The organism is Butyrivibrio sp. NC2002 (genome assembly GCF_000702265.1).
Lineage (GTDB): Bacteria > Bacillota > Clostridia > Lachnospirales > Lachnospiraceae > Butyrivibrio.
The window spans coordinates 57,672-115,342 of sequence record NZ_KL370880.1 but is presented as its reverse complement, the minus strand read 5'-3'; the positions used below and the strand labels follow the sequence as shown (position 1 = coordinate 115,342).

51 protein-coding genes and 1 tRNA gene (2 of these 52 cut by a window edge) are annotated in these 57,671 nt (G+C 40.9%); 5 read left to right on the top strand and 47 right to left on the bottom strand.

Annotated elements, in window-relative coordinates; genetic code table 11:
- Window positions 1-111: the 5' portion of a hypothetical protein gene (locus tag T543_RS07720; protein ID WP_035767393.1), read on the bottom strand. The gene continues 963 nt to the left of window position 1, outside the view; 111 of the gene's 1,074 nt are visible here — the first part of the coding sequence; it begins with the start codon at window positions 109-111; the stop codon falls past the left edge of the window.
- 247 nt (window positions 112-358) lie between these two features.
- On the opposite strand from T543_RS07720, the gene T543_RS07715 reads away from it, so the two are divergent.
- Window positions 359-877: a hypothetical protein gene (locus T543_RS07715; protein WP_035767391.1), complete on the top strand. Its 519-nt coding sequence runs from the start codon at window positions 359-361 to the stop codon at window positions 875-877.
- Window positions 878-1,181: 304 nt separating this feature from the next.
- On the opposite strand, the gene T543_RS07710 is transcribed toward T543_RS07715, so the two are convergent.
- From T543_RS07710 to T543_RS07520, 39 genes are all read right to left on the bottom strand, one after another.
- Window positions 1,182-2,333, bottom strand: a complete 1,152-nt coding sequence (locus tag T543_RS07710; protein ID WP_035767389.1) for a hypothetical protein — start codon at window positions 2,331-2,333, stop codon at window positions 1,182-1,184.
- 509 nt (window positions 2,334-2,842) lie between these two features.
- On the bottom strand, window positions 2,843-3,982 hold the full coding sequence (locus T543_RS07705; RefSeq protein WP_035767388.1) for a hypothetical protein: 1,140 nt from the start codon (window positions 3,980-3,982) through the stop codon (window positions 2,843-2,845).
- Window positions 3,983-4,146: 164 nt separating this feature from the next.
- The gene (locus T543_RS07700) at window positions 4,147-5,793 is read right to left on the bottom strand and encodes a SulP family inorganic anion transporter (RefSeq protein ID WP_035767386.1); all 1,647 of its coding nucleotides are present in this window, start codon (window positions 5,791-5,793) and stop codon (window positions 4,147-4,149) included.
- 32 nt (window positions 5,794-5,825) lie between these two features.
- Window positions 5,826-7,532, bottom strand: a complete 1,707-nt coding sequence (locus T543_RS07695) for a hypothetical protein (RefSeq protein ID WP_035767383.1) — start codon at window positions 7,530-7,532, stop codon at window positions 5,826-5,828.
- A gap of 3 nt (window positions 7,533-7,535) precedes the next feature.
- Window positions 7,536-8,555 (bottom strand): glycosyltransferase family 2 protein, encoded by a 1,020-nt coding sequence (locus T543_RS07690; protein WP_035767382.1) that lies wholly within the window; start codon window positions 8,553-8,555, stop codon window positions 7,536-7,538.
- Window positions 8,548-9,765: a glycosyltransferase family 4 protein gene (locus T543_RS07685; RefSeq protein WP_035767380.1), complete on the bottom strand. Its 1,218-nt coding sequence runs from the start codon at window positions 9,763-9,765 to the stop codon at window positions 8,548-8,550. Before T543_RS07685 ends, T543_RS07690 begins: the two co-directional genes overlap by 8 nt.
- Complete coding sequence (locus tag T543_RS07680; protein WP_035767378.1) at window positions 9,762-11,084, bottom strand: glycosyltransferase family 4 protein; 1,323 nt, start codon at window positions 11,082-11,084, stop codon at window positions 9,762-9,764. Before T543_RS07680 ends, T543_RS07685 begins: the two co-directional genes overlap by 4 nt.
- Window positions 11,085-11,113: 29 nt before the next feature.
- The gene (locus tag T543_RS07675) at window positions 11,114-12,037 is read right to left on the bottom strand and encodes a glycosyltransferase (RefSeq protein WP_035767377.1); all 924 of its coding nucleotides are present in this window, start codon (window positions 12,035-12,037) and stop codon (window positions 11,114-11,116) included.
- Between the two features lie 12 nt (window positions 12,038-12,049).
- A complete protein-coding gene (locus T543_RS07670) occupies window positions 12,050-13,210 on the bottom strand; it encodes an EpsG family protein (RefSeq protein WP_035767376.1) in 1,161 nt (386 codons plus the stop codon).
- 6 nt (window positions 13,211-13,216) lie between these two features.
- Window positions 13,217-14,014, bottom strand: a complete 798-nt coding sequence (locus T543_RS07665) for a glycosyltransferase family A protein (protein WP_035767375.1) — start codon at window positions 14,012-14,014, stop codon at window positions 13,217-13,219.
- Between the two features lies 1 nt (window position 14,015).
- Window positions 14,016-15,107 (bottom strand): YveK family protein, encoded by a 1,092-nt coding sequence (locus T543_RS07660; protein WP_035767374.1) that lies wholly within the window; start codon window positions 15,105-15,107, stop codon window positions 14,016-14,018.
- Between the two features lie 17 nt (window positions 15,108-15,124).
- A complete protein-coding gene (locus T543_RS07655; RefSeq protein WP_035767373.1) occupies window positions 15,125-16,540 on the bottom strand; it encodes an exopolysaccharide biosynthesis polyprenyl glycosylphosphotransferase in 1,416 nt (471 codons plus the stop codon).
- A 15-nt stretch (window positions 16,541-16,555) separates the two neighbouring features.
- On the bottom strand, window positions 16,556-17,329 hold the full coding sequence (locus T543_RS07650; protein WP_035767372.1) for a glycosyltransferase family 2 protein: 774 nt from the start codon (window positions 17,327-17,329) through the stop codon (window positions 16,556-16,558).
- Window positions 17,329-18,261: a glycosyltransferase family 2 protein gene (locus T543_RS07645; protein WP_035767370.1), complete on the bottom strand. Its 933-nt coding sequence runs from the start codon at window positions 18,259-18,261 to the stop codon at window positions 17,329-17,331. The genes T543_RS07650 and T543_RS07645 overlap by 1 nt, the downstream gene beginning before the upstream one ends.
- 3 nt (window positions 18,262-18,264) lie before the next feature.
- Complete coding sequence (locus tag T543_RS07640) at window positions 18,265-19,206, bottom strand: GDP-L-fucose synthase family protein (protein ID WP_035767368.1); 942 nt, start codon at window positions 19,204-19,206, stop codon at window positions 18,265-18,267.
- A gap of 61 nt (window positions 19,207-19,267) precedes the next feature.
- A complete protein-coding gene (locus T543_RS07635; protein ID WP_035767366.1) occupies window positions 19,268-21,094 on the bottom strand; it encodes a DUF8201 family protein in 1,827 nt (608 codons plus the stop codon).
- 13 nt (window positions 21,095-21,107) lie between these two features.
- Window positions 21,108-21,983: a dTDP-4-dehydrorhamnose reductase gene (rfbD, locus tag T543_RS07630; RefSeq protein ID WP_035767364.1), complete on the bottom strand. Its 876-nt coding sequence runs from the start codon at window positions 21,981-21,983 to the stop codon at window positions 21,108-21,110.
- A gap of 78 nt (window positions 21,984-22,061) precedes the next feature.
- On the bottom strand, window positions 22,062-22,325 hold the full coding sequence (locus T543_RS07625) for an HPr family phosphocarrier protein (protein WP_035767362.1): 264 nt from the start codon (window positions 22,323-22,325) through the stop codon (window positions 22,062-22,064).
- Between the two features lie 29 nt (window positions 22,326-22,354).
- Window positions 22,355-23,704, bottom strand: a complete 1,350-nt coding sequence (gene glmM, locus T543_RS07620; protein WP_035767360.1) for a phosphoglucosamine mutase — start codon at window positions 23,702-23,704, stop codon at window positions 22,355-22,357.
- 15 nt (window positions 23,705-23,719) lie between these two features.
- Entirely contained in the window at window positions 23,720-25,015 is a 1,296-nt protein-coding gene (locus T543_RS07615) for a CdaR family protein (RefSeq protein ID WP_035767357.1), read from the bottom strand.
- Window positions 25,012-25,884: a diadenylate cyclase CdaA gene (gene cdaA, locus T543_RS07610; RefSeq protein ID WP_035767355.1), complete on the bottom strand. Its 873-nt coding sequence runs from the start codon at window positions 25,882-25,884 to the stop codon at window positions 25,012-25,014. The genes T543_RS07615 and cdaA overlap by 4 nt, the downstream gene beginning before the upstream one ends.
- Before the next feature lie 5 nt (window positions 25,885-25,889).
- Window positions 25,890-26,855 carry a hypothetical protein gene (locus tag T543_RS07605; RefSeq protein ID WP_035767354.1) on the bottom strand — a complete coding sequence of 322 codons (966 nt, stop codon included), beginning with the start codon at window positions 26,853-26,855 and terminating at the stop codon, window positions 25,890-25,892.
- Between the two features lie 5 nt (window positions 26,856-26,860).
- A complete protein-coding gene (locus T543_RS07600; RefSeq protein ID WP_035767353.1) occupies window positions 26,861-27,250 on the bottom strand; it encodes a hypothetical protein in 390 nt (129 codons plus the stop codon).
- A 7-nt stretch (window positions 27,251-27,257) separates the two neighbouring features.
- Window positions 27,258-27,683 carry a flagellar protein gene (locus T543_RS07595; protein ID WP_035767351.1) on the bottom strand — a complete coding sequence of 142 codons (426 nt, stop codon included), beginning with the start codon at window positions 27,681-27,683 and terminating at the stop codon, window positions 27,258-27,260.
- Window positions 27,684-27,706: 23 nt separating this feature from the next.
- Window positions 27,707-28,423, bottom strand: a complete 717-nt coding sequence (locus T543_RS16235; protein ID WP_035767349.1) for a ComF family protein — start codon at window positions 28,421-28,423, stop codon at window positions 27,707-27,709.
- Window positions 28,413-30,647: an SF1B family DNA helicase RecD2 gene (gene recD2 / locus T543_RS07585; RefSeq protein WP_035767348.1), complete on the bottom strand. Its 2,235-nt coding sequence runs from the start codon at window positions 30,645-30,647 to the stop codon at window positions 28,413-28,415. The genes T543_RS16235 and recD2 overlap by 11 nt, the downstream gene beginning before the upstream one ends.
- A gap of 85 nt (window positions 30,648-30,732) precedes the next feature.
- Window positions 30,733-31,119 carry a rod-binding protein gene (locus T543_RS07580; RefSeq protein ID WP_035767347.1) on the bottom strand — a complete coding sequence of 129 codons (387 nt, stop codon included), beginning with the start codon at window positions 31,117-31,119 and terminating at the stop codon, window positions 30,733-30,735.
- A gap of 11 nt (window positions 31,120-31,130) precedes the next feature.
- Entirely contained in the window at window positions 31,131-31,958 is an 828-nt protein-coding gene (locus tag T543_RS07575) for a flagellar hook-basal body protein (RefSeq protein WP_035767345.1), read from the bottom strand.
- An 81-nt stretch (window positions 31,959-32,039) separates the two neighbouring features.
- On the bottom strand, window positions 32,040-32,897 hold the full coding sequence (locus tag T543_RS07570; protein WP_035767344.1) for a flagellar hook-basal body protein: 858 nt from the start codon (window positions 32,895-32,897) through the stop codon (window positions 32,040-32,042).
- 28 nt (window positions 32,898-32,925) lie between these two features.
- Entirely contained in the window at window positions 32,926-33,918 is a 993-nt protein-coding gene (locus T543_RS07565) for a rod shape-determining protein (protein WP_035767343.1), read from the bottom strand.
- A gap of 194 nt (window positions 33,919-34,112) precedes the next feature.
- Complete coding sequence (uvrA, locus tag T543_RS07560; protein WP_051638709.1) at window positions 34,113-36,992, bottom strand: excinuclease ABC subunit UvrA; 2,880 nt, start codon at window positions 36,990-36,992, stop codon at window positions 34,113-34,115.
- A gap of 75 nt (window positions 36,993-37,067) precedes the next feature.
- Entirely contained in the window at window positions 37,068-39,062 is a 1,995-nt protein-coding gene (uvrB, locus tag T543_RS07555) for an excinuclease ABC subunit UvrB (protein ID WP_035767342.1), read from the bottom strand.
- A gap of 85 nt (window positions 39,063-39,147) precedes the next feature.
- On the bottom strand, window positions 39,148-40,518 hold the full coding sequence (locus T543_RS07550) for a protein kinase domain-containing protein (protein WP_035767340.1): 1,371 nt from the start codon (window positions 40,516-40,518) through the stop codon (window positions 39,148-39,150).
- Window positions 40,515-41,324 carry a hypothetical protein gene (locus T543_RS07545; RefSeq protein WP_035767338.1) on the bottom strand — a complete coding sequence of 270 codons (810 nt, stop codon included), beginning with the start codon at window positions 41,322-41,324 and terminating at the stop codon, window positions 40,515-40,517. The genes T543_RS07550 and T543_RS07545 overlap by 4 nt, the downstream gene beginning before the upstream one ends.
- Window positions 41,325-41,534: 210 nt before the next feature.
- Window positions 41,535-42,803: a S41 family peptidase gene (locus tag T543_RS07540; protein WP_051638619.1), complete on the bottom strand. Its 1,269-nt coding sequence runs from the start codon at window positions 42,801-42,803 to the stop codon at window positions 41,535-41,537.
- 46 nt (window positions 42,804-42,849) lie between these two features.
- A complete protein-coding gene (locus T543_RS07535) occupies window positions 42,850-44,076 on the bottom strand; it encodes a murein hydrolase activator EnvC family protein (protein WP_035767336.1) in 1,227 nt (408 codons plus the stop codon).
- A gap of 45 nt (window positions 44,077-44,121) precedes the next feature.
- A complete protein-coding gene (gene ftsX, locus T543_RS07530) occupies window positions 44,122-45,018 on the bottom strand; it encodes a permease-like cell division protein FtsX (protein ID WP_035767335.1) in 897 nt (298 codons plus the stop codon).
- A complete protein-coding gene (gene ftsE, locus T543_RS07525) occupies window positions 45,005-45,748 on the bottom strand; it encodes a cell division ATP-binding protein FtsE (protein WP_197023945.1) in 744 nt (247 codons plus the stop codon). Before ftsE ends, ftsX begins: the two co-directional genes overlap by 14 nt.
- 84 nt (window positions 45,749-45,832) lie before the next feature.
- The gene (locus T543_RS07520; RefSeq protein ID WP_035767334.1) at window positions 45,833-46,915 is read right to left on the bottom strand and encodes a PucR family transcriptional regulator; all 1,083 of its coding nucleotides are present in this window, start codon (window positions 46,913-46,915) and stop codon (window positions 45,833-45,835) included.
- A gap of 210 nt (window positions 46,916-47,125) precedes the next feature.
- Here T543_RS07520 and T543_RS07515 point away from each other — a divergent pair, with 210 nt between their 5' ends.
- Entirely contained in the window at window positions 47,126-47,317 is a 192-nt protein-coding gene (locus T543_RS07515; protein ID WP_035767332.1) for a YjfB family protein, read from the top strand.
- Window positions 47,318-47,417: 100 nt separating this feature from the next.
- On the opposite strand, the gene T543_RS07510 is transcribed toward T543_RS07515, so the two are convergent.
- The 3 genes from T543_RS07510 to T543_RS07500 are packed head-to-tail and all read right to left on the bottom strand — an operon-like array spanning window position 47,418 to window position 50,549.
- A complete protein-coding gene (locus T543_RS07510) occupies window positions 47,418-48,251 on the bottom strand; it encodes a CvfB family protein (protein ID WP_035767331.1) in 834 nt (277 codons plus the stop codon).
- Between the two features lie 10 nt (window positions 48,252-48,261).
- Window positions 48,262-49,035, bottom strand: a complete 774-nt coding sequence (locus T543_RS07505) for an acyl-[acyl-carrier-protein] thioesterase (RefSeq protein WP_035767330.1) — start codon at window positions 49,033-49,035, stop codon at window positions 48,262-48,264.
- Between the two features lie 32 nt (window positions 49,036-49,067).
- Window positions 49,068-50,549 (bottom strand): DUF6020 family protein, encoded by a 1,482-nt coding sequence (locus T543_RS07500; RefSeq protein ID WP_155843207.1) that lies wholly within the window; start codon window positions 50,547-50,549, stop codon window positions 49,068-49,070.
- A 410-nt stretch (window positions 50,550-50,959) separates the two neighbouring features.
- Between T543_RS07500 and T543_RS07495 the strand changes: the two genes are divergently transcribed.
- Complete coding sequence (locus T543_RS07495; protein WP_035767328.1) at window positions 50,960-52,639, top strand: hypothetical protein; 1,680 nt, start codon at window positions 50,960-50,962, stop codon at window positions 52,637-52,639.
- On the opposite strand, the gene T543_RS07490 is transcribed toward T543_RS07495, so the two are convergent.
- A complete protein-coding gene (locus tag T543_RS07490) occupies window positions 52,640-53,065 on the bottom strand; it encodes a sugar 3,4-ketoisomerase (RefSeq protein ID WP_242839491.1) in 426 nt (141 codons plus the stop codon).
- 138 nt (window positions 53,066-53,203) lie between these two features.
- Between T543_RS07490 and T543_RS07485 the strand changes: the two genes are divergently transcribed.
- Window positions 53,204-54,337, top strand: coding sequence for an AI-2E family transporter (locus tag T543_RS07485; RefSeq protein WP_035767327.1), 1,134 nt, complete (start codon window positions 53,204-53,206; stop codon window positions 54,335-54,337).
- Window positions 54,338-54,350: 13 nt separating this feature from the next.
- Window positions 54,351-56,039 (top strand): GGDEF domain-containing phosphodiesterase, encoded by a 1,689-nt coding sequence (locus T543_RS07480; RefSeq protein ID WP_035767325.1) that lies wholly within the window; start codon window positions 54,351-54,353, stop codon window positions 56,037-56,039.
- 13 nt (window positions 56,040-56,052) lie between these two features.
- Here T543_RS07480 and T543_RS07475 read toward each other — a convergent pair whose 3' ends face one another.
- The 3 genes from T543_RS07475 to T543_RS07465 all read right to left on the bottom strand — a co-directional run.
- Complete coding sequence (locus tag T543_RS07475) at window positions 56,053-56,694, bottom strand: CPBP family intramembrane glutamic endopeptidase (protein ID WP_035767323.1); 642 nt, start codon at window positions 56,692-56,694, stop codon at window positions 56,053-56,055.
- Window positions 56,695-56,778: 84 nt separating this feature from the next.
- Window positions 56,779-56,851, bottom strand: a tRNA-Gln gene (locus T543_RS07470).
- Window positions 56,852-57,029: 178 nt separating this feature from the next.
- Window positions 57,030-57,671, bottom strand: the final stretch of a protein-coding gene (locus tag T543_RS07465) for a glutamine synthetase III family protein (RefSeq protein ID WP_035767321.1). The gene runs 1,470 nt beyond the window's last position; the window shows 642 of its 2,112 coding nt (coding positions 1,471-2,112); its start codon lies beyond the right edge, outside the window; the stop codon is at window positions 57,030-57,032.

Genomic DNA, 57,671 nt, shown 5'->3' with positions numbered 1-57,671 from the left:
TTTTACTTCCAATACTTCTCTTTCTTTTTGCCACAAGTGTTCCGAATCAGCATCCAGCTGCTTGGCATTATTTAGTACCTGCTTTGTATCAATGTAAAATTGTTTTCCCATTCCTCTATTCCTTTCGGATATGATTTTTAATTGCCTAAAATCTCTTTACTCCGCTTTGTATTGTAACTGATTTATGCTCCGATTTAACTTTTCTGCGACGAAATGCTCGAATTACAGGATGAAATGCATTTTGTTGGACATATGTTGGACAGTGCCTGCTAATATATCCCTTAGTAAAAGAAAAAGCGTTAAAAATTTATGCAAAACCCCAATTAATGAAAAAAGTAAAATTTGTGAGGAGAAACTAATGAAAAACAGAATATTGAAAATGTCCCTATCGATCACTACCATAGCAGCTCTGTCAGTAGCTATGCTTTCAGGCTGCGCAAGTAGCAAAGTGGCAGAAACAGTGCCGGAAACAGAAAATGCAGAAGCAGCAACTGATACCACGGATCAAGAGGTGCTTCCGGAGGCACCTTACTTCGTGAAAGGTGTATACAGCTGCTACAATGCCGCAGATGAAAATCCCGAGAAGACCTTCTTTTATGTTTTTTATGACGAAACATCAGGTCGTTACGAAAATGCCGTAGACGGCATGGGACTGCCATTTACCTGCGAGCAGAAGGATGGAAAAGTTATCCTTACTCTTGGCGGTGAAGGCGAAGAACCCAAAGACGTTCTGGAAGTATCATCGGTTGAAAACGGCATCGTAAAGGCAAGCTATGAAGAAAGCGACAGCGTTCTTGTATTTGAGCCTATACCGGATGCCGATCCCGACAACTTTGATTCGGCTGACTACATGGTACTTCCCAGCGAGTCGGAATGAAGTAAATCAAGGCTATTGGAAAAATTTCTCTTTTTTGCTTTGTTGGTATGACTATTTTGTTGTTTTTCTCATACCAAATTAGTTCTTAAACCTGATATTTTCCAAAACAAGGTTCGAAAGAGCATGAAAACAGCCTGAAAATCATACCAATCGTAAGATATGTCTTTGCTATTTCCAAAAAGAGGATATTGTATCCTTTAAGAATATAATTCTGAAATCATGCGTTGATGCTGCTACTTTTATAAATGTACGTAAAAAAAATCAGGGAGCCGATTGGCTCCCTGACCTACAAAATCATATCAAATTATTTCTTGCTGAGTGTTCTATAAATGTCTACATAATCTGTATCGTATACTTTTGTAAGCTTATCCTGATAGATAATCAAAATTCTTGTAGATGAAACATTGCCTACAGATGAATTTTCATAAATACCCTTATAGTCCTTACCATCCACTGTTCTATCATAGAATGTTTTAGAATAATTGCTTAAATAAGGCTCGCTTCCAAGCTTAATCTTCTTGCCATTTTTCACCTTAGTATAGACTTCGGTCTTTTTTTCGCTTTCACTAATACCATCAATAGTATCAAGGCAGTCACCATCACCATTCAAATCAAGCCTAACAGTCTTTGTACTTCTTTCGATATCACCATCTTCGTTAACTACCTTGTCTTCATATCCCGGATCTGTAATCACATAAATATTCTTAAGTGCATATCCCTTATTCATTGTAACCTTGAGCTTACCAGACTTCTTATTGAAATATGTGTCTGACTTAGCATTTTCTAAAACATTGGCATAAATTTCTTTTCCTGCAAACTTTACAGATTTAACACCTGTATCTCCTACAGTTACCTTAATCTTCTTTGTTGCAACTTTATTTCCATTGGCATCATTAATCTGATACTGAATAACCGCATTACCAGCTTTTTTACCATAAATTCTAAACTGTACTGCGCCATAATCCTTAAGTTCATCTGCAGCAGTAGCATCAGCTGTCTTCTTTATTCTCTCTCCTGTCGCAGGATCTATAATATAGTATGTGCCTGCATCATTTGCATCTTCATACCATACATTTGTATTCTTGGTATATCCAGCCACCTTCACTGTAGCAACATCTTTACCACTCTTAATCTTTACTTTACTAACAGATACCTGTCCATAGCTAAAAGGAACATCTATATAGTTATATCTACCAGTCTGAACTTTAACCTTTTTATAGTTGTAATATGTATTAGCAAAATCACTTGATCCACTAGTTAACTTATAACTATATTCTTCTTCTGTAACTCTGGTATATGAAGCAGATTTACCTGTTTCCTTAGATGTCGCAGTGTATGATCCATCTGCATTACGGTTGTAATCAGTCATCTTAGCATTTGCTGTTACAGGTGAAACGAGCGCAAATGAAAGTGCAAGAGCGAGTGCAGATGCGCCGAACTTAGAAAATTTACTCATAAAGTCTTTCCTCCATAATAAATGATTTTTTGTGAACACTTTGTGTCCCGTGACAAGTTTCATTTTAACTCCGCCATATTAAAAGTCAATACGTTTTTTATCATTTTTCTGACATTTCCAACTTGTTTAATTAAGTTTATAAATAGTTTATAATTTCGTACAAAGAGCAAAACGCAGATGCCATCGCGCCTTATGGCATCTGTGTTTACGGTAATTGTGTCCATTATGCAAACCGTAGTTTATCAATTATTAATGATTATATTTTTTGTATAAACCCTATTAGATTATGATTGCATTGTCTGATAGTTTCGGTAATTGTCAATTATATTCTGTAATGTGTTTATATTTTATTAATAAATAGCGCTCCAATAGGTTCTATCCCCATTTCATGCAATGATCCTATAATACTAATACATCGTTTCTTAAATAACCGGACCAAATTCCTGCCTGCTTACTCTAATTTAAAAATCAGGGAGCCAACCGGCTCCCTGACATAAATCCATTGCAGTTTATTTCTTTCCAAGTACTCTAAAAATATCTACAGTTTTATAATCATATTTCTTTGTTAGCTTATCCTGATAGATAATTAATATTTGTGTATTTGAGAGACCATTAACTAATAAAGACTCTGCAGATGACTGATATTCTTTACCATCTAATTCATTAGTAGATGTTTCTTTAAGATAAGCACTTTCCGAAGGCTGGCTTCCAAGCTTAATCTTCTTGCCATTTTTTACCTTGGTATAGATTTTATTATTATCTTCCTTTTCCTCAATACCATCAATAGTATCAAGGCAGTCACCATCGCCGTTAAGATCAAGCCTTACAGTTTTCGGCCTTCTGTGTTTGTAATTACCCTCAGTTACATCTTCATATCCAGGGTCAGTAATTACATATATTCTCTTAAGGGCATACCCCTTATTCATTGTAACCTTAAGCTTACCCGACTTCTTGCTGAAGTATGTATTGGCCTTGTGGTAAACTAAAGCGTCAGCATATATTTCTTTCCCGGCAAATTTAACAGACTTAACCCCTGTATCTCCTACAGAGATTTTCATCTTCCTTATTGCAACTTTATTTCCGTTTACATCATTTACCTGATACTGAATGACAGCATCTCCTATTTTTTTACCATATATCCTGAATTTTACTATGCCATAATTCTTAAGCTTTTCATCAACCGTTGCATCAGCTACTTTCTTGATCCTCTTACCGGTTGCAGGATCAACGATATACCTTGTGCCTGCTTCATTTACTTCATCACAACGAACATTTATATATTTCTCATAACCGGCTACCTTAACCGCTACGATATCTTTTCCGCTCTTTATCTTTACCTTACTTACAGATACCTGTCCATAAGAAAGCGGTACTTTTAAAAAATTATACTCACCGACCTGTACTCGTTCTTTCTTATGGTTGTAATAGGTTTCTTCAAAATCACTGGCTCCGCTGATAAGCTCATCATCATACTCATCATCACCCTTGGACCATGTAGTTGTCTTACCTGTTTCCTTGGATGTCTTCGTATATGTATCACCACTATTTTTATTAACATCGGTCATAGCGCTGACAGTAACAGGTGAAACGAGTGCAATTGAAAGTACAAGAGCGAGCGCAGATGCACCTAGCCTAGAAAATTTACTCATAAACCATCCCTCCATCTTTAGATAAAATGAACACTTTGTGCTCCGTGACAATTTAATTTTTTATCGTTACAACAATGGAAGTCAACGCAGTTTATAGTAATTTTCTGACATTTTCTATATGTTTAATCAAGTTTTATGAAATTTTTTTAAACCCTGCTGCCGTCTCAGATCTTTGATGCTCGCTCAAGGGCATCGTCTATATGAGCGCAGAAGTTCTCTTTTCCTACCTTATCAACAAAGCCGCCCTTTTCCATAGTACGCATAGGCTGCTCGTTTACGTGAGAGAAGATAACCTTAATGCCCTTCTTGGTGCAGTCATCGTAGAGCATCTCGAGAGATCTCATAGCTGTTGCATCAAGTGCGGGTACGCTACGCATTCTGATAACAAGGCACTTGGTGAATTCCTTGGTTGTAATTCCGCTTAAAGCATCCGCATCGCCGAAGAACATGGGACCTGTGATCTCGTATACTCTTACATGCTTGGGAACAACGCGGTATTCGATGCTGTCAGGGTCGTTCTCCTCAGGATCGATATAAGTCCAGCTCTTTACTGATGATTCTTCGCTCATTCTCTTCATAAAGAGAACGCATGCGATAACCATGCCAACTTCAATCGCAATTACGAGATCAAATATAACTGTGAGAACGAAGGTTGTAACAAGTACGATGATGTCGCTCTTAGGTGCAGTCTTGCAGAGGCGGGCGAATACCTTGTACTGGCACATATTGTAGGCAACCTGGAAAAGAATCGCCGCAATAGTAGGCATGGGGATGAGTGCTGCATAAGGCATGAGCACAACCATAATAAGCATAAGTGTTATTGAGTGTACAATTCCCGCAATGGGAGTTCTTCCGCCGTTTTTAATATTGGCTGCTGTTCTTGCGATAGCGCCTGTTGCAGGGATACCGCCGAACAAAACAGAACCGATGTTACCAAGGCCCTGAGCTATGAGCTCCATGTTTGATCTGTGTCTTGATCCTATCATTCCGTCAGCAACAACTGCTGATAAGAGTGATTCGATCGCAGCAAGGATTGCAATCGTGAATCCGTTTGAAAATGATGCTCTTACAAGTGACCATGAAAAAGCGGGTGTATGGAACTTAGGAAGGCCTCCGTTTATTGTATAGAGGTCGCCTATTGTATTTACCTTAAGTCCAAGTCCCTTAACAAGGGCAATTCCTACAAGAACCGCAATAAGAGAAGCGGGGATCTTGTCCACGAACTTAGGCCAGATGATAAGTACTGCAAGGCAGACAAGACCAACTATAACTGCCTGTATGTTTATAGTACCTATGTTTTTGATGATTGCACTTACCTTCTCCATTGTCTCAATTGTGACTGTTCCCTTGGGATAGGTAAGTCCGAGGAAATCCTTGATCTGACCGATAAGGATCGTAACAGCGATACCTGCGGTAAATCCTGTAGTTATTGTATATGGGATAAATTTGATAAGGCTTCCGAGTCTGAAAACACCCATCAGTATGAGAAGTATGCCTGCTATGATGGTTGCCATCATAAGTCCTTCCATACCGTTTGTAGCTACAATGCCTGCAACAATTGTGGCAAATGCGGCTGTGGGGCCTGCTATCTGAACTCTGCTGCCTCCAAGAAACGAAATGATAAAGCCCGCAACGATCGCAGTATAGAGACCTTCTTCCGGTCCTACGCCAGACGCAAGGGCAAGCGCGATTGACAACGGCAATGCTATGATAGCGACAATAATACCTGCAATCACATCAGTAGTGAACTGTTTTACCGAATATTTCTTAATAACGGAAAACAGCATTGGTTTGATTTTTTCCTTTTCCATAATCTCCTCCGAAAAAATAAATAAAAAATATATCAATGGAATCTGTAGAGTGTCCACATATCCTTCTGATAAACCTCCTCATATTCTGTGACATTGAGATTGCTGTATAAGAGATTCTCTATCACAGCATCCTTGTTGTCATTGTCAGCTATATAAGCACAAAAAGATTCACAGGAAGCAAATTCGCCTCCTACGATTTCTTCCGTATTTGCCTCATTTACATAAAAGGCTTCTGGAAATACAAGTATTTCATCCGTAAGTCTCCAGATATTGTCGGGAGTCTGGTCATTATAGGCAATAACAAGCTTATCATCATTGGAGAGGCAGCTTTCTACGTATGCCATATGCTCCTTCTCCTCCGGATACAAAAAGAGAACATGCTTATATGTGATAAGTCCTCTTGCACACACAACAGAAAATATTATAGCAGTTATTGCAAGCGGCAGGCTTATTCCTTTTACAAATCTGTTTCCGACAATGACTCTTGCGCCTATTCTTGTAAAGTAGACGAGAATAAGAATGATTATAGGATAAACCGGCATCTCATATCTGTTAGAAGTATTTCCAAGAAGGAGCGCGGTCTTGGCAACTATAAAAAAGTAGCAAAAAGTCGTAAAGACCAAAAGCCTTATCTGGAATACAACTTTTCTGTCTCTTTCCTTTTTTACCTTGGGGAAGATCCTTATTCCCAAAACAGCCAGGGCAAAGAGTATAAGGAATAATAATCCAAGATCTGAGAGCAGATATTCATTAACAAGTCCTATAAAGAACCCGAATCTGTCCAGAATATTGGCCGCATCTGAAAAAGCTGCCTGAGCCTCTTTTCCTCTGTAGCCTCTGAAAATATGTGAAAGAGAAGCAGGATAAACAAAAACAGCAAGCATGAGGGAAATGCCGCATGCAAGAACATACATCGCTGCAGACTTTATCGCTATTTTAAATCCTATTTTCTCAAAATATTCTTCGCTGTTTCCATCGCCATCAGTTACCTTCTTGCGCGGAACTATCGTAAGCATCCACATGCAGAAGGAGAAGCCTATCATAGTCATGAAGATCAGGTAGTAATACTGCGTCATAAAGCCGAAGAAATTGACAAGGGCTATTGAGATCAGGTATTTTCTGTAGATCTTATGATTATATTTTCCATCATCCTTTAATTTCCTGTCGCAGAGCCTTAGCTTAATGATTGCAATAAGCCTCACATGAAGAAGGCTTGATGCTATGACAAAAACCGTCATCCACATGTACATTCTGATGAACATCACGCCGGATATCGTCATAGGATTAAAGCCAAATGCTATCAGCACGATAGCGCGCAGCGGCTTATCCATTCCTATTGCTTTGGCAAGCTCATAGAGAAGCACATAGCACAGGATAAAAGCTAGCATATTTACGCCGATCCCGATCCATTTTGAAAAGACTCCTGGAAACAGCGAGCAAGCCGTGTGCAGGATGTCATAAAAGAGCGGCGGGTGAACGTCCCAGGACTGAACAAGGGATATCAGCCTGTAATTAAATCTCTCTCCGGGCAAAACCACAAATTCGTTTTTTATGGTCTCACTGCTCTGCCATTCCCTGTCCGGGTAGTAGAGGCCAAGACTTCTGTTTGATGAAAAATACGAGTAGTACTCATCCTCATGGAAGCCTGCCTTCTGATATCCGAAGAAGATAATGACAATAAGCTCCAGAACAAGGATAAGTGCAAGTATTAAATTGTAAGCATTAATCTTTTTATTCATATATCAAAGACCTCGCAGCCTTGCATGCACCGTTCTTACGAATTTGGGCGCGGTGGCAAGGAGCTGTAAATATATCCTGTTCTTTTTGGTAAGATAGGGATTTTTCCTTATATCCTTTTTGTGATGTCTAAGGAACTCTACGACATCCTTTTTATAATATCTGTTGTCGCTCTTCATCTGACTTATCGGTATGTGGAGTAAATAATCAAGTCTCTGGATAAGGCAGAACCTGACAGCTATATCGTGAAGGTCGGGATATTTCTCGTCAACAAGGTTTAGCGCGACATCAGAGTTTCGCACTATATCATTAAAAACAGGAGGGAAATACTCCTTGTCCTCCTTTTTCTTCCTGCTGTTACTTCCAAGTCTGTAGAATACGTGATAGTACTGACCGGGCAAAATAACTAGTTTATCCACATCTGAGATCATTTTGATCATCAGATAAAAATCTTCATTAAGTTCATTTTCCGGAAATCTGCCATAGTCCTTCTTAAAGAGTTCTGCCTTTGTTATCCTGGTGCAAAAAGAGGCATCCCCTGTATGAAGAAGGAGCGTTTTTAAATGTTCTTTACCTGATATGACAGTTATTTTTTCGGGAGGGATGCACACATCAGGAAGCTTTTGTCCGTTTTCATCTATCTCGTCGCGGGAAGCCTGTACCATGGGAGCATCAAACATCATAGCGGCTTTCATAAGTTCCTCATACATATGGGGATCCACGTAATCGTCGCTGTCGACAAATCCTATATAATCACCAGTCGCTTTTGATAAACCGTAGTTTCTGGCTGAGCTGCTTCCGCCGTTTTCCTTGTGAAGGACGGTGACATTCCTTTTGTCCCTGGCATATTCTTTTGCCTTATCAAAAGTGTTATCTGTACTTCCGTCATCAACGACTATTATTTCAAGAAGTTCCTTGGGATAGGTCTGCGAGCAGACAGATTCAAGGCATCTGACTATCAGATCCTCTATGTTGTAAGCGGGTATAATGATGCTTATTTTCAAGTTATACTTGTTACTACTCAAGATGATTGTCCTCCGAGAGGCTTCGCAAAAAGCCCGCAGGTCTTAAAACTTCTGCCCTGCTAAGTGGTCCGTCCAATGGAAAGTCATATCCCTTTTCAGAGCCGTTATTAAGTACATATTCGCAAAAAGAGATCAGTCTTTTTGCTGCTATATTTGCATTCCATTTATCGCGGATTGTTTCATAGGCATTTAACTGAAGGTGTCTTATTTTCTCAGGATCCGTGCACAGACTGTATAAGGCATCCGTAAGATCACTTAAAGAGCAGTTATCAAAGGTCATGCCGTTTTCATTTTCTCTTATCAAAAAAGGAACTGCTCCCGCTTCGCTAGATGCAACAACTGCGCAGAGGCTGTTCATGGCTTCGTTTACAACAGCGCCCCAGCCTTCAAGGTAGTTACTTGAAAAGACCATGATATGGCTCATCTCCATGACCTTCCTTACTTCAGAAGGCGGAAGTGCTCCATGCATTATGACATTCTCGTATAGGCCGCTGTCTGCAATCAGCTTCTCAAGTTCAGATCTTCTGTTTCCATCCCCAACTATGTGAAGGCAGAAATCTATACCTTTTTCTTTAAGTGTTTTTGCTGCTTTTACCACAAACTCCGGGTGCTTTAATCTGATAAGTCTTCCTGCAAAGCAGATATTTATTTTTTCGCCGTCTCTGTAGAGCATGCTATCTATCTGCTGCTCTGAATATTCTGTAAATGGCGGGAAGTATCCCCACTTATACATTTTATGAGGATATGCGCCTATTGCCTTAAAGTCGCCTGACACATAGGCTCCGGCACATAGAAGATGTACGTTTTCTTTTCTAAATCTTATGTGCTCATCATATTTTGCCATGAGGCCTCTTGGAGAAAACATCTTCCATCTGCCCTCGCGATATATTCTCTCGCTTATTCTGATGGATGGCTTTTTCTGCATGAGGCGTTTTCTTGTTTCGATATAGGCGGGGGAATTTTTATCATCCCCTATCCAGCCAAGGAGCATTATATCGGACTTTCTTATAAGGCGCTTTGAAAGCTCCTCTTCCTCATAGATTCTGTGGACATAGGGGAGCTTTTCACTATTCCATCCCATCTTAATGCGCTCTTCGTCCATGGGACTTACTTCCACAAAGGAAAAATCCCCGCCAAGAATCCTTGCCATTTCGTTGCAAAATGGCATCTGGTGGTGGTTTATGTAGTTAGAAACAAATACTACTTTCATTTATCTATCTCTTTATATATTTCAAGAAGTCTCTCAAAGTTGGTATTGCCATCGTGGACAAGGAGTGCTCTCTTTTTGGCATTATCTCCGTAGACCGCCGCAATAACGGGCTCTCTGAATATCTGTATTATTGCTTTTGCAAGTTCCTCGGGATTGCCTGCTTCAAACATAAGTCCGTCGACATTTTTTTCAAACATACTGGGGATGCCGCCTGCATCAGAAGCAACAACGGGAACACCAAGAAGCATTGCTTCTGCAAGTGAATTTGGTGAGTTTTCAAGTATTGAAGGGCACACAAATACATTGCTTTTTAGAAGCTGTTCCTTCATCTGCTCTGCAGATAATTTACCAAGCATGATGACCTTTGAGCCGAGACGATATTTCCTTATCAGCTTTTTAAGGTATTTGCCGTAGGCTGATATTCTTATGGCAAGGGGGTATCTGCTTTTACCCGATGCCTTTTTTTGTTCGTCAGGAATTGTTACTGTTTTTCTTTTTATCCTGCCTATTATGCTGTTTCCTGCAACATAGAGCTTGGTGTCAGGGAATTCCTTTAATATCTCAGGCATAGCCATGAGCATAAAATGCATTCCCTTTAATGGATAGTCTCCCTGTGATAAAAAGATGCTGTGAGGAACGGTATTTACCGATCTCCATGCGTCCTTATAAAAAGTGCTGCGCATGGTCTCATTCATCTTGTGATAGGTGGCATCAGGGTTTATCCTCTCTGTCACCTCTTTGTCAAAATCTGTTCGCCCTGTGATATGGCCTGATAGTTTGATCACTTTTATTTCATTCTCTCCGCGAAGGACGTATTTTTCCTGCTGCTGAATAAGAGAGTCATTTTTGTACTTATCCCTGAATGTCCTTGCTTCCTGAACTTGTTTCGGAATGCCCGCCATATATACCTTGGCTATTTCAGAGCATACACCCTGGATTCCAACAAGTGTCCTTTCAGGGTTATTAAATGCTTTGACTGCAGCAAGGCAGTGAGGGAACTCTGTTCCAAACACATGCAAAATATCAGGTTTAAAGTCGCCTATTATCGCTCTAAACCTGTCCTCTAATTTTTCATCATATATCTCAGGGGTATTGGTGTTTTCCGAGAAGAGGTAGAATTTTACTCCATCAAGGCATACGGGTTCATCTCCCATATCGTTACCCGGAAAGCATATTCCGAGTTCTATATTATTATTTTTTCTGCCGAGGGCAATTCTCTCATAGGCGCCCGAAAGCCAGCCTTCTCTGTCAGACCAGGGAAGGCCCTTTTCTTTGGCAAATGCCGGCAGCATTATATTACAAACCCACAAAACTTTCATACTATTCACACATTCTACTTCTTAGTGCTTTACTTTTTATTTCTGTATAAAGCGCTCTTGATCTTATTATATACTCCCGCAGTTTTTGGATTCTGCGCTATCTTCGTGCGAAGAGGCGCAAGTGTAAGCATCCTTACAAGGTCAAACTTCTGTATCTGAGATCTGGACAGATAGAGGTGGATGATCTGCTGCCTCTCGGTCTCTGATACTTTCCTGTTTTCCACAGTCTCTGAAAATCCGCCGCCCTCATAATCAGCTATGAGAAGCCCTGTGTATACAGTCCTTGCGCGTTCAACATAGAAGCACCTGAGGAAATGCTCATAATCTGCACGAACTTTCCATACAGTGTCAAAAGGATATCTGTACATCAGTCTCTCGTCATAGAAGCACGCCTGATGCGAAGGTACATTTCTGTAGCAGGCAAAGTCGTTTATCTTAGGTATAGAGGAAACCCTCTGCCCTGTCACCATCTCGAATATATCTCCATAATAGATTGCAGGAAGCATTATTCCCTTGTCAGCAGTCTCCTGTTCTATCGCGTCGTGAACTCTAAGAAGTACGTTATTATCTGAAAAGATATCGCCGCAGTTAAGGAAATATACGTATCCCGGCCTCTGAGAGGTTGACACAAGTTTTCTGCTTAAGTCAGCTTCCTCATCAGCTATTCCAAGCTCTGACAAGGTTTTTTCTTTCAGTATCCTGACAGCGCTGTTCATTGCATCATAGATTCCAAGGTCTTTTTCCCTGACTATGGTGCACTTATCTGCAGACTTATCACCTATTTTGGTGCCAAACATTGCCTCCGCCTTTTCAAGGGAACCGTCAGTTGATCCACCGTCCTTGATTATTACGCGGTAGTTAGGAAATGTTTGCGATTTTATGCTGTTTAATGTTTTTATCAAATCGTCCCCTGCGTTATAGGAAACGACGATTATGTTGAAAAATGGTCTCATATTATTCACCTGTCAGCCAAATCCTCTTTCAGAGAGGGTTGCGGGCATTTCGTGGAACAAAAATGTTTCGTATGGAAGTATCCTTATTCCGTCGTTGCCTGCACTTCTCATGTACATTATAAAGTATCCTACGCATGCAATCATAAGAAAGATTTTTACCGCACCATACAGCCTTGCCTTTTTAGTGTTTTTGGAAGCATCAAGGTCAAGTATCATCTCCGGTATATAGATTATCTGCGTCACAGTAAGGTAGTAGCAGATTCTTGATACCGTCGGGATAAATGATCCAAATGTATAAAACGCAAGCGCCATGAGGTTTGCATAAAAATAAAAACTCTTTTTATCAGTATCAACCACAGTTTTGCCATATACGAAAAATGCAAAAAGCAAAACGGCTATGCACCTTATTATGCTGACCTTGCTGGTTCCGCCCGTAAGATATTCCGTTCCTGCATAAGACGGATAGAGCATAATAAGTATCTTAAGATACATATCTCTAAAAAAAAGGCACGAAAGGCATACTCCAAGTGCTATGCCAAGCATCCATCTCTTCCACTTAAGCTTTGCAAGGGGATAGAGGATAAGTACCACCAAAAGCGACTTATGAAAAAGCGCTCCTACAAGGACAAGCAGCACAAATCTTGGATAATCTCTTTTAAAAAAGAATGTCATAGCATAAAGAGCAATTCCAAGCGCGAGGTAATATCTGACTGTTGATAGCGACTGGAAGTAATATCCAAGCAGCATAAACATCATAAAGGATGTCACAAAGTCGGGCGATAGCTCATATATGCCTATCATAAAAAACAAGATGGTAAAAAATGAAAATATGGCAAATACCAGCACGTAGTTTTCAAATCCCGATATCCTGTAAATAACCTTTGTAAGGATGTTGAACCCGGGCTCTGTGGGCACGACTGCATTGGAATAGGTTCTATGCATGAACTCCACATATTTGCTGTAGTCATTTCCCACATTAAGGCGAAGGGCTGATACTCCCACAAGCAGTACGAAAATAAACAAAAGGACTATCTTTTCTCTGTACTGTCCTCTTCTTGTGCCTCTGTATATTAAATTGTATCTGTCGATGTCGGTCGCAGGCAGCGATGTTTTTCCCTGCACAAATAAAGAAAGGATGAACGTCGCCACCGTCAGTGTAAGATACACTACCATAGGTTTTTACCTTTCTTTTATTCCTTTTCGTAATAAGGAAAAGGCTCTGTCAAAAGGAATATCTTTACACATGGTTTTTCTGTTTTTAAATAAAAATCTAAAGCCCATCACTGCAGCAAGTCTTCCGTAGAGATACTTGTAGAGGACTCCTCTGTCGTAAAAGAACTTATCTGTATATCCTTCAAACCATGTTGATGGTCTTAATGATACTTCATGGCCTATAGAAATAGGGCTCTTATAAATCCTTAGCTTTTTTTCAAGGCAGTCATGTAAAAAGAGCGAATCCTCTCCGTTACTGTATTTTGCACCGCCTCCAAATAATAGAGAAAATGTTACTCCGCTCTTGTGAAGGCTCTCTCTTCTTGCAACTATCGCGTAGGCAGGATATCTTCCGTAGTTTAGCCTGGTTACTCTGCCAAACTCATTATTGTGATAGGTCTCTCTCCCCGGAGCTGCCTGTACATTAAACATTATGATGTCGGCTTCCGGATTGTATGCCATCTCTTGCTCAACAAGTCTTGAATAGCCATCATCAAGAACTATATCTTCGTCGCAAAACTGCACATACTCATGGTCTGCTCTAAGAAGAGCCAGATTCCTTGAAAGTCCGACGCCTTTTTCATCACAGTCAAATGCCCTTACCATGTACTTATCTGCGGAATTCTCTTTACTGTATTCAAATTCCTTATAGTCATAGTGACCCGACTGGTTGATTATTATGGCATCGGTTTCTATATTCATTTTTTGGGGCAAAAGCTCTGTATTTTGATTTACAGAAGCCACAAGCAGTTGAATTTGAGTCATATTAAAGTCCCAGATATCTCTTTATATATTTTGCGTCTGCATTCGTTATTACTATTCCGATGATGGGGCACTCCAGTTTATGGAGCATGGAGATAAGGTGCTCACACATAGCGCCGTTCTTTTTGCCCATATCCATAAGGATAATTGCTCCCTGAGCAATTTGCAGTTCTGTGCTTATCTTGTCATCATTGCCGGGCAGCGCCATGGGAAGGAGCTTTGTTTTTTCAAAGTCAAAAGCACTTCCGATCACAGCCTTTATCCTGTCTGCACCCTTTACAGCCTTTTCTTTTCCTTCCTTATCGTCAACGGATATAACCGCAACGTTCTCTATACTTCTAAGAAGGCTGTCCATTGAGCCTATCATCTCATTTCTAAGAAACGGCGGCTGCTCTTTGTTGTCAGGAGTCACCATGCCAAGAACAGGGATGTGATATCTTATCTCTACATCCTCGGAGATATATACTTCATCGTCCATTGAAGCATAAATAAGCAGCACAAACACAGCCATTACAAATCCGAAGATAATACCGAATATTATTGCTGTGACTATTCTGTCTTGTTTTATGGACAGGATCGGATCACCTGCTGATAATACCTCAATCTGTTCAAATGCATTATTTGATTTGCCAAATGCCTCAAGGGATTTATTAAGTGCATCGGAAAGTGCCTTTGCACTGTCTTTATCCTTGCCTGTTGTGCTGACAATCATGACTCTTACATCAGACGGGATATCAGCATTTATCGAGGCTTCTATCTCCTGCCTTGTAAAGTCATATCCCTTGCCTGCCATTTCATCAAGAACAGGATTCATGACGTCATCGGTTTTGATTATCGTATTCCAGGTATATGCATTGTAATGATCTACCAGAGTTCCTGCATTCTCATCATAGGCAAAATAAATGTAGAGCGTTGAGTCAACCCGGTAGAGTGCATTTTTCTTGGCAAGCTGATAGGTCGCGCCATAGACTGCTCCAAACAACAATCCCATAAGCCCGGCGCAAAGCAGAACGACCGGCAACTTCATGATCACCCTGAGATAGAATGCCCGCAGATTAAGTATTTCATTATCATAATTTTTTGGTTTCCTTAGCATAGGTCCTCCAAAAAAATTTATTTATCTTCTGTGTTTCTAAGAGCTGTAATCTGACTGCTCTCTACGCCCTCTGTTGCATCAGGTGTAAAGAGGATCTTCAAAGTAAGAAGCATCAACTTAAAGTCAAGCCATACCGAGTAGTTCTCGATGTAAGCAAGGTCAAGCTTAAGCTTATCGTAGGGAGTTGTATTATACTTGCCGTAAACCTGCGCATATCCTGCAAGTCCTGCCTTCACCTTCATTCTGAAAGCAAATTCGGGCATGGTCTCCATGTACTGCTTTATTATCTCCGGTCTCTCGGGACGGGGACCAATAAATGACATATCTCCTGCAAGTATGTTGAAAAGCTGTGGAAGTTCGTCTATTCTGCAGGCTCTTATGAATTTGCCGATAGGCGTTATTCTTGAATCGTTCTTACTTGCAAGTCTGGCAACACCGTCTTTTTCAGCATCAACCTTCATGCTCCTGAACTTCATTATCTTGAATTCCTTCTGATTGATAGTACATCTGACCTGCTTATACAGAACAGGGCCTCCGTCATATAGCTTGATGATTATCGCTGTTATCAACATGACGGGAGATGACAGTATGATAAGAAGAAGAGCACAGATTATGTCTACGAGTCTCTTAATCGCTCTCTGCTCTATCTTTAAGTAATACTCTCTAAGTAGAAGCACAGGTGTATCAAAGAGATGCATCTGTGTTGATCCTTTTACAAGCACATCTGTGATCTTGGGCATAAGATAAACCCTTATAGAATGTGCGTACAAAAACTTAAGGAGCTTATTTCTGTCCTGAGTGGGAATGTCCCAGATAATAACTGCGTCGTATCTAAGAAGGCTCTCTTTTTCTATCTCTTCAAGGCCATCCTTGATATTCATGCATTTGACGATATTGTATTTATCCTGTCTTGAGTTGAATTTTCTTAAGATATCATCAACCGGATATTCTCCGCTTACCAGAAGCATCTGCCTTGCCGGGAATAAGGCATGAAATAGCCGGTTAGTACAAACAGCCCATAAGAAAGATACCACAAGCTGCACTATGAAGATTTCCAGCATCGGGATAACAGGAACAAGCCAGTTCCTCAAAAGTGATATCTGGAAATACGAAAGAATATTGACCATAACAAGAGCGAATATCTGAGAAAGGAACAGATCCATGGACTTCAGATATCCGATCTTGAGGCCTCCGTAAGTGTTTGAGAAAAACACAAGTAGTACAAAGTAAATAGCAAGTACAAGCAGATGACCTCTAAAGTACAGCTTAAGTCCACTACCAAATACGTATCCGTCAGCACTTATTCTTGTGCTTGAAACTATAGGATAATAAACCTTAAACCAAAAATACGCATAAACAGAAGATTGGAGCAAAAGCCCCAAAAATCCTAAGAACAATACAAAAATACGTTTTACTGATTCAACCTGTTTCATACAATAATTCCTTTATTAAATACGGCGAAGCGTAGCCCTTGCGGCCCATCCCACAAAGTAATATGCACTCTCTATTACCGAAAGGCCTGCTATATTTCTGTACAATCCCCAAATACGTTTTAATGCCTTTAATTTGTTAGAAGATAAAGAACTTGTTGGTCTTCTGTAAATTACAAGAACTTCATCAAGTCCGTAAGCCATCCTGCCGCTTTTTAAAATATTCCACCATGTTGCCGTATCTTCGCTCTCGATCCCGGGCATATGTATCTCTTCCTTGGAAATCTTTTGAAGGTCAAACATAACGGTGGATGTAAAAATAACTGTTCTTGAAAGAGCCTCTCTGAAACTAAGCTTTGAAGGGACATGGACTATCTTGCCCGTGGGATTTGCATTTTCGTCGCCAAACTCATAGGCTGTGAAAACAAATTCCGCATCATTTTTCTTAAGAAAATCAAGTTCCTTTGACAGCTTATCCGCATGCCAGATATCATCTGCATCAAGGAAAGCAAGGTACCTTCCCTTTGCGGCATCTATGCCTGTATTTCTGGCTGCATAGGCGCCTTCATTTTTATCTCTTTTTATAAGTCTTATCCTGTCATCTCCGCCAGCCATAACGCTCTCTATTACTCCGAGGCTGTTATCCTTTGATGCGTCGAGAACGAGGATAAGCTCAAAATTTTCATAGGTCTGCTTTAAAACCATCTCGATAGTCTGTGCGATATAATTCTCTGCGTTATATACCGGAACGACTATGCTTACAAGACCTTCATAATCTTTATTTTCTCCCATCAGATTTCTTCCTTAATGATGTAGATAGGTCTCTTCTTGACTTCGAGATATGTCTTACTCAGATACTGTCCGACTATTCCGAGGCAGAAGAGCTGCACACCGCTGATAAGCGATATGATGCAGACAAGTGACGGCCATCCACTGGTGGGATCTCCAAACACTGCCTTCCTTATGATAGTTACAATAATAAGTACTACTGCAAGGAAGCAGAACAGCACGCCAAGTATGGAAGCTACTGCAAGCGGAACTGTTGAAAACGCGGTTATTCCATCAAGTGCATAGATAAAGAGCTTCCAGAAGGACCACTTTGTCTCTCCCTTTTTTCTCTCAATGTTCTCATACTCAAGCCACTTCGTCTTAAATCCTACCCAGCCGAATATTCCCTTTGAAAAACGGTTATATTCCTCCATGGAAAGGATTGCATCCACAAACTGCCTTGTCATAAGGCGAAAATCTCTTGCTCCGTCAACAATCTCTGTCTTGGACATCTTGTTTATCAGTGAATAAAATCTTCTTGCAAAGAAGGATCTGATCGGCGGCTCGCCTTTTCTGTCCACTCTTCTTGTGGCAACGGAATCATAGCCTTCATTCTTGATATATCCGTACATTTTGGGAAGAAGCGCCGGCGGATCCTGAAGGTCACAGTCAAGCATTACGACAAAGTCGCCCTTTGCCTTTGAAAGTCCGGCATAAATTGCGGCTTCCTTTCCAAAATTTCTTGAAAAATCTATAAGGTGAATTCTGTTATCTTCCTCTATAAGCTTTTTAACTTCACTTACTGTGCCGTCCTTTGAGCCGTCATTTACATATATGATCTCAAACTCAACATCATTTTGCTTAAAGAAGTCTTCTGTCTTTAATAGTTCATTATAAAAGTCAGCGATATTTTCTTCTTCATTGTAGCAAGGCACAATTACACTAAGTAGTTTCATATTTTATCTCTCTGCTCTCATAGGGTTGTTTAAGAAATCTTCGTATGCAAGTTTAATACCATCTTCAAGCTCTGTCTTATATGTCCAGCCAAGACCTGCTGCCTTGGATACATCAAGAAGCTTTCTGGGTGTTCCGTTGGGCTTTGTAGTATCCCACTCGATCTCGCCCTTAAATCCGACAACTCTTGCGATTGTCTCAGCAAGCTCTTTGATTGTAAGCTCTTTTCCTGTACCTGCGTTTACAGTCTCATCTCCGCTGTAGTTATTCATAAGGAATACGCAGAGGTCTGCAAGATCATCAACATATAAGAATTCTCTAAGCGGTGATCCGTCTCCCCAGCATGTAACCTTGGAAAGTCCTGCCTCTTTTGCCTCGTGGAATCTTCTGAGCATTGCAGGAAGAACGTGTGAATGTGTGGGATGATAGTTATCATTAGGTCCATACAGGTTTGTAGGCATTACAGAAATATAATCTGTACCGTACTGTTTATTTAAAAATTCGCAGTACTTAAGTCCTGATATCTTAGCAAGAGCATAAGCTTCATTAGTCTTTTCAAGCTCGCTTGTAAGAAGGCAGCTCTCCTTCATGGGCTGAGGTGCCATGCGGGGATAAATGCATGATGATCCCAAAAATTCAAGCTTCTTGCATCCGTTTTTCCATGCAGAATGAATTACATTCATCTCCAGGATCATGTTCTCATACATAAAGTCAGCAAGTGCGCTCTGGTTTGCCTCGATGCCGCCAACCTTGGCTGCTGCAAGGAATACATATTCAGGCTTTTCCTGTTCAAAGAACTTCTCAACTTCGTCCTGTCTTGTAAGATCAAGTTCCTTGTGAGTTCTTGTAATAATATTGTTATATCCCTGTCTCTCAAGCTCTCTTACGATTGCTGAGCCAACCATTCCTCTATGTCCTGCTACGTAAATTTTTGAATTCTTTTCCATTACTTATTTCTCCATGATATTTCATGCCGGGCAAATGCCTGACTAAATTTACTTCAATGTTCTATTTTACCTCATTTTCTGCGTCATTACCATCCTGACCCTTCCTGGGAAGGAAGCCGTTGCGAATTCGGTATCCCTTGAGGGTCACGCCGTCAAGATCGGGTGATGAAGGAAAGGCATCGTAACCAGTCCTGTCACCCTCCACAGGTTGATAGAACGTAACACTGTTTATATCCTTCTGAATTGTCTCATATGTTCCATAATCCTGCTGCTTTACAAGATAGTCTGCTCTGAACCTGGGTACATCTTCCTTGATGAGAACTCCGCATTTGCAAACTATATAAACAGCCAAAGCTCCTATTATCGCTCTGTAAACCCATTCAGTTTTGGCAAGTCCTGCTCTGTTGTAAAGAAGGATTGCAAATCTTCCTATCATTATTATTGAAGGAAGCCAGATATATACAAAACCATACCTTCCAAGAGGTGATGTAAAGAGCCAGTAAAACAAGCACAAATAGGTTATTATCTCAATAAAGATAAAATCAGAAAGTGATACTGCTTTTCTATGTGAGAGATGAAAGATCGTGCTTTGCGGCTTTTCGGAATCAGCCCTCTTTTCACCTCTTTTTACAAATGTGACTACTACATAATAGATACAGCAACCAACAAGTACCGGGAGTGCAACCACGTCCAGGATAAGCATGAGCTTATTAAAGGTAGTCAGATTAGCAAACCATGCGGGCAGCCACTCGCCTATCTTTGCATTGTACATAAGGGAATCTGTAAAACCTTTTCCGTATGCTATGATCTCATGAGCATCATAAAGTGCAGTTCCCTTCGGCACCTTCCAAGCCACATTAAAGATATCTATTCCTGTAAAGGGATAAATAAGCCATCCTGTTAAAACATAGTTTCGCACAAAATAAGGGAATGCGATTATAAATGCCAGAACTATGCACAAAATAAGCGGCTTTATTGCTTCCTTTTTTCTTCTGGTAATAATTCTGTAAATAGGATAAATGCTAAGAAGCATTAGAGGCGCTGCCGACAATTTGACTGTTGTCAGAAAAACTGACGTGATCGCAAGGAGCGCATGAGGAAGAAATGCCCTCTCATGCTCTGCGTAGAGATCAAGCCACCTGATAATTATGTTTAGAACGATAGTTGTCATAAACAGATCAGTAGCAGGAGAAACCATCTCATCAAATATCGTAAAGAGGTAATATACTGAAATGATCCTCACAAAATCTGATAATACGGGATATCTTCTCCTTACTATGTTCTTAAGCTCAACGCACTGCCAGCCAAGGAGCAAAGCGCAATATCCTGCCACCGCATGCATGGATTGACCAAGGAATCCAAAGCTGTAGAGTGCAGAAACCGCAAAAGAAGCGCTGTTGTATCCAAGTCTTAAGTGAAGATTACCAAGTCCGTATATAACGCCGTATTCCTCAATCCATCTGATAGCTTGTGCGTGATACAAATCTGAGTCATAATGCATAAGACCGTGAGATGTACCATAGGCCATAAGCAAAAATACGAATAGGTAAAGAAGGAATTCCAACCTATCCATCGCTCCAAAGACGGTCTTTAGGTGCTCAGCAAGGTCTTCTCTGAACTGATATGCAAAGGCTACGCAGATCAGTATCAAAAACAAATTGGCGATAAGTCCCACTTTGTAAATGATACTAAAAACCTCTGCATAAACCGTTGCCGCAACTATTCCTGCCAGAAAATTGCTACCTTTTAGCTTAAATCTATAGACTGCTTTCTTTGTCCCTTTTTTGCTATACAGGTAGGCAACCTCCGCCATATTTCTCAGGATCACAAATCCTAATATGTAAGTTGTAACTAAAATATAGATCCAGTTTGCTATTACTGATACCATAAATTACTACTCCTTATTTCAGAATATAGTCCTTCATATATTTTTCTATGGCGTCATGCCAGTCAGCAAACATGAAATCAGATGTAAGCTTGAACATGTAGTTTTCAAGAATTGAATAAGCCGGTCTTGGTGCAGCCTGAGGATTCTTTGCTGAATACTCGGCACTTGTTACGTGATTAACCCTTGTGTTTTTGCCTGCAATCCTGAATATCTCTTCGGTAAAGTCTGCCCAGTTTGTATCGCCCTCACAGGTTCCGTGGAAGAGTCCGTAGTTCTCTGTTTCGAGAAGGAAATGAATTGCTCTTGCAAGTTCATAAGTACTTGTAGGTGTTCCGAGCTGATCCATGACAACGCTTACTTCATCATATTTCTCAGAGAGGTTCATCATTGTCTTTACGAAGTTTTTGCCATCACCGTAGAGCCATGCTGTTCTGATAGTGAAGAATTCTTTTGAAAACTGCTCAACGAATTTCTCTCCGGCAAGCTTTGTTATACCGTATTTACTTACAGGTCCTGTAACATCAAACTCTGTGTAGGGCTTTGTTCCATCGCCTCTAAATACATAATCAGTTGAGATGTGAACGAGCTTTGCACCTGTCTCAGTTCCTGCAATTGCGAGGTTTCTAGGTCCTATTGCATTTATTTTATAGGCAAGATCAACATCACTCTCCTGTGCATCTACAGCTGTGTAAGCTGCACAGTTGATGATCGCGTAGGGCTTAACATCTCTTGCAAGGCTTGTTACGGCATCAACATCCGTTATATCCAGGGGAGTTATTCCTTCTCCCTTAAATACATCGGTATTTACCAGTTCATATTTTCCTTCGAGTTCTTTGTTGATCGCTCTGCCGAGCTGACCGTTACATCCTGTTACGATTATCTTCTTCATTTTGCTTCCTTTCTCCACTCATGCCATAAACGTGCATACGGACGACAATTTATGTCGTCCGTTTTATATGTTTGTTTATTATTCTCCAAGACCGTTCTCTATAGCACTAACAAGAGCATTCATTGCCTCCTGTTCATCGGGTCCTTCGCATTTAAATACCAGTTCATCGCCGCACTTTATACATGCTCCAAGAACACTCAGAACACTCTTGGCATTGGCTGAATTATCACCATACATAAATGTAATGTGTGATTTATAATTCATCGCTACTTTACATAGATTTCCTGCAGGACGCAGATGCAATCCTGTGGGATTTTTAATAACTACTTTCTGTGTGATCATATCTATTGTCCTTTATAAGATAAAATGCTTTACAGCATGACATTTTGAATTAGTTCCGCGAGCTTTTTGGCTTCTTCTTCGATAACAGCCTGATCCTTTCCTTCGATCATTACGCGTACAAGCGGCTCTGTGCCTGAAGGTCTGATGAGCACTCTGCCGTCTCCTGCAAATTTCTTGTTAAGCTCCTCGATTGCACTTGCGATCTCAGGATACTCCATGTAGTGATCCTTCTTGTGTGTAGGAACTGTCGCATTGTAAAGTGCCTGAGGCATTACCTCCATTACTTGTGAAAGCTCTGATAATTTCTTTCCTGTCTGCTTCATTACCTTCAAAAGGTGAAGTGCAGATAATAATCCGTCTCCGGTTGTATTGTCATCAAGGAAAATGATATGTCCTGACTGCTCACCGCCGAGGTTTGCTCCGATCTCTTTCATTCTCTCAAGAACATATCTGTCACCAACCTTGGTCTTTTCAATGTGGATGTTTTCTCTCTCGCCCATCTTGAAGAATCCGAGGTTACTCATAACTGTTGCAACGATAGTATCGTTTTTAAGTTCGCCGTTGTCCTTCATGTGCTTGCCGATGATAGCCATTATCTCGTCGCCATCAACCATTTTACCGTTTTCATCAACAGCAAGGAATCTGTCAGCATCACCGTCAAAAGCAAGACCGATATCTGCTTTTTCAGTTACTACTCTACCCATAAGCTCTTCCATGTGGGTTGAACCGCAGTTTGAATTAATATTTGTTCCGTCCGGATTAGTATGGATCGCGATAACTTCAGCCCCTGTCTGTCTGATAGTTTCAACTGAAGTGTATGAGCTTGCTCCTTCAGCACAGTCCATAACGATCTTGTATCCGTCAAGTCTTACATCAACGCATCCAAGGTTGTGATTGATGTATTCTTCTCTGGCATCAGTTCTGTTCTTGATCTTGCCGATTCCGGCACCGGTGGGCATCTTAACGCCTTCCATGTTGTTCTTTATGAGTTCTTCGATCTCATCTTCCATAGCATCAGGAAGCTTGAAGCCCTGTCCATCAAAGAATTTGATTCCGTTAAATTCCATCGGGTTATGAGAAGCGGAGATAACAACTCCGGCATCAACTCTGTATTTCTTAGTAAGGTATGCAACTGCAGGTGTAGGAAGAACGCCTACATTTACTACATTTGCTCCTACTGAGCATGCACCTGCCATAAGTGCTGCTGCGAGCATATCTCCTGAAAGTCTGGTGTCGCAGCCAACCATGATAGTAGGTTTGTGCTGATTCTCCTTAGATAATACATACGCTCCAGCCTGTCCAAGCTGCATTGCAAGAAGTGGTGTGAGTTCATCGTTAGCAACTCCACGCACTCCGTCTGTTCCAAATAGTCTAGCCATTTTTTCCTCCAAAATCTATTCTTCAATCTTAGTAAGCTCCACATTCACGCTTACGGTATCACTTGTCGTAACACCTCCGGGAAGTGAGAGCGAAACTGTTGCTCCGTATGTACCTGAATAATCATCAGTGTTCTCATTGTCTGCAATGAGAGGAGCAATATCTATCGTGCCTGTTATATCAGAGCCCGATACCCCTGAAACGGTATTCTTAAGTCCCTTTATGCCAAGAGAAAATGTCTTGTCTGTATCTGAGACAATTTCTGCCTCATAACCTTCGGGAATATTTTCGAGGGCTATCTGATTATATGACACATCAATCGTCTTGTCACTTGCTGCTTCAATATGGGCTTCTACAGTGGCAATTCCGTTAAAGTCTTCATCGCCGAAGGAGACGCCTGAAGGAAGGTATCCGGACAAGTCAATGGTAGCTGTCAGATCTTCCTTTAATCCGGTAATATCAAGGCTTGTATCGGAAACTGAGATTTCCTCTATTCCTGAAAGAGTTGATGCTCTGCCGGCGATAAGTACGTCTTCAGGATCCTTCTCCATATTTCCGGTATACATATATCCGTCTGCCGGTATTCCTGTTATCTCATAGCTTACAGGAACTCTCTTTGTAGCAAGTATCGTTACACTCACACCAACAGATGAACTTGAAAGCTTGATCTTGTCTTTTGATATCTCTTCACCATCTATGTCATAGAGGTGGATTTCCGCATTTGTACCAATGTTTGTTGTATATCCTGTAACTTCAACATTAACTGATGCTGATGCAACACTTTCTATAACTGACTTCGCACCGCTTATTCTGATCTGGTTCTGATCGGTAGTAACATCGCCTATGATGTAGCCGTCAGAAACAGAACCGGTTGTTGTTGCGGATATTGCAATTGTTTTGGAAGCCTTATCTTCTACATTAAGTTTTAATGTATCTATGCTTCCGGATATGCTCTGAACCTGATTGACATATTTGTTTGTAGATAACTGAATGGCAACATTGACAGAGTCTCCGCTCTCTACCATCTCATCAAAATCAGCTATTGCCACGATGTTGTCCCTGTTTAAGGAATCAACGATTGATCTGGGCGCATAAACAGTAACCGTTGAAATGATATCTGTACCATCAAGTACTTCATAAACACGGTTATTGTCCGTTATGCTGTTAGTATTCCTGAATGATACCTGGATATTGCTGAATCTCACAGAATCAACAGGATCGTTGATATTAGTCACCAGGAGCCAAAGAAGCGCGGCAAAAAACAGCGAAGCAATCTTTAACCCTAAGTTGGCTGTCAAATTGAGCTTCTTCATTTCGCCTTCACCTTCTTGTCTTTCATTTTCTTTTTCTTATCTTTTTTCTGTTCTGTTGTCTTGTTCTGTATCTGTCTTAAGCGCTCTTTTAATCTGTCGCTGTCTACTGCTCTCTCAAGTTCTCCCATATAAGCTACGCTTATTTTTCCGGTTTCTTCTGATACGATGATCGTGAGTGAGTCGGTAACCTCAGATACACCAACACCTGCGCGGTGTCTTGTTCCGAGCTCTTTTCCCAGCTCCATGTTGTCCGAAAGAGGCAGGTAACAGGTCGCCGATGTTATTCTGTCACCTCTTATGATGACTGCACCGTCATGAAGAGGTGTGTTGTGTTCGAATATATTGATAAGCAGCTGACTTGTAACTATTCCGTCCACGTCGATTCCTGTTCTCTCGTATTCGGAAAGAGATGACATCTGCTCAATTACTATAAGTGCTCCGGTTCTGACCTTGGCCATTTCACCGCAGGCTCTTACTATCTCGTTTATTGTCTTATCCGAAAACCTTCCGTTCTCTGTTGCCTCTGCGAAATTGAAGAGTCCGTGGAAGAAGTTCCTTCTTCCGATTCCCTCAAGTGCCTTTCTAAGTTCCGGCTGCAGGATAACTACCATCGCGGTAACTGCTATTCCGAATACGTTCTGAACTATCCACAAAATGGTGGACATATTGAACGCCGCCGCAATTACTATAAAGACAACAATAACTACGACCCCTTTTAACAGGGACCATAGTCTCGTGTTCTTAGCCCAAACCAGTATATGGTAGATAAGGAAAGCTATGATGAATATCTCGACTACATCAAGCACTCTCACCGACGGCATACGCAGGCTTGTCAGATTGTTTTCAAGAAAATAACCGATCTGCTGCATCTAAATCATTCGCCTCTGTCTCTGCCCCGATAGTCTCTTGAAGAATTTGCCTGATTGATTTTCTTCACTTTAGGTGCAGGTCTTGTAACCGACACCTTCGGAACAGCTTTTACATAATAATAATATTCGTCGTCCTCAAACTGAACGACCTCTATTCTGGTATAGTCCAGATTGAAAGCAAAAAATTGTAAAACCATAAGTAGCAATACACTGATCGCTGTCTGCAGGATCACTGCCGCGAACGAAAGCCCTGTTGTATAGAGAAGATCCCCTATAAGAAGGCATATTATGTTCACGAAAGCGCCGACAATAATGGCAATCGTCCATGAGTGGTCGACCGACATACGTCTGATAACATATACGACCGCTAGTGTTATTGCAAATGCAACTATAGTGATCCACATCTGCTTGTTATTGAGAAGATCTGAAACAATGCTCTGGAACTGAAGTGCAGTCTCCTGCATATCCGATGCTGTAAGACCTGTTGCATTACCGGAAATGTAATTAACCATGTAAGAGACGATCACACCAAATGTCATTGATATGATGGATGTAGGTGTGCTCATAAGTCCAAGCGCTATCGGCATTACATAGGGCACATTCAAATAAAAGAACATTGGTGTAAGCATTACTGCCAGAGTATCCTTCGGTGAAAATCTGAAATACAGAAGGAACATCAAAAGAAACAGAATAAGAGCAATCCCTGCACACTGCAGTGATAATTTATAAAGATGTGCCAAAATAAAGCCGGAACAAAGAAGCACCATAAAATTCCCAGGCATTATGGAACACAGAAGTGAAGCCATAAGCAAAATGGGCAGCTTCGTCAAACCGGTCTGATATCCGATTTTATTTCCTATCATGGTCAATGCTATAAGTGAAAGCAAAAATTTCCATAAATAGGTGATATAAATTTCATATTTTACATAAAAGCTTTTGATATATTCCCGTAGTTCAAGTAAAGTCGTCATCTTGATTATTCCTTTTCATACATTTTTCCAAGTCTTTTAAGACAGGAGTAGTATGCTCTCATACTTCCACGCATTTTTCCATATCTTATGGAATATACTATGTACGAAATCACTGAATATACGGCTACAAGAGCAATGTAATATAACAGATATTTTCTGGCTGTTCCGATGATATCAGTATTATAGATATCCTGAAGCACATCAGAAAAATGATACATCACATATGCAGCGACCAGTATCAGATATACAATAGTGGCACTTATTATTGACTTAAGCACCTGAAATCCGACATAGTCGCTGCGAAAATACGAATTTATAGCGTTATTCTTTTTCCCCTCATGCTGCTCGTAAGCAGCCATCCTGGTCATCAGGATCACACGCTCCTCGTTTAACATAATCTCCTCATGTTTTCAAGAACTTCATACCTGATTTGGCATCAGGCTTCTGTGCCTTCTTTGCAATTTCAGCGGCAAGTGCCTGCTGTTTTGCCTTCACTGTATTACTAAGCTCATTGGTAACCGAAGCTTTACATTTCGCACAAAGTCTTCCTGTCTGAATCCTTGCACCACAATTCTCACAGGTAATCTGAATAGGTGAATTCTCAGTAAACATAAGTCTCTCTTCAAGGATCCACTTCTTAAGCTGCTTTGTAGTTACATTGCAATCTTCAGATATCTGCTTTAATCCGCTTCCAGGATTCTCGTCGATATACTTTTTAACCTCCTGAAATTTGTCTTCCAGTTCTTTCTTGCAGTTTTCACAAATAACATCTCCTGCAATGTAGTTAAACATCTTTCCGCATTTCGCACAGTTTTTAATGTTACTCATATAAACCTCCTAGCCTCGGCCGTTTATACAACCTGACCAATCGCAAGGGTCACAAAATATATTCTCTTTACTCCTTTATCTCTAAACACTTTTGCAACCGCATCCAATGTAGCACCAGTCGTATATATGTCGTCAATAAGGATAATACAATTATATTTTACTTCATTTTGGGCTATATTAAAAGCCTTTTTCAAATTAGCCTTTCGCCCCTTTTCATCCAGAATTTTCATAGGCACGGTATTTTTGCAGCGCTCTATTATCTGCATATCAACCGGTATTCCGAGTTCTTTCCCCATGGTCTCCGCAAGGACTGCTGCCTGGTTATAGCCGCGAATGCGCTCTTTTCTCCTGTACATGGGAACCGGGATAAGAGCATCAGGTCCAAGTCTCTTTATCACATCGCCCAGATGCCTTCTCATCTCTTCTGCATAAAACGCGGCATATTCCTGTCTTCCCGAATATTTAAATCTGTAGATAGATCCCGATACGGATCTGTATTTAAAAAGCGAATATCCTCTGTCAAAGTAGTGCCTTGTTTTCTCACAATCAGAGCAATACTGCGCTTCTTCGTTTTTAATTGGTTTTCCGCATTTAAGGCAGGTACTGCCTCTTACGATCTTAATGTTTTTTCTGCATCCTTCATGGATGAGCGCACCCCCTGTGGTTATCCTGTCGCACACAGGACATCTTCTGGGGTAAAGAAGAGATACTGCCATCTCCTTTATCTGCTCAATCTGCACCTAATACCTCCATTATCCGTTTCTTTAATCCCGTATATCTCTTAAGCTGCTCCTCGTTATCAACCATTTCATGAACAGTGTTTTCACTTCCAAGGATAACTACGCAGTTTTTGGCTCTTGTCACCGCTGTATACAAGAGGTTCCTGTTAAGCAGCATCCTTGGTCCTCCAAGAAGAGGGAGGATAACTGCCGGATACTCAGAGCCTTGGGACTTGTGAATTGTTATCGCATAGGCAAGCTCTAATTCGTCTATTTCTGTAAAGGGGTATCTTACGCATCTTCCCTCATCAAATTCGACAGTCAGCTCTTTCATTCTCTCATCAATTTCCTTGATGGTTCCCATGTCACCGTTGAAAACCCCCATTCCCTTCTCAGTGACAATTCCGTATTTTCCGAGCACTTCCCACTCAGCCTGATAGTTATTTCTTATCTGCATGACCTTGTCGCCTTCTCTGACAACTCTGTCTCCATGCACGTATTCTTTTTTTGATCTGTCAGCGGGGTTTAAGTACCTCTGCAGAACAACATTCAAGCTCTCAGCGCCTAGTGGTCCTCTCTTCATAGGGGTAAGTACCTGTATGTCCTCACTTCTTGCATTGACGTACCCCGGGAGTTTTTCCTTTATGAGCTGTATCATGTGCTTGTATATTACATCAGCATTATTTCTTGATAAAAAGAAAAAGTCTTTGCTCTTGTTATCCATCACAAAATGCTCGCCGTTTTTTATATGGTGCGCATTCATGACGATATCACTCTGCTTTGCCTGTCTGAAAATCTTCTGAAGAGTAATGGTCGTAAACATCCCCGAATCTATAAGGTCGTACAGAACCTGTCCGGGGCCAACGCTTGGAAGCTGCGAACTGTCACCTACAAGGATGAGGTGCGTTCCCGGAATTACAGCCTTAAGGAGCGCATTAAAAAGATGCATATCCACCATGGACATTTCATCGATTATTATCGCATCTGCTTCCAAAGGGTTCTCCGAATTTTTCTCGAAGCGGATCCTTTCTCTTCCCTTGTCGCCATTCTCATTCTGTGTAGGGATCCCTCCAACTCCAAGGAGTCTGTGGATAGTCTGGGCTTCATAGCCTGTTGCCTCAGTCATGCGCTTTGCAGCTCTGCCTGTTGGCGCAGCAAGAAAGATATCCATGTGCTGCGAAGCATAATATCTGATGATCGTATTTATAGTTGTTGTCTTACCTGTTCCGGGTCCTCCTGTGATGATGACAACTCCGTTCTTAGCACTTGCGATCGCAGCCTGTCTCTGGAGGTCATCAAGCTCTATCCCTCTTTCTTCTTCAATCTTTTTTATCTCGCTTGCAAGGTCTCTGTTTTCATCCTGCCTCATAGACAGATTGAGCTCTCTTAGCATAACTGCTATGCCCTGCTCCTCATAAAAATACGAAGCAGCATAGACCTGATCCTCGTCCTTGTAGATAAGTTTTCGCTCAACCATGAGATTATCCATCTGAGTCTGAACCATATCTCTTTCGACTCTAAGGAGTTCTGCGCTCTTTTTTATAAGCATCTCTTTTGGCAGATAGCTGTGTCCGTCCGCTGCAGATTCAAGGAGTGTGTATAATATTCCGCTCCTTATTCTGAAATCGGAGTCCACACTGATCCCGACCTTGCCCGCTATTTCGTCCGCGGTTTTAAAACCTATTCCGTCTATGTCATCTGCAAGCTTATACGGGTTTTCTTTTATAACCTGATACACTCCCGCACCATACTTTTCATATATTCTGACAGACATATTTCCGGATATTCCATATCCTGCAAGGAAAACCATGGCATCACGCATCTCTCTTTTTTCATAGAGCTGCACAGATATATCTCTTGCTTTTCTCTCGCTAATACCCTTGATCTCCGCTAGTCTCTCGGGTTCATCTTCAATTATCCTGAAGGTATCGTCGCCGAATTTTTTTACGATCTTCCTTGCCATGACTTCGCCGATGCCCTTGATCGCACCGGAACCAAGGTAGCGCTCGATAGACTCTGCATCATCAGGAATAGAGACTTCGTGCTCAGTCACCTTTAGCTGCTCGCCGTAAACAGGATGCTCTATCATCTCTCCCGTTAGCTTTAGCGTATCTCCCGTGTCCACATCATGGAATGTTCCAACGCAGGTTATCTCTTCCCCATCGGAAATAAAAACCATTACTCCGTAACCGTTTTCCGCATTCCTGTATATAAAATGATCTACATATCCCTTAAAAACTTCCATTTTTCTAAAAGAATTCCCTTCTTTTCACATAAAAAGACTGCCACTTATAGTTTAATGGCAGCCCCTCAAATATCAATTATTTATTTTACAGATCATAAGTGCGCTTCATATTTTCATAAAGCATTTGCGCAAGTCCTGTGCTCTGCTTGTCAGAAGCTGTGGATGATATATCCTGGATTGCAAAATCCTTAAAGTAATTAACAAGTGTTCCCATTGAGCCCTTGTCATCATCCTTGGAAAAGACTTTGTTTGTCTCCTCATATCCCTTGAAAATCTGCTCAAGCATATATGCCTCGAACTGTTTGCAGGCACTCATGAGTTCTTCATTTATTTCTTCCTTGTCGCCGTTTTTTGCGGCAGTATCGACTTTTGTTTTTGCATCGCTTACCATTTTGGATGCATTATCAATAGCCTTGCTGGTCGCAAACTGCGATATTCCCGATACATTTAAAGAATTTAGATCAAGAGCCATAAGCTACCTCATTATCTCTTAAGTCCGTTTGCTGTCTGCATCATCTCATCTGTTGTGGTGATAGCCGTTGAGTTCATTTCATAAGCACGCTGTGCAACGATGAGGTTAACCATCTCTGTCGCAACATTTACATTTGATCCCTCAAGATATCCCTGAACGATCACACTTCTTGTAATTCCTGCTGTTGTTGCCTCAGGAAGAGGATCTCCACTTGCGGGAGTTACTGAAAAGCTTGTATCACCTGTTCTCTCAAGACCTTCAGGATTCCTGAACTGGAAGAGCGCTATCTGTCCGATATCCACTCTGTTCTGGTTCTGATCAAGGTAGTAAAGTGCACCTTCCTGATCGCAGATAATATCTGTTGCTTTAACCACGTTGGAGTTTACTGTAATAACATTGCCGTCTATTCCAAGAACCGGGTTACCTTCTGATGTGGTAAGCTCAAGAGCACCGGCTTCAGTAAGCGCCCAAACAAAGTTACCGTTTCTGGTATATCTGGTATTTGCTTCGTTTATCGTAGTTGCATCTGTTGAGTATGCAAAAAATCCGTCGCCCTGGATCGCAAATGCAGAGGATGAATCATTATCCTGCAAGCTTCCCTGTGTAAAATACTGGTTGATGGATGAAACTCGTACACCAAGTCCTACATCTGAATTAACAGGTGATCCTGTTGTCTGAACAGTTTTTGTTTTAAGTTCCTGATATAAAAGTGACTTAAACTTGGCACTCTGAGCCTTGTAACCGGCTGAGTTTACGTTAGCCAAATTATTCGCAATAGTATCAACATTAGTCTGCTGTGCATTCATTCCTGAAGCAGCTGTCCATAAACTTCTAACCATAAATTACCTCCTGGCCCGAAAGCTTTACATAGTTTTCCAAATAGTTTATCGGATTAAACAATCTAAAACTTTACCCTGTTATCAGGTAATTCTTCCAAGCTGATTCACGGCTATATCAAGGGTGTCATCCTCAGACTGCATAGCCTTAGAGTTAGTTTCATAATTTCTCTGAATAGCAATGATATTAACAAATTCATCAACGACACTTATGTTTGATGATTCCAGATATCCCTGATTGACCGATGCATTGGCCTCAGCTGCGGTTGTGCTTACAACCTGTGCTCCACCATCACCTATGATAAATGAATTGTCCTGATATCTCTGCAAAAACTGCACATTATCAAAACGGGCAACCTGTATCGTAGATACTACGTTACCATTCTGTACGATGCTGCCGTCTCCAAGAATGGTCGTATCCTGTATTGGATCAATCTGAATGGGATTATTGTTGACATCCAAAACGTTATTTCCTTCGGTGGTCACAAGATAACCATCCTCTGTTACATAGAAATTACCGTCTCGGGTATATTTAATAAGATTACCTGCATCCGGATCGTTTGTTCCGTAGGAGGTAGCAAAAAAGGCATTCCCACCAGCTCCCATGTTGTCATTAACTGTTCCGTCATCTGTTGTGGGAATTCCATTATTAAGAGCGAGGTCAAACTTGCGCCCTGTAGATTGCAGTGCACCCTGTTCAAAATTGGTATAAGATCCTTCAAGCTTAACTCCGGGATTCATAAGTCCAAGCTGCGTAGCCGTCCATGGCGCATCAGTGTAGTCCTTGATCTTAAGGCCAAGAAGATCACGGAACGATCTGCTTACAGAACGTTCCTCCTTAAAGCCCGTGGAATTGGCATTGGCGAGATTATTAGTCTCAATGTCCATGCGCTTTTGTTCAGTAATCATTCCGGTGTAAGCTGTGTACAGACCTTTTACCATATTTTCCCCTCGCAATCATTAAATTCTTTTATACTTCGCGATAGCCTGCAAGAAACTCTACATATCTGCCGGTTCCAATGGCAACTGCTGTCATGGGATCCTCTGCAGTCACAGTGTTGATGCCGGTCTTGGATGCAATAAGGTCATCAAGTCCGCGAAGAAGGCTTCCGCCACCGGTGAGCACGATACCTCTGTCAGCGATATCAGCTGCAAGTTCCGGAGGAGTCTTCTCAAGAACACTATGTATAGCTTCAACAATCTGTGCTGTTGTTTCTCTTAATGCTTCTTCTGTCTCTTCTGAAGATACTTTGACTGTCTTGGGAAGACCTGTTACAAGGTTACGTCCCCTTACATCCATATAATCAGCTTCTGCTCTAGGATAAGCAGCACCGATCTTGATCTTGATATCTTCAGCTGTTCTCTCACCGATAAGAAGGTTATGCTTCTTACGCATATATCTTACGATAGCTTCGTCAAAGTCATCACCTGCGATCTTAACAGAAGTACTTACAACTGTACCGCCAAGTGAGATAACTGCTATATCTGATGTACCACCGCCTATATCAACGATCATGTTTCCGCAAGGCTTGGTGATATCAATACCTGCACCTATAGCTGCTGCGATAGGCTCTTCAATGATACGAACATCTCTTGCGCCTGCCATAAGTGTTGCATCTTCAACTGCTTTACGCTCTACTTCGGTAACTCCACTGGGAACGCAAACAGCTATAAGAGGCTTTCTGAATGTTCTGTGTCCTATAGCTTTAGTGATGAAATACTTCATCATCTGTTCAGTTACTTTGTAATCAGAGATAACACCCTGTCTCAAAGGTCTTACGGCTACAATATTGCCGGGTGTACGTCCAAGCATAAGACGAGCATCCTCACCGATAGCCTTGATCTTTTCTGTGTCTCTGTCGTAAGCAACAACTGAGGGCTCCTTAAGTACAACGCCCTTTCCTCTAATATAAACCAGTATGCTGGCTGTTCCTAAATCTATTCCAATATCTGTGTACTGCATGAAATCTATTACCCCTTTCTATGGTCATACATGCGTGTATCCAAATTATCACAATCTTCCTCAAATAGCCATTATAAACCATAGGGGCAACTTTTAAAATATGTAAACACAAAATTTTCACACGGGTACATTCTTTTCCCTTTTTATATATCGGACGCACTTAATAAAAACTTTATAGTTTTTCCTAAATTTTTTTATTTTTTCTCAAGCATTTTCTTTATGTATTTACCGGTATAAGAGCCCTTTGCCTTGGCCACCTGTTCAGGAGTTCCCTGAGCAACGACGGTTCCGCCGCCGCTTCCGCCTTCGGGTCCCATATCTATGATATAATCTCCTGTTTTTATAACATCAAGATTGTGCTCTATTACTACAACAGTATTGCCGTTATCCACAAGCTCATGAAGGATTTTTACAAGCTTCTGGACATCTGCAAAATGAAGTCCCGTTGTAGGCTCATCCAAAATATATATTGTTTTTCCGGTGCTTGCTCTTGAAAGCTCTGTTGCGAGTTTTATTCTCTGGGCTTCACCGCCTGATAGCTCTGTTGATGGCTGTCCGAGTTTTACATATCCAAGTCCAACATCGTAGAGAGTTTTTATTTTTCTCTTTATGGTCTTAATGTTTTCAAAGAAAGGAAGTGCTTCTTCAACTGTCATATCAAGCACGTCATAGATGCTCTTTCCCTTGTACTTAACTTCGAGGGTTTCTCTGTTGTACCTCTTTCCTCCGCACACTTCACAGGGTACATATACATCAGGTAAGAAGTGCATCTCTATCTTGATGATTCCGTCGCCGCCGCAGGCTTCGCATCTTCCGCCCTTTACATTGAAGGAGAATCTGCCCTTCTTATAACCTCTTGCCTTTGCATCAGGTGTTCCTGCAAAAAGATCTCTTATCATGTCAAACACACCTGTATAGGTTGCAGGATTTGACCTGGGAGTTCTTCCTATAGGAGACTGGTCTATGGCAATGACTTTATCAAGCTGTTCTATTCCGTCGATCCCCTTGTGTTTTCCGGGAATGCATCTTGCTCTGTTAAGGTCTCTCTCCAGATGCTTGTAGAGGATTTCATTTACAAGTGAGCTCTTTCCGGAGCCTGAAACACCTGTGACGATTGTGAGCACGCCAAGAGGGAACTTTACATTTATATTCTTAAGGTTGTTTTCCTGCGCACCTTTTACCGTGAGCCACCCTGTAGGTTTTCTTCTGACACTGGGAACATCTATCTTCAGCTTACCTGACAGGTACTGTCCTGTGATAGATTCAGGGACCTGCATTATCTCTTCTGCAGTGCCTGCTGCCACAATCTGTCCTCCGTGTGATCCGGCTCCCGGTCCTACATCCACGATATAGTCAGCAGCTCTCATAGTATCTTCATCATGTTCAACTACTATCAGTGTATTTCCAAGATCCCTTAAGTTTTTAAGAGTGTTTAATAGCTTATCATTATCCCTCTGATGAAGTCCTATACTGGGCTCATCAAGGATATAGCAGACGCCGCACAGTCCTGATCCGATCTGGGTAGCAAGCCTTATTCTCTGGGCTTCACCGCCTGACAGTGTTCCTGTTGCCCTTGAAAGCGACAAGTAGTCAAGGCCGACATCAACAAGGAATCCTACTCTTGCTCTTATTTCCTTAAGGACCTGTGCACCTATCATTTCCTGCTGCTTAGTAAGCTTGAGGTTTTCCAGATAGTCGTGAAGTTCCTTAATTGAGATTGAAGTGATCTCATAAATATTCTTGTCATCAATAGTTACGGCAAGTGATTCTCTCTTAAGTCTCTGTCCCTTGCACAGCTGGCAGGGAGTGATCCTCATATACTGCTCGTACTCTGCTTTTTGCTGCTCAGAAAAAGTCTCTCTGTATCTCTGCTCAACATTCTTAACAAGTCCATCGAAGAGAACAGGATATTTTCCTTCTCCTCTCTGTCCCTTGTATTCGACTATAACCTGCTTGTCTGCGCCGTTTATCAGCATGTTTCTGACTTTTGCAGGGAGTTTTTCAAAAGGAGTATCAAGGCTGAATTTGTATTCCTTTGCAAGAGCGCGGAGCACAGCATTGGTGAAGCTTCCTTCCTTTGAGGATGAAGCCCAGCCTGTTACCTGAAAACAGCCTTCATTAATTGAAAGCGAAGGATCAGGTATCATGAGCTCAGAATCAAATTCCATCTTATATCCAAGTCCTGTACATTCAGGGCAGGCACCGAAGGGATTGTTAAATGAAAAGCTTCTTGGCTCGATCTCCGGAATACTTATTCCGCAATCAGGACATGCAAAGTTCTGGCTGAAATTCATTGGTTCCTTATCGATAACATCTACCGTGAGAAGGCCGCCAGCAAGTCCGAGTGCATTTTCGATGGAGTCAATCAGTCTGCTCCTTGTTTCCTCCATATCATCTCTTATAACGAGTCTATCGACGATGACTTCGATATTGTGCTTGATGTTCTTATCAAGCTTTATCTCCTCCGAGAGATCATACTGGCTATCATCAACTCTTACGCGGACGTAGCCTGCTCTCTTTGCACGGTCCAATACCTTGGCGTGTTCTCCCTTTTTTCCTCTTACAACAGGTGCAAGTATCTGGAACCTGGTTCCAACCGGGAGAGTTAATATCTGATCGGCCATCTCATCAACGGTCTGTCTTCTTATCTCTCTTCCGCAGTTAGGGCAATGAGGAATTCCTATTCTGGCATAGAGTAGTCTGAAGTGATCGTATATCTCAGTGACTGTTCCTACTGTTGATCTGGGATTCCTGTTAGTTGATTTCTGATCGATGGAAATAGTGGGTGATAATCCCTCTATCTTCTCAACGTCCGGCTTATCCATCTGGCCAAGGAACATTCTTGCGTATGAAGAAAGAGACTCCATATATCTTCTCTGGCCTTCTGCAAAAATAGTATCAAAGGCAAGAGATGATTTACCGGATCCCGAAAGCCCGGTAAAAACAGTGAGGGTCTCTCTTGGGATCTTAACGCTTACACCCTTTAAGTTATGCTCGTTGGCGCCTCTTACTCTTATGTAATCATGAATATCACTTGAAAGAATTTTCTTTGCAGTGGTATTTAATTTTGTCATTGAAATGTTGTTCTCGGACATAAATCTGCCACTCCTTTTTTGTTTATGGAACTACACTTTCTCTTTTTATTATCTCTATTTACCGCCGGTGATCTCATTTAGATGTTTCTTTAGATCGATCATCTGATCACGCAGCATTGCAGCGCTCTCGAAATCCAGCTCCGCTGCTGCCTTCTTCATCTTCTTCTGAACATCTCCGATGAACTTCTCCAGTTCCTGTCTGTCCATAGACTCAGGATCCTTCTCAAACTGAACTTCTTTTTTGGCAATCTCTTTTGTGACACTGATAAGGTCGCGCACTGCTTTCCTTATGGTCTTGGGAGTGATGCCATGTTCCTCATTATATTTCTCTTGTATCTTACGTCTCTTCTTTGTTGTCTCTATGGCTTTTTTCATGGAATCGGTCATATTGTCCGCATACATTATGACATGTCCGTCCGCATTTCTTGCGGCACGACCTATTGTCTGAATAAGAGATGTCTCTGACCTAAGGAATCCTTCCTTATCGGCATCTATTATTGCCACAAGGGAAATCTCAGGAATATCCAGGCCCTCTCGCAATAGGTTGATTCCAACAAGTACATCGAAAACATCAAGTCGCATATCCCTAATTATCTGGGATCTCTCAAGGGTATCGATGTCGGAGTGCAGGTACTTTACTCTGATTCCCGATTCCGCAAGATATTCTGTCAGATCCTCTGCCATCTTCTTGGTAAGAGTTGTAACGAGTACTTTGTTCTTTTTATCTACTTCTTTATTTATCTCTGTGATAAGGTCATCTATCTGCCCCTCCACAGGGCGCACGTCTATACTGGGATCAAGAAGGCCTGTCGGTCTTATGACCTGTTCAGCTCTAAGCAGTTCATGCTCTTCCTCATAGGTTCCGGGAGTAGCAGAGCAAAAAAGCATCTGGTCTATATGATCCTCAAATTCCTCAAAATTGAGGGGTCTGTTATCAAGGGCAGATGGAAGTCTAAATCCATAATCCACAAGTGTTGTTTTCCTTGATCTGTCGCCGTGATACATAGCCCCTATCTGAGGTATGGTCATGTGGGACTCATCAACTATGATGAGGAACTCACCTTCAAAGAAGTCCATAAGTGTAAGAGGCGGTTCTCCGGGCGCTGCAAAATTGAGGTGCCTTGAATAGTTCTCAATTCCTGAGCAGAATCCGGTCTCCCTCATCATCTCCACATCAAAGTTGGTTCTCTCTGATATTCTCTGAGCTTCGATCAGTTTATCCTCGCCTTTAAAATACTTGACCTGATCCTCTAACTCTTTTTCTATATTTACACATGCAAGATTTATCTTTTCCTGTGGCACAACATAGTGAGATGCAGGATATATCATCACGTGTGTGAGCTCATTTTTGATGGTGCCGGTTATTGGCTCTACTTCGCATATTCTGTCGATCTCATCTCCAAAAAGCTCTACTCTTATAAGGTAGTCATCTGCCTGAGCAGGGAAAATCTCTATCGTATCGCCGCGAACCCTGAAATTACATCTGCCTATCTCCATGTCATTTCTTGTGTACTGGATTGCAACAAGATCTTTTAATATCTGATCTCTGCTTCTTTCCATGCCGGGACGAAGAGAGATTGACATCCCCTTAAATTCATCCGGGCTACCCAGACCATAAATACATGAAACACTGGCTACGACTATGACATCCTTTCTCTCAGTAAGAGATGCTGTCGCAGAGAGCCTTAGTTTATCTATCTCATCATTTATGGCGGAGTCCTTGGCGATATATGTATCTGTCTGAGGAACGTAGGCCTCAGGCTGATAGTAGTCGTAGTAACTGACGAAATACTCAACCGCATTGTTTGGGAAAAATTCCTTGAACTCGCCGTAGAGCTGTCCCGCAAGTGTCTTGTTATGGCTTATTACAAGTGTAGGCTTATTCAACTGCTGTATAATATTCGCCATGGTAAATGTCTTACCGGAGCCGGTCACACCCAAAAGAGTTTCAAACTGGTTGCCGGCCTTAAATCCATCAACCAGAGCCTTGATAGCCTGAGGCTGATCTCCTGTTGGCTTATATTCTGATTTTAATTCAAAATGATCCATACGATATCCCCGCTTGGTCGAACGTATTTTCGATGCATTAGTTTATTGTATCATACTATTTTCAAATGTAAACGTATAATTTGCTTTATTCAATTGAGTCACATGTTTTGACGATATCAATAAAATATGGTCCGCTATCCGGGATGGTTTTATCTTTTTCATCTGTGATAAGGCCCCTGCCAAATAATCTAAAAAGGTATCCCGTTATCTTTTTAAGGAAAACGCATAATGCCGCAAACATAAGTCCCCTATTATTGTTATATAGTATTTTCCCTGCTTCCGACATTAAATTTCCATAAAATCTCTCTGTTATGATCTTAATGTCCACTTTTCCCGTGCGGGTTAGTTTTATGCCTTTAAAATATTCCGAAAACAGATTGAAAAAATCTGCAAGATCGCCTGTTTTTATCGCACTTAATTCCTTTATTGCAAGGAAAGCAAATAGCAACGTCAAACAGCCGGAAAGAAGAATCGCAGATATTTTAATAATACTTTTTGCGAGAAGGTTGCGCGATTTCTTTTTGCTTTTTATAAGTTCTTTTCTAATATCCCTAAAAGTCATTGGTCTATCACTTTGCTTTACTCTGGTGCATTTAAGAGCTATGTCACGAAGTACTGTTTTTTCGCATTTTAGAGCTTTTGCCTTATTCGAAATTTCATTAATCAGCTGTCCAAACTGAAATATGTCCGTTCGTACGTCTTCGCTTAAGTCTCCTCCAAACTGCTCCGGCGCAGCATAGGACTTAGTTCCTGCCCTGAAGTTTTTAACTCCATTCTCTTTGCCTGCATTTTCTTTGCTTTCATCTTTTTTGCATTCGCTTTCTTTGCCTCGGTTTGCCTTGCCTTCGTTTACTTTGCTTTCATCTTTTGTTCCTCCGTTTACTTTGCCTTCGTTTGCTTTGCTTTCATCTTTTGTTCCTCCGTTTACTTTGCCTTCGTTTGCTTTACCTTCATCTTTTGTGCTTATCTCTTCGTAGCGTTTTATGAACTTTGCGCAGCCAAAATCTATAAGATACACTTCGCCGCTTTTTAAAAGCATTATATTCGAGGGCTTAAGATCAAGATATACTGCCCTTTGTTCCATATCTTCAAAGGAGATGAAGATGTCGCAGAGTTTTAGAAGTACATCTACTGCTTCATTAAACTTCATTACGCCTATGCCAAACGTTTTTCCCTCAATATATTTCATGACAAAAAAGTCGTCTCCACGGTCAATAAGCTGCGGCACTCCCCGCGTATTATTACCGGATAGATATTTGAGGACCAACGTTTCATTTTTGATCTGATAAAGTGCCGCCCTTTGCCTTATGTTATCTTCAAACTTTCTTGCCCTCTTAGCCGCAAACAACCTACCTTCTGTGGCGCTCCTTACAAGAAAGACTTCGCTCATTCCTCCTCTTCCAAGGATTTTTTCACTTATGTATCTGTCTTTATTTCCAATAAATATCTCACTCATTTTATGCAGACTCCTGCTGCCGTGAGCGGCAGATTATCTCCCTTTCTGCGAACAAGATCCGCCATTTCTCTTAAGGCTTCGTCAATATATCCTTCATATATGCACATCTGAGGCGCAAACAATTCCCACATTTCCTTTTTAGTCATCCTCTTTTTGGCATTATGTGTGAGCATAAGGAGCGTTGCACCCTCATATAGCCTGCCGCTTTTTCTTAAAGTGTCTGTGCCTGTGGAAGTGATATGGAGCAGGTTTTCACCGCCTGTTTCTACAAAGTAATAGTCTTTTCCCACAAGAACAAGCAAAAAGATATTTATAGATTTCCTCTTTTGCCCGCTAGAAGTCACAAGTTCCTGTTTTCCCTCAGGAAAACGGAAATCTATCTTTTTATATCGCCATCTATGCTTCTCTATACTGCCAAGCACAGAATTTGCAATGCTCTCGCACAACCGGGTATCAGCGGTCTTATCCCATTCATGTTCTATATCGCCGCTTGTCCATTTAAACCTTGTTGTAAAAGTATCTCGGGTGCTTGATACTATCATTTCATCTATGCACTTTTCAACAGATCTTACTATGGCATCTGTTTGTCTTGCATTTCTTTTTTCCAATTTGGTAACTAATTTTTTGGATAACAATTTAGGCAGAATTCTTACTGGCATAATATTCCGTATGCTCCTTGAATCTACCGATGCAGCGAGCATTACAACAATGCTCTTCCTAAATAACTTAAAGCCCTTTATCATTACCGCATCCTGATTATCTGTTTTTGTTCCCGGACTTCTGACAGCTCCGGCATAATACTTCAATAAAATCCCTCCTTTTTTGCATGCTGTAAAAAAATGGAATAACCGGTGATCTACCGGTAAGAATTTAGACAAGAAAAAACTATACTAAAAATATCAGTTTATGTAAAGGACTTTTTGCTTTTTCGCTTTTTGCCACAGCGTCTCGTAACAGGAAGCTATGATATAAAAAAGCACGCGGGGCCGTGTGATACGGCTTCGCGTGCTTTTTGTTTATTTGCCAAGTTTTTCTTTTAGGATTTCAACTGCTTTGTCTTTTTGGGTATCGTCGCCTGATTCGTTATATTTCTCATAGTCGAGGTCGACTTCCACATCAGGTTCGATGCCGACACCGTTTATGTCGGTTCCGTTAGGAGTGTAATAGGTGCTTATGGTAAGCTTAACTGCTGTTCCGTCTCCTAAGCTAAAGATTCTCTGGACAACGCCTTTTCCATAAGTTGTCTTACCTACAAGAGTTCCAATACCATAATCCTTGATAGCACCTGAAAGGATCTCGGATGCACTTGCGGAATATTCATTGACGAGGACAACGAGCGGAATATCAAGAGGTGTTTTGCCTTCTGACTCGTAATCAGTTCTGTTGCCGTCTCTGTCAAGGGTATAAACGATATCACCTGCAGGAAGGATCTCGTTCGCTATTTCTACTACAGCACTTAGGTTTCCGCCCGGATTTGATCTTAAGTCGATTATAAGACCTTCCATTCCATCCTCTCTTAGTTCTTCCATTCCTGCCTTGAACTGTTCGGGAGTAACTGCGTCAAATTCTGTAATGCCCAAATAGCCAATGTTGTCATCAAGCATTGTGGTATTTACTGTCTGGGATTTTACCTCTCCTCTTTCAACAGGAACGTCTATGTAGTCGGGTTCACCTTTTCTATAAACCGTAATGGTTACTGTGGTTCCCACATCTCCGTGGATCATGTCGACAACTTCAGAGAGCTGCATATCCTGTACGGAAGTTCCGTCAACCTTATAGATAACGTCTCCGTTCTGAAAACCTGCGGATTCTGCAGGTGATCCTTCGATAGTTCCTGTTATCACGGGAAGATTAAGGCTCTTATCCATGCTCACATAAGCGCCTATGCCGTAATAAACACCCTCATTGTCAGCCATGAGGTCAAGGTATTCATCACTTGTGTAATAAATTGAATAGGGATCCTCGAGTGATGCAACTATTCCTTTATATATCTGGTCTGCTTCCTTGGTTCTGTCCACATCTGTCTTGTAGTAGTTAAGACCGATCGAATGCTCAAGGAGCTTCATTTTTTCTATTGTCTCTTCTGTAATTGCGGTATCTGCCCCTTTTTGTTCAGGAAAAGCGATATCATAGCCCTGAATTTTCAAAACTATGGCACATATCGCACCTACAGCCAAAGTTGAAGCTACGCCAAGCGCGACTCCGGAAGCATATAGTCTTTTCTTTTTGTAACGTTCTTCCTCGTCGGAAACCGTACTCTCATTATTGATTTCGTAATTATCCATGATCTTTCCTCACCCCGATATTATTTTATATCGGGAAATTGCTTTTTTATTTTAAATAATTCCAGGGACTTACATAACTTCCGTTTAATCTTACTCCAAAATGGAGGTGGGGACCCGTGGATCTTCCTGTGGATCCGACAGATGCTATCTTCTGCCCTTTTGCGACCTCAGCTCCCGTAGAAACGGCGAGCGATGAAGCATGCATATAGATTGTGTAAAGTCCGCTTCCATGATCGATCATAATGTAATTGCCCATGGTGGAATTATATGCAGCTGCAACAACTTTTCCGCTATAGGCTGCAAGGATCGCACTGCCTCCCGGCGCAGCCAGATCGATACCGTTGTGCATCTTCTGTATACCAAGTGTAGGATGCATTCGCATTCCGTAGTCGTCAGATACTCTGGTGTATGAAGGACAGGGCCATGAAAACATTCCGCCGTCATATACTCTTGCATTCTGAGCTGCAAGTTCCGCCTTCTCTGCTTCAACAGCTTTTTCAAGGGCTGCGATAGTGGCATTTTCCGCAGCAATCTGATCCTCATACTCTTTTATGGCTGCTTCCTTGTCTTTTATGTTGGCACTAAGGTTTGACATCTCAACAGCTTTCTGGTCGAGCAGGGTCTGAAGATTTTCCTCTTCTTTAAGAACCTCCTGCTTTGCCTCATCAAGCGTCGTTTTCTCTTCTTCAAGAGCCTCCTTCGTCATCTCAGTAAGTTCAGTATTATTTATATACTCATCAAGCTTCATCCTGTCATAGGATGAAAGAGCCTCTATGTATGAAGCTTTATTGAGCATCTCCGCAAAGCTGCCGCTCTCTATAAAAAGCTGAAGGTATAAGTCATCCCCTTTTTCATACATAAAGCGGATCCTTTTCTTCATGGCTTCATACTGCTCAGTCTGAATACGCACGCACTCTTCAAGCTCTGCGGTAGTTTCCTCAATCTTTTTTTCCTTCTCCTCAATCTTGGCCGTAAGATCATCAATCTTGGTCTGAATATCGGATAGGTTTGAATCGAGCTTGGTGATGTAGGCATTAAGGTCTGACTTATCGGATTCAAGTGATTTTTTCACTGCCTGCAGGTCGGTAAGAGAACTCTTCATCTGCTCTCTTTCCTTTTTTGCATCCGAAATCTGATTTTCCTTTTCCTTAATGCTTTCTTTGGTTGCCGCAAAAGATGTGACATTTCCATAAGAAACTGCTCCTGATAAAAAGCACAGAAGCAGGATCACAGACACTATTCTATTAATATTTTTACCATAGCCAAAAAACAAGATAGCTGCTCTCCAAAATCAAATCTCTCTACTTAAGTCATACCATCAGACATGCAGATGTTTTCTGACAGTTGTAACGCTTCCAAGGAAACCTATTCCAACACCGATAAGGAGTGATATAGGTACAAGCGCTTCAAATATAGTTTTAACAGGCAGTATGTCGAGAATAGAATTGAGCATCGCAAATCTCTCAGCTATGTAGACTGTTGCCTTATTGTAGATCACATAAATGATCACAAGTGGAATGATCGAACCGATTATTCCGATGATAATTCCCTCTATTACGAATGGTGCTCTTACGAAAAAGTCAGTAGCACCGATGTATTTCATTATATTTATCTCTTCTTTTCTTACTGAAATACCTATGGTTACCGTATTGCTGATAAGGAATACAGAAACCAGAAGAAGGATTCCTATAATGCCGACTGAAATATAAGCTATAAGGCTGTTTATTCCGCTAAGTGTTGAAGCTGTTACTTCAGATCTGTTAACTTCTCTTATGCCGCTTATGGACTCAAGATATGTAACGAGTGCAGGCTGCATGGAAACATCATTTAAATAAATCTGAAGGTTGGCAGAATCCTCAAGGGGATTCTCTGTAAATCCGTCTGCGTATTCGCCGAGGTAGTCCTGTTTAAAGCCTTCCCAGGCATCAGCGGCTGAAATATAATCTACCTTGCTGACTTCCGGTCTTTGCTCTATAAGTGCCTTGGTTGCAAGGATATTGTCCTCACTTGTTCCGGCATCAAAGAAAACAGTTACGGAGACGCCCTCTTCCGCAGTTTTTACAACATGCTGGAAGTTGGTAACTATCGAATAAAACATTCCAAACAGGAACAGACATGCACTGATCGTAGCTATAGAAGCAAGTGTATACCAGCGATTACGTCTTAGACTTCTGAAACCCTGTCCGATTGTATAGAAAAAACTACTCATCCTCATCGTGATATTCACCCTCTTCTTCGTCGTAGATTACGACGCCCTTTTTCATAGTAATAACTCTCTTGTGCATGGCATTAACGATTTCTCTGTTGTGAGTAACGATGATGACCGTGGTGCCATTTTCATTGATCTGTTCCATAAGCTTCATGATTTCCCATGAATTGCCGGGATCCAGATTACCTGTAGGCTCATCCGCAAGAAGAATTGTGGGTTTATTTACCATAGCTCTGGCAAGAGCAACTCTTTGCTGCTCACCACCTGAAAGCTGAGTGACCTTACTCTTATATTTTCCGGCAAGACCGACTGTTGCCAGAACAGAAGGTACATTTTTTCTTATTTCCCTTGTTGATTTCTGAATGATGCGCTGTGCAAAAGCAACATTTTCATAAACGTTTCTATCTTTTAAAAGTCGGAAATCCTGAAAGACAATACCCAGGTTTCTTCTGAACTTCGGTATATTTCTGTGCCTCATTTTGCCCAGATCATGTCCCATTACGGTTATTGTTCCCGATGATGGTACAAGCTCTCTAAGTAAAAGCTTTATGAGGGTAGATTTACCCGAACCACTGTCTCCTACTATAAAAACAAATTCACCCTTCTTTATGTGAAGGGTGACTCCATTAAGCGCAGGCTTCCCCGTAGAATATGCCTTTGACACGTTATCCAGCGTGATTATCTCATCCGCCGGAATCTGCCGCGTCGGCCTTTTCCGTCTAATAACTCTTTCCATACCTGTTCCTTCCTAACTACTAACTACAAAACTTTTAAAAAGACAAATCCAATGTTTAATATACTACATCATGAAACTGAAATATCAATAGCGTTCCATGTATTTCATGTATCTGACAACCATGAGCGCGATCTTGAATGTGATCGCATCATCAAATACTCTAAGGTCAAGTCCTGTGCTCTTCTGAAGCTTATCAAGTCTGTACACAAGTGTGTTTCTGTGAATGAAAAGCTGTCTTGAGGTCTCTGAAACATTGAGGTTGTTTTCAAAGAATTTATCTATGGTTGAGAGAGTCTCCTGGTCAAATCCCTCGGGATTTTTTCCGCCGAAGATCTCTTTTATAAACATCTTGCAAAGAGGGATGGGAAGCTGATAGATCAGTCTTCCTATTCCAAGTTCGCTATAGCTTATGACTCTTCTCTCATCGAAGAAAATACGTCCTACGTCGAGAGCCATCTTAGCTTCCTTATATGAGCGGCTGACTTCTTTTATCTCACTTACAACTGTTCCGATTGCAATGTGAAGGTTTGTCACACCTGCATTTTCAAGCTGAGTTAACAGCTCATTTGCAGATTTTGTAATCTCCTCGGGTTTGGAAATCTCTGTAACGTCCTTAACAACAATAACGTTGTCTTCATCAACTTCAGTTACAAAGTCTCCTCCGTTGCCCTGGCCAAAAGTTCTTACCTGCTCAAGAACATTATTTTCCCTGACCTTATCAGCGGAAATGATCATGGTAACACGCTTTGCATCAGAAGGAATGTGAAGCTTCTTTGCTCTGCTGTATATATCAACGAGAAGAAGGTTATCAAGAAGAAGGTTCTTGATGAAGTTGTCCTTATCAAACCTTTCCTTATATGCAACAAGCAGACCCTGGATCTGATATGCGATCATCTTGCCGATAGTATATATACTTTCACCACTGCCTGCGGCGATAAGAATATACTCGAGTTGCTGCTCATCATATATTTTGAAGAACTGGTGTCCCTGGACCTCCTGTGAATCAGCAGGAGACTTGACGAATTCTCTTACTGCCTCGTTCATTCTGACAAAGTCAGGGCGTGTTGCAGCCACCTCATTACCATCTACATCGAGCACACACAGATCAACATGTGCTATTCCTTTTAATCCATCTATAGTATTTTGAAGGATCTGATTCGAAATCATATTACTTTCCTCCTAAATAAAGTCAGTTTCTTAATGATATTCTACTCGATAAATGCATAAAAATCCACAAAAACTAATCAAATTTTTGTGGATTTTCCATAATAACTTTTTAAATTAACAAAGCCGATAAAAAATACAGAATACTACGATTGTATTCTTTCCTACGGGAATTATGCAGGATGCAGTAGTCTTAATGCATAGGAGGTGCCTATGGACATACCCGAATTATCCATGGCTTTATCTATGAGCAAGGTCCAATCAGATTGGGGGACAGCGATGCTTTCCAAGAGTCTTGATAATCTCTCGGAGGTTGGCGCTACCGTTGCCGAAATGATGGATACATCCGCCATGGAATTGTCCGTAAACCCGGATATAGGCGGAAACATCGACCTTAAGGTATAAATGCTGTGGGACTACCAAAAGATACCCCGGACCTGATCGTCCGGGGTATCTTTTTATATATTAGGAAATTCCTCCGAATTCCCTAATATATAAAAAATTATCACTTAAGCTTTATCTCGTTTTCAAGTATTTCGATCTTGCCTTCTTTTAAGAGGTGTCCTACTGCTCTCTTAAATTCGTTTTTGCTCATGTGCATTTCATTTCTTATCAGTTCAGGTGAGGCCTTATCTGTGAAGGGAAGTCTTCCTCCCTTTTCTTTCATGATATCTTCTATCTTTTCAGCATCTGTATTTATCTGAAGATAAGCCTTTTCTCTGAGGCTTAAGGTAAGTTTTCCATCCTCTTTTACTTCGACGATCCTGGCTGTTACAGTATCTCCTATGCGAACGTCGCCGTATAATTCCTTCTTAGGAATGAGCGCTGAAAAAATGTCATCAACTGCGACGAACATTCCGAAGTTGTCGCTTGATTCATAGACTGTTCCCTGCACTCTGTCCTCTTTGTGGTATGGGCTGTCGGTTCTTAAAAACTCGTACACGTTCATGGTAACAGCAAGTCTTCCGCTCTTATCAACGTAAAGTGCGCAAAGAATGTTTTCTCCTTTTTTCACCTTGCGAGTCTGCTCTCTGAAGGGCAAAAGTACATCCTTTTCAAGTCCCCAGTCCATAAATGCGCCTATCTTGCCGACATCTGTAACCCTAAGAACGTTAACCTGTCCGAGCATGATCTTGGGAGTTCTGGTCGTTGCTATAAGTCTGTCATCTGAATCCTTATATAAAAATACGCTCAGCTTATCTCCAAGTTCAGCCCCCTCCGGCACCTGCTTCTTGGGAAGGAGCACCTTGTCCTCTTCTCCTTCTCTCTCTGCAAGGTATACACCAAAGTCAACCTTCTTGATTATTATAAGTTCCTGTTTTTCTCCTATTTTTAACATTTAATTTTCCTTACTTTCTTACTAGTTCAACTATTGAATACGGCTTTTCGTTTTCATCATTTAAAGAGATCACATATACGTTTCTGCCCTCTTCATCTTTTGATTCATAAATAACCGGGAATATCATATCTCCAAGATGTGCCTGCTGTTTATACTCGGCTCTGATATGCATTCCTTCTCTTGCTTCATCAAGAGCTTTAAGATCATCATTTCCTGTTTCAACGGCTGCGCTCTTACATGCGCTAAGCGCTATCCTGATATACTGTCCGTTATTTACGTGGTTATTCGTATCAAGATGATGCTGACCTATCTTTTTTGCTTCTGCTTTATAAACCTTGGAATCCTCGGGAATTTTAATTTTCCTCGGAGCCTTTTCCATCTCAAGCTCTTTGTCTAGAGGATACGTGTCTTCTATTTCTTTGGTCACTCTCTGGGGCGTCCCCTTTTGAAGGTTTATAAGAGACCATACGGAATTGGCTATGGCTACTCTCTCACCGCTGTCAGTATCCATGAAAAAATTCCTCAGTCCCAAAAATCCCGACAATTTGTAGGGCACTGTTCCTATTGTCACATTCTCTCCGAGCTTTGGAAGTCTGTTTATCACTATATGCCAACTGGAAATGACCCAGGCAATGCCATCCTTTGCAAGGTATTCCATTGTAGCAGGTCCAAGCTGTGTCTGAAAAGTGGAACAGTCCTGAAAATAATCGACAAGGGACTCTATTGTAAGATATCCCTCCATATCACACTCGGTATATCTGATCTTCGAATCAAACGTATACATATAATTCCTCTGTTTCTATTACTTTGGTGAACTTAATTATAGTGCATATTGCTTAAACTCGCCAGCCATAGCGGCATGGTCATTACGATGCTGTAGCCGTATCTGAAATCGATAACGGGTGCTGCGATCAAAAGAGTAAAAATTATAAGCATCGGCATCGCGTAGATGATACCGGTATCTCTTCCTCTGCCTGTTTTTATCATAACTCCTAAGCAGATCACCATAGCCCAGGTATATGCGCCTATTGCCCAGAGCATTCCGTACAAAGGAAGAAAACTTCCGAGTTTTATAAGGATTTCTTTTCCCTTAACAACGACTTTTCCGCCAATCTTGGGCGCCTGTACCAGCCCGTAATCATTGCCCATTATGCCGTCTATATTTCCGACTTCGTATGAAAAATCAGGATAGATATATCCGCCAACGAGGTCATACCAGCTTTTTATGTAATCAGCGGGGTATTTTGCAAAAAGACGAAACCAAAGTCCCAGATATTCCATCTTATTATTTTCTATAACCTCAGGATGTCCGGCTCTTACAAGCTCCTTCATGTTATCAGCAAAATCGGGAGCATAGAGTTCATGGATATAGGTCGTGTCGATAACTGCATCAACCATCTCTTTTTCTCTGTCCGTCAAAGCTCTGTCATTAACAATAACTTTTGTGAGCATCTGAATAGGAACCGCAAGAGACTCAGTTAGATCCGGCTGCCCAATATTGGCATTATCCATAACCGGCCCTTTTACAAAAAGAATGATAGCAAGCGCTGATGCAAACATAAGCAGCATCTTTTTCCATATTTTCCTAAAGAACAGTATGCCAAAAGGAACAGAAAGCGCATAAGCATAAAATCCATTAGATCTAAAGAGCGATAGCAAAATGCCAAGAAGTGCAAATATGAAAAGATCTAAAAGTCCTATGCTTTCGGGAGCTTTTCTATATTTAAGAGCCATCTTTATAAGCCTTACAGTATAGAGCATCACTATTCCGGCAAAGGGAACGTCCTTCCAGATCGTAACCGCAAATACTGCATTAAAAGGCACAAGTGCAAAGAAAAGAAGTGATAAAAGTGCCGCATTCCTACTCTTTTTGCTGATCATCATAACGCTGTCGCCGCAGCAAATGGCCATAAATATCATCTGCGCGATTGTATAAAAAGCTATAGCAGCGCTCGGATCATCCGTAAAAAGAAGTCCTATATGATAGAAAAACGAAATAGTAAGAGTATGCACAACGGGGTGGTGATTAGACAAGGGATGGATTCCCACAACCTGTTCATACTGAACTATCGAATCGGCCGTCATTATGCCCGGATACTCATACAAAAAATATGGAAGCCAAAAGAGGAAACACAATAAAGCGCTTATTACAAATATCTGAAAATAGCTCAATTTCTCTAGAAGAGGAATATGCACTTCTTTATTTCCGTTAAGTGCATCTAAGAATTTGCGCGGCTTTTTGTTCCTGAAAATGACGTCGCACAAAAAAAGGATCAGTCTTATAATTAGATTTGTCAAAAAGAAAAATCCCTCAAAGCAGATAATGATCGACAACGCCTTAAAAAGGGAGCTTGAAAACATATCTCCCGACCTTTTATAAAATGAAAAGGAAAGCGCCACAGAAAAAAAGACAGCCAAAACCGGCATTATCATCAAAAGGATTTTTTCCTTTGAAGAGCTATCTTCATTTTCATTATTCTCTATGAATTTATATAAAACAAAGATCACTGCAAAAAGCACTACTGTAAGAGGATTTCTTACGGTAATGCCTGTAAAAAGCTGCAGCGCAAAGCAGCCAAGATATGCTTTAAAAAATGTTAAACATACTTTCTTATTGATAAAATCACCTCATGATCATTAAAACTTTTTCCAAATAAGCATTTTCATTATACAATAAAAAGAAAAACCTTGGGGAGAGGATTGTATAAATGACAAACGCAGTAACAAAGAAATCCGGCATTTCTTTTACCTTGCCGGAATTAGTATATCTTATCTATTTTACCGTCATGTTCGGCGCAAGAGCTGTCGGGCTCTACGAGGGAGGACTAATCTATAATCTCTGCCTTGTGGCAGGACTTATCTTATTCGGAGTAAAAGTCCTTGTATCAGAGCATACTGTTTTTGAATATATCCTGATAGCGACTCTTATTTTTCTGTCGCTTCTTATCTATAAAAACACAGGCGAAAAGGGAATCCTTCTTTATTTTTCAATGATGCTCGGAATGAAAAGTGTCAGCATCAAAAGGGTTATGATGCTTGGCCTTGTAATTCTTGGTTTTTCATTCTTTATCCTGTATGTGCTGTCTGTAACCGGAGTTATAAACGAGCTAAACCACATAAATAAAAGAAGCGGATTCGGCTATATCCTCAGGCACTCTCTTGGGTACCCCTATCCAAATACAACCCACACAACGCTTCTTATCCTTATCATTTTATTTTTCTATCTGTATGAGTATAAAACTGTGGCAAACCTTATCACCGCAAGCATATTTGCCATGCTTTTAAATATCCTCATATTCATCTACACAATAAGTTTTACAGGTGTTATCTCAGTAACACTCTACCTTCTTTTAAATATTCATTTTTGCCTCAGAACAAAGAAAATCGAAAACAAGGGCGCTTCTGTGCAATCGGATGTATCAATTGTCTCAAACAGAAGCAAGGTGGAAGATATCCTCATAACCCTGTGCTTTCCTGTAACTGTTGTTTTTTCAATACTTGGGCCTGTTTTAGCAAAGGGAGATGCTTTTAATTTCCTTAACAAGCTTCTCCACAAGCGCTACGAATATGCACTCTATTATCTTCAAAATGAAAAGATAACACTGTTTGGATCGCGTTTTGCACCCGCTCCGACAAACTGGTACATGATAGACAATTCCTATCTGTATCTTTTCCTTCAGACGGGAGTTGTGGTTTTTGCTGTTGTCTGCGCGCTGTACCTTGCCTGGATCCTTTTTCTTATAAAAGAAAGCAAGGTAAGAGAGCTTGGAATAATGATCACATTCTGCATCATCGGAATGAGTGATCCCTTCATGTTTAACTTAAGCTACAAGAATATCACGTTCCTCATGCTTGGCGCATTTATCTATTCGGAATGTGAAAAAATAAGCCTTTCTCTTCCTTCTTTTTTAAGTAGAAAATGCAGGCTCATTAAGCCAAAAGAAAATGAATTTTCTTTTGGCATAAATATCTATGATGCTATATCAGGCTGCTGCCGTTTTTTGGTCAATGCACTTAAAAAGCATGCCATTATATATGGACTTTTATTTGTGATCCTTACTTTTGCAGGCGCAGTATTTACAACACATACAACCAAAGTTCCGCAGATTCTCTACATTGACGAAAAGGCCGCAGATCCCTACACTTCCGAAAAGAGGGAAGTGTTCCTTTCTGAAAAAGATGTGGAAGATATAATCGCTGCAGGAGATATCATCGAAGATTATCAGGGCGAAGGAGCGCCGATGTACTTCTTTAAGAAAAAAGCACCTCTTGCAGAATACTACAGAGATGCTTTGTCAAACGGTCTTATTATAGGCACTTTTCTTACACTTATTTCGGCTCTCATTCCTTATGCATTGCAGAATAAACAAGAGAAAGAAAAAGTCTGATCAGTCACTAAAATTCCTGATCTCTTTTATATAGTCCTCGTAATTTCTAATGTATTCAGTGTCGTCATAGTGCTCACTTGCAAGAACAAGCAGTACTGAGTCGGCACTGAAATCATACATTTCTTTCCATACCATGTTGGGAAGATAGATTCCTGTATTTGGTCTGTTCAGGCAAAAAATCGTCTCGTTCCCGGCACCGTCCAAAACCTTCACCTTACTTGAGCCTGCAACGTTTATGAGAACGAATTCCGTTCTTCTGTTGGCATGCTGACCTCTAACTACGGTAGCATCACTGCCATACATATAAAAAGCTCGCTTTATTTCAAATGGGATATCCATGCCGCCCTCAACTATTACGAGCTGTCCTCTCTCATCTCCCATATCTTTAAACTCAATCATTTTTACTCTATCCATGTGATTAAGCATTTTCCGACCTCCAAAATTAGACGAAACTTAATATTTTTTTAATTGAAACCCCGTCAACTAAAGAATAAAATTGTTATATCAATATAAAATACTATAGATTGGAGGATTGTGCAATTTTTTTGATTGCACTTTGCGATAATGAAATTCAATAAAGACTGGCTGAACAAAAATTGGTTTCCCTACACTGTTGCTGCATGTGCCGGAGTTGTGCTTTATCTTTTGCTTTCAAATATAGGTCCGATATTTAAAAGCCTTGGCACATTTATTAAATATTTTTCGCCGGTAATATCGGGACTGATAATCGCTTATATACTCAGCCCCCTTGTAAACATATATGAAACAAAGGTATTGAAGGGCACCAGAAGGGCAGAGGTGAAAAGATCTCTTGCCGTTCTTCTTTCTATAGCTACAGTAATTTTATTCATAGTTATTTTAATGATCGCACTTATTCCGCAGATCATTGAGAGTATAACAACTTTTGTATCAAATCTGGACGGTTATGCAGCTTCACTTGAGAGTATACTGACAGCACTAAGCATCAAAGCAGAGGGTATGCATCTTGATATAAGCGGTATCACAGCAAAGATCAACGAATTCCTGTCACAGTTTGCCCAGAAGCTCCCGGCTGTTATGGAGAGGCTGGTCAAAATGTCAGCAGGTGTAGGAAACGGTTTTTTAAATGTCATCCTTGGTCTTATCCTGGCAGTGTACTTTCTTTCAGGTCAGGCCCGCATAAAGCACGGCTTTGAAAGACTTATGAAAGTGCTCATCTCACCTGATAAATTTGAAAGCATGAGCACTTTCCTTGATAAATGTAACAATATCATCATCCAGTACATTGCATTTGATATTCTGGACGGCGTCATTGTAGGTATCGTCAACTGGATATTCATGATAATAACAGGCATGTCCTATTCCGTACTTATTTCACTTGTTGTCGGAGTAACAAACCTGGCACCTACTTTTGGTCCTATACTTGGTGCGATCATTGGAACGTTTATCCTGGTACTGGTTAATCCGTTCCATGCATTGTTGTTCCTGATATTTACGATCATCCTTCAGACTATCGACGGATACATTATTAAACCAAAGCTGTTTGGCGAATCACTTAATGTTCCTTCCGTCTGGATTTTGGTTACTTTGGTAGTAGGCGGCAGAATGTTTGGAGTAGCAGGCATCATGCTGTCTATTCCGTTTGCAGCTATTTTCAATTTTGTTTATACAGACTGGCTTGTAAAAAGGGAGAAAAAAGCTATAGAGCAAGATCCCTGAAAGAGGTACTTTTATGAGTGTAGAAGAGTATACCCACCAGGAACTAAAGCATATGCTCGATTATATGAAGCGCATGTATGACATAGTGCGCCTTGTTGATCCTGTGGAATGCCGTGAGATCGAAGTCGACACGATCGGAAGCCTTCATTACAAAAATGAATGCTATGCCGTCTGGAATGCTGCGTCAAGATGCTCTAACTGCAGTAGCTACAGAGCCTGCATGAGTAACAGTAAGCAGTCCAAAACTGAAGATTTTGAAGGCAACCACTTCACTATTCAGTCAGTTCCGATAAGGCTCATTCTACCAGACCGCAATAATTTCTCATGTGTTCTTGAGCTTATAACCATAGAAACAGGTGCGCAGGAAAACAACAATAATCCTGCTCATTATTCTGCTCCTATCGAAGTTGATGGCAAGCAGATTTCTCAGGGAAGTGAAGAAGCAGATTATATTGTTACTCACGACCTTCTTACAAGGCTGTACAACCTCGACGGGGTATGCAGGGAAGTGCGCAGAGTTCTCGTTGATGATCCAGGCACGCCCAGACTTATCATCACAGGAGACATAAGGAAATTCAGAACTCTAAATGACAGATATGGCAGAGAAAAAGGCAACGAAGTACTAATCGCCATAGCTGATATGATGCGTAAGACCTGTGGCCCTGATTCAATTTATGGTCGCATCATGGCAGACCACTTTGTAATGTGCATTCCTGAAGACCATTTTGATGAAGGTGTTTTGATGAATGCGATCGACCAGATTGGTCAGCTTGTTGATACAGAAAACTATCACCTGTATTTTCATGTTGGTATCTACAGAATCGAAGATCCGGAGCTTCCTGTGACTGTCATGATAAACAGAGCCGATATGGCACTAAAGACGCTTCATGACCACCGCGAAAACGTCCTTACCTACTACACCAACAAACTCCTTAAAGAGTGCGAATATGAAGAGGAATTCTTAAACAGCTTCAATCAAAAAATTGAAAACAACGAATTCCGCATCCATATTCAGCCCATTTTTACTGCTGATAAAAAAGTATATGCAGCAGAAGCATTATCGCGCCTTATCGAACCTACAGGTCAGATTGTGGCTTCTGACAAATACATTAAAATACTTGAAAAGACAGAATATATTGCAAAGCTTGATTTCAGAAACTGGGAACTTGTTATGAGACAGCTCCATGCATGGCAGGGCAGCGATAAAGACAAGATCATAATGACGGTAAATGTATCACCTAAGGACTTTTATTATATGGATGCTCTTTCCCAGATAAAATCTCTTCTCAACTCATACAGGATTGATCCGGGACAGATTGTTATCGAAATATCTGAAATAGACCTTATGAATGACACAGAGAGTCATTTTGCGATCATCGATCAGTTCAGGCAGGAAGGTTTTCAGGTTGCGATCGACAACTTCGGAGCCGGTAATGTGTCACTTACCATGCTAAAAGACGTAAATACCGACTACGTTAAATTCGACAAGCGTTTTGTACAAGAAAGCGAAAATGACCCCAAATGCCGGATGATACTCGATTCATCAATTAAGCTTGCCAAAGACCTTGGCTTCAAAACAGTAGCTGAAGGAATCGAAACCAAGTGGCAATTTGAGCACTTAAAGGAACTGGGCTGTGACTACTTCCAGGGTTACTATCTATCCCATCCTATATCAATCGAGGAATTTGAGCAGAATTTTTAATACGGAATGTTTTTTACTGCATTGAAATACGTGCAAGATCGTATATTATGTTGGGTAGGTTCACGTAAGCCATATAAAGGATATGCGCTGTCATTGGTACATATACGTTCTTAGAATAAACATAAGCTATTGCAAATGGTACTGCAAAGATCACTGTAACAGTAAATCCCAGTGGCATATATGAATGAGCAAATCCGCATAATATAAGTCCGATTATTACGGTTATTAGCGTAGATCTCTTTGAATCAAACATTATTATAGCTTTTCTAAAGAACAGCTCTTCCGCAATTGGCTGGAGTAGAATTGTTGTTAATCCAAACATCGCTTCAGCAAGCGGAGTATTTTTTCTGGTTATGCTGTACATATCCGTAGCAATTGAAATAAGACCATTTGAAAGAAGCGTTGTCTTAACGACATCAAGAATCACAACAGCCGCAAATGCAAGAACTATCGGCGCCCAAAAAGTCTTTACTTTATTAAAATTCTTAAAATATCTGTGGAATGAAAACTCTTTGTAATAGTAAATACAGATACCAAGATAAAACACCATGAATAAACCGAGTGTTTTATACGTATCGGGAATAATTAAATAAGAAATAATAAAAAGAAGCTCCCATATAACCGGGAAAGCATATTGTTTAAACAACGTCTTCACATTGCACCTCACGCACCATAATGGCTTTGGAACAATTAACTTATTCTGACAAAAAAACGAGATCTTGCGATCTCGTTTTATTAACTGGGCTAGCAGGATTCGAACCTGCGAAGTGACGGAGTCAGAGTCCGTTGCCTTACCGCTTGGCGATAGCCCACCGACAAGATTGTATTATACATAGGTATAGTACATATTGCAAGCACTTTTTTTAATTTTTTTTATTTTTTTGCGGAGTGTCCATAATATAGGCACTCCGCATAGCTTTTTTGTCAAAAAACTTTTTACGGTTTCTGCTTTTAAAGCAAACTAAATACTTCTAGAGCTGCCTAAAAATCTCAACCTTCAAATAAAAGATCTGCATATGTAGGGAATGGCCAGTCATTTTTATCAACAAGCATCTCAAGTCTGTCAGCAGGAGCTCTTAAAGCTTCCATTGCAGGCACAACAGTATCCTTGCAATAATATGCACGTTTTCTTGTTTCTTCTATCTTTCTGGCCTTCTCTTCTGCCTTCTTAAGCTTATCAAGGGCATCCTTCATAGCTTTAAGCTCGCTGCTTATCTCATTAAGCTCATCTTTTTCCACATCGGCATCACATCCTGCCTGTACTATGGCATTGATGTTACCTGCAAGAGAACCTGCATATTTCATAACTGCAGGAATGATCTGCTTGCTGGCCATATCGATCATAGTAAGAGCTTCTATATTGATAGTTTTAGCATAGGTCTCAAAGATGATCTCTCGTCTTGCTTCAAGCTCTGACTGAGTAAATACGCCGAACTTCTTGTAAAGATCGATTGCCTTCTTTGTAGTAAGAACTTCTGCTGCCTCAATAGTTGAAGGAATGTTGGGAAGTCCTCTCCTTTTTGCTTCTTTCTTCCATTCGTCAGAGTAGCCGTCGCCTCCAAAGATAACTCTCTGGTGGTCAGTGAGGAATTCCTTGATAATATCATGTACTTCCATATCGAAGTCTTTTGC

What these genes read in the sequence shown, in the direction of transcription:
- T543_RS07715 (WP_035767391.1), top strand. Translation starts at nt 359, where the DNA reads ATGAAAAACAGAATATTGAAAATGTCCCTATCGATCACTACCATAGCA.
- T543_RS07710 (WP_035767389.1), bottom strand. Translation starts at nt 2,333, where the DNA reads ATGAGTAAATTTTCTAAGTTCGGCGCATCTGCACTCGCTCTTGCACTT.
- T543_RS07705 (WP_035767388.1), bottom strand. Translation starts at nt 3,982, where the DNA reads ATGAGTAAATTTTCTAGGCTAGGTGCATCTGCGCTCGCTCTTGTACTT.
- T543_RS07700 (WP_035767386.1), bottom strand. Translation starts at nt 5,793, where the DNA reads ATGGAAAAGGAAAAAATCAAACCAATGCTGTTTTCCGTTATTAAGAAA.
- T543_RS07695 (WP_035767383.1), bottom strand. Translation starts at nt 7,532, where the DNA reads ATGAATAAAAAGATTAATGCTTACAATTTAATACTTGCACTTATCCTT.
- T543_RS07685 (WP_035767380.1), bottom strand. Translation starts at nt 9,765, where the DNA reads ATGAAAGTAGTATTTGTTTCTAACTACATAAACCACCACCAGATGCCA.
- T543_RS07680 (WP_035767378.1), bottom strand. Translation starts at nt 11,084, where the DNA reads ATGAAAGTTTTGTGGGTTTGTAATATAATGCTGCCGGCATTTGCCAAA.
- T543_RS07675 (WP_035767377.1), bottom strand. Translation starts at nt 12,037, where the DNA reads ATGAGACCATTTTTCAACATAATCGTCGTTTCCTATAACGCAGGGGAC.
- T543_RS07670 (WP_035767376.1), bottom strand. Translation starts at nt 13,210, where the DNA reads ATGGTAGTGTATCTTACACTGACGGTGGCGACGTTCATCCTTTCTTTA.
- T543_RS07665 (WP_035767375.1), bottom strand. Translation starts at nt 14,014, where the DNA reads ATGACTCAAATTCAACTGCTTGTGGCTTCTGTAAATCAAAATACAGAG.
- T543_RS07660 (WP_035767374.1), bottom strand. Translation starts at nt 15,107, where the DNA reads ATGCTAAGGAAACCAAAAAATTATGATAATGAAATACTTAATCTGCGG.
- T543_RS07655 (WP_035767373.1), bottom strand. Translation starts at nt 16,540, where the DNA reads ATGAAACAGGTTGAATCAGTAAAACGTATTTTTGTATTGTTCTTAGGA.
- T543_RS07650 (WP_035767372.1), bottom strand. Translation starts at nt 17,329, where the DNA reads ATGGGAGAAAATAAAGATTATGAAGGTCTTGTAAGCATAGTCGTTCCG.
- T543_RS07645 (WP_035767370.1), bottom strand. Translation starts at nt 18,261, where the DNA reads ATGAAACTACTTAGTGTAATTGTGCCTTGCTACAATGAAGAAGAAAAT.
- T543_RS07640 (WP_035767368.1), bottom strand. Translation starts at nt 19,206, where the DNA reads ATGGAAAAGAATTCAAAAATTTACGTAGCAGGACATAGAGGAATGGTT.
- T543_RS07635 (WP_035767366.1), bottom strand. Translation starts at nt 21,094, where the DNA reads ATGGTATCAGTAATAGCAAACTGGATCTATATTTTAGTTACAACTTAC.
- rfbD (WP_035767364.1), bottom strand. Translation starts at nt 21,983, where the DNA reads ATGAAGAAGATAATCGTAACAGGATGTAACGGTCAGCTCGGCAGAGCG.
- T543_RS07625 (WP_035767362.1), bottom strand. Translation starts at nt 22,325, where the DNA reads ATGATCACACAGAAAGTAGTTATTAAAAATCCCACAGGATTGCATCTG.
- glmM (WP_035767360.1), bottom strand. Translation starts at nt 23,704, where the DNA reads ATGGCTAGACTATTTGGAACAGACGGAGTGCGTGGAGTTGCTAACGAT.
- T543_RS07615 (WP_035767357.1), bottom strand. Translation starts at nt 25,015, where the DNA reads ATGAAGAAGCTCAATTTGACAGCCAACTTAGGGTTAAAGATTGCTTCG.
- cdaA (WP_035767355.1), bottom strand. Translation starts at nt 25,884, where the DNA reads ATGCAGCAGATCGGTTATTTTCTTGAAAACAATCTGACAAGCCTGCGT.
- T543_RS07605 (WP_035767354.1), bottom strand. Translation starts at nt 26,855, where the DNA reads ATGACGACTTTACTTGAACTACGGGAATATATCAAAAGCTTTTATGTA.
- T543_RS07600 (WP_035767353.1), bottom strand. Translation starts at nt 27,250, where the DNA reads ATGTTAAACGAGGAGCGTGTGATCCTGATGACCAGGATGGCTGCTTAC.
- T543_RS07595 (WP_035767351.1), bottom strand. Translation starts at nt 27,683, where the DNA reads ATGAGTAACATTAAAAACTGTGCGAAATGCGGAAAGATGTTTAACTAC.
- recD2 (WP_035767348.1), bottom strand. Translation starts at nt 30,647, where the DNA reads ATGGAAGTTTTTAAGGGATATGTAGATCATTTTATATACAGGAATGCG.
- T543_RS07580 (WP_035767347.1), bottom strand. Translation starts at nt 31,119, where the DNA reads ATGGCTCTTGATCTAAATTCTTTAAATGTATCGGGAATATCGCAGTTT.
- T543_RS07575 (WP_035767345.1), bottom strand. Translation starts at nt 31,958, where the DNA reads ATGGTTAGAAGTTTATGGACAGCTGCTTCAGGAATGAATGCACAGCAG.
- T543_RS07570 (WP_035767344.1), bottom strand. Translation starts at nt 32,897, where the DNA reads ATGGTAAAAGGTCTGTACACAGCTTACACCGGAATGATTACTGAACAA.
- T543_RS07565 (WP_035767343.1), bottom strand. Translation starts at nt 33,918, where the DNA reads ATGCAGTACACAGATATTGGAATAGATTTAGGAACAGCCAGCATACTG.
- uvrA (WP_051638709.1), bottom strand. Translation starts at nt 36,992, where the DNA reads ATGACAAAATTAAATACCACTGCAAAGAAAATTCTTTCAAGTGATATT.
- uvrB (WP_035767342.1), bottom strand. Translation starts at nt 39,062, where the DNA reads ATGGATCATTTTGAATTAAAATCAGAATATAAGCCAACAGGAGATCAG.
- T543_RS07550 (WP_035767340.1), bottom strand. Translation starts at nt 40,518, where the DNA reads ATGAGTGAGATATTTATTGGAAATAAAGACAGATACATAAGTGAAAAA.
- T543_RS07540 (WP_051638619.1), bottom strand. Translation starts at nt 42,803, where the DNA reads ATGGATAATTACGAAATCAATAATGAGAGTACGGTTTCCGACGAGGAA.
- ftsX (WP_035767335.1), bottom strand. Translation starts at nt 45,018, where the DNA reads ATGAGGATGAGTAGTTTTTTCTATACAATCGGACAGGGTTTCAGAAGT.
- ftsE (WP_197023945.1), bottom strand. Translation starts at nt 45,748, where the DNA reads ATGGAAAGAGTTATTAGACGGAAAAGGCCGACGCGGCAGATTCCGGCG.
- T543_RS07520 (WP_035767334.1), bottom strand. Translation starts at nt 46,915, where the DNA reads ATGATTTCGAATCAGATCCTTCAAAATACTATAGATGGATTAAAAGGA.
- T543_RS07515 (WP_035767332.1), top strand. Translation starts at nt 47,126, where the DNA reads ATGGACATACCCGAATTATCCATGGCTTTATCTATGAGCAAGGTCCAA.
- T543_RS07510 (WP_035767331.1), bottom strand. Translation starts at nt 48,251, where the DNA reads ATGTTAAAAATAGGAGAAAAACAGGAACTTATAATAATCAAGAAGGTT.
- T543_RS07505 (WP_035767330.1), bottom strand. Translation starts at nt 49,035, where the DNA reads ATGTATACGTTTGATTCGAAGATCAGATATACCGAGTGTGATATGGAG.
- T543_RS07495 (WP_035767328.1), top strand. Translation starts at nt 50,960, where the DNA reads ATGACAAACGCAGTAACAAAGAAATCCGGCATTTCTTTTACCTTGCCG.
- T543_RS07490 (WP_242839491.1), bottom strand. Translation starts at nt 53,065, where the DNA reads ATGCTTAATCACATGGATAGAGTAAAAATGATTGAGTTTAAAGATATG.
- T543_RS07485 (WP_035767327.1), top strand. Translation starts at nt 53,204, where the DNA reads ATGAAATTCAATAAAGACTGGCTGAACAAAAATTGGTTTCCCTACACT.
- T543_RS07480 (WP_035767325.1), top strand. Translation starts at nt 54,351, where the DNA reads ATGAGTGTAGAAGAGTATACCCACCAGGAACTAAAGCATATGCTCGAT.